Genomic DNA, 45,204 nt, shown 5'->3' with positions numbered 1-45,204 from the left:
ACAGGTTCGAATCCTGTACGACCCACCATTTCAGAGTCCCTCAGCAGTATTACGATGGGTCGTTAGCTCAGTTGGTAGAGCAGTTGACTTTTAATCAATTGGTCACAGGTTCGAATCCTGTACGACCCACCATTCTCTTTTGCCCGAAATCTGATACGGGTCGTTAGCTCAGTTGGTAGAGCAGTTGACTTTTAATCAATTGGTCACAGGTTCGAATCCTGTACGACCCACCATCGTAACCATTTTCCCTCTGATTTTTGTTCTCCCCCGGCATCACACCGGCAATCACCCGTTTGTTATTATTCATTCTCCGGCGCAAGTAAATCATCGGCATTCAGCCGGTCAGTGACCAGTGCAATAATTTTATCTGCCAGCGTTATATCGATATCAAATTTCTGTGTTTCAATCACGCGGAGTGCCACATCGCGGTAGAGTGTCAGCATTGCCATATGCGCCCGTGCGGCACGGACACGATCACGGTTATCCAGTGTCGCCATAAAACGCCCGTACAGGCCCGGAGGCAGCCAGGTGCTCAGATGACGCCCCGCATACCAGACATCCTGTGTACCGTCACTACGAAGCAGCACATGCCACTCCAGCAGGGTGATCAGCCACTGTTTCATCGCCACATCCCGCAGCCGGGCAGTCCAGAGTTCATTGCGCAGATAATAAACCGGCACCTGTGAGGCTTCCAGCCAGAAGTTCTGCCAGTTTTCCAGGAATGTCTGTTGATCCGGCGGGGTAAGTACGGCAGCCGGATCGGCATACTCCGGTAACCCGGCAGTGAGACCGGTTTTATCCAGCAGAACGGCATAACCGCGCTGATAGATGCTGTCCAGCCCGTGTGCGGCCATCTGTGTGATACGTTTGCGGCCGGCCAGCACAAAATCAACTTTACGGCCTTTCTCATACAGAACCTGACAAGACGGCCAGCAGAGGCTGTCGTCTTCGCGTGAAGCCTCTTTGCGGATAATCAGCGGCACACCAAACCGGCTCAGCCAGCGGCTGTCCTGAAACAACTCATCATGACTGCTGCCGATCAGTTCGGCATTAATATCCGAAAAACGGTCTGCCTGGTTCTGGCGTGCCACAGAGCCGGTGATAATGACCGCATCGATACGGGGATCTAATAGGGCAAAAGAAATTATATTGTTTATAATTTGCTCAATTGATTCCATCTTACATCTCATTCATATAATTAATAGCTGGGCTGATAGTACGTCATAATCAAAAATAGCGGGAGAGTTCAGGTTAAAAAAACGTTATCATGTTTAGCATATTAAACAAATGCTGTTACGATGGGATGATTTTACTGAAAACAGCAGGGAAGGATACAGTTAACTAAACCTGTTATCAGTGGCTGACCGCCGGTGACAGGAAATATACTTAACACAGGTGACGGAATGGAATTTTTTGATATTAATAATATTCTCGTGGTGATCCCTTACTGGAAAGAAGGGTCTTATGCTCTGTCCTGGATTGAAGCGGTGGGAGCAACCGCCGGGTTGTTATGTATCTGGCTGGCAAGCCTGGAAAAAACAATCAATTATCTGTTTGGTCTGATTAACGTCACACTGTTTGCGGTGATTTTCTTTCAGATCCAGCTCTACGCCAATCTGCTGCTGCAGATTTTCTTTTTCGCCGCCAATATTTACGGCTGGTATGCCTGGAGCCGGCAAAATGAGAAAGCAGAAGCGGAGCTGAAAATCCGCTGGATGCCACTGCGGCAGACTGCCGTGATTGCGGCGGTTTCTCTGGCGGCGATTTTACTGCTGGCGCGTTTTATCGACCCGGTCTTTACGTGGCTGGCACAGAGCATGGTCAGTATACTGAATGCCGCAGGGGCTGATCTGGCAATGCCGGTATTGCTGCCCGATGCTTTCCCGTTCTGGGATGCAGCCATGACGGTATTGTCTGTGGTGGCGATGATCCTGATGACCCGCAAACTGGTGGAAAACTGGCTGCTGTGGGTGGTTATCAATATGATCAGTATTGTGATTTATGCCCTTCAGGGTGTGTACGCGCTGTCGCTGGAATATATTATCCTGCTGGGTGTGGCGCTCAACGGTTCGCGGATGTGGATAAAAGCAGCGAAGCAGCCGTAAAACTATTTTCAGTGCAATAACCGGGGGATTATAATGAGAGTCCGGTAATAATCGGATTCTCATTAATCAGCAATAAAAGGAAACGCCTGTGGCCGGTGGCAGCTTACTCGCACTACTCGATGATATCGCAACTGTACTGGATGATGTCTCTGTGATGACCAAAATGGCCGCCAAAAAGACATCCGGGGTACTGGGGGATGACCTGGCGCTGAATGCTCAGCAGGTGGCCGGTGTCCGCGCTGAGCGGGAGATCCCGGTGGTCTGGGCGGTGGCGAAAGGCTCCTTTCTCAATAAACTGATTCTGGTGCCGCTCGCACTGCTGATCAACGCCTTTGCTCCCTGGGCTGTTACGCCGCTTCTGATGGTCGGCGGGGCGTTTCTGTGTTTTGAGGGGGCGGAAAAACTGGCGCATAAGTTTCTGCATAAAGCCGGTGATGAGCCGGGTGAAACGGCGCCGGCGGAAGATTTTCAGATACCGGAAGAGTTGGCCGCATTCGAGAAACGCAAAGTCAAAGGCGCCATCCGCACCGATTTTGTGTTATCGGCGGAGATTATTGCTATCACCCTCGGTATTGTTGCCACCTCTCCCTTTATTAATCAGCTCGTGGTGTTGTCGGTGATTGCGATCATTATGACTATCGGGGTATACGGCCTGGTGGCCGGGATTGTCAAACTCGATGATCTGGGATTTTACCTGCAGAAGAAATCAGCCGCGCTGCTGAAAAAACTGGGTGACGGACTGATCCACGCCACGCCGTATTTAATGAAAACCTTATCAGTCGTCGGGACAGCGGCCATGTTTATGGTCGGCGGCGGTATTCTGACACACGGCATTCCGTTTATTCATAACCTGATTGAAAGTCTTGCTCAGCAGAGTGCACAACTCCCGGCACCCGGCAGCATATTGCACTTTATGACCCCGCCGGTTGCCAATTTATTGTTTGGTCTCGTCGCCGGTCTGGTGATTGTTGCGCTGATTACCGCTGTTAAGCGTATTAAAACTGGATTAGCGGCATAAATACCCTTCTCACGGGCAGCGGCTGATGAAGCCGCTGTTTTCCTTCTGATTCATAATAATTTGTCCTGTTGATCTGAATATTTTCGGGGTGAAAAATTAATTTCAATTCCGGCGGCAGCTAATTGTTTACAGCTTGTTGACAAGCAGTTAGATTAAAATAACGACAATAATGAAACGGGACACCGGAAGAGACGGGTTATGAATTATCAGAACGATGATGTAAAAATAAAAGAAATTCGGGAATTATTACCGCCAGTGGCGTTATTAGAGTCATTTCCCGCGACTGAGACTGCCGCAGACACCGTTCGCCGCACCCGTCATGCAATCCACGAAATCCTGGAAGGCCGGGATGATCGCCTGCTGGTCGTTATCGGGCCATGCTCAATTCACGACCCGAAAGCGGCGGTTGAATATGCGGATCGCCTGCTGACATTACGCAAAGAACTGAAAGGTGAGCTGGAAATCGTCATGCGCGTCTATTTTGAAAAACCGCGCACCACGGTCGGCTGGAAAGGGCTGATCAACGATCCGCACCTCGACCACTCTTTTGCCATCAATGATGGTCTGCGTATTGCCCGCAAACTGCTGCTGGATATCAATGATAAAGGCTTACCGGCAGCCGGTGAGTTTCTGGATATGATCACCCCGCAGTATCTGGCGGATCTGATGAGCTGGGGTGCTATCGGTGCCCGTACCACGGAATCTCAGGTACACCGTGAGCTGGCCTCCGGGTTGTCCTGCCCGGTCGGGTTTAAAAACGGTACAGACGGTACCATCAAAGTCGCCATTGATGCCATTAACGCCGCCGGGTCGCCGCACTGTTTTCTGTCCGTGACCAAGTGGGGACATTCGGCCATCGTGAACACCACCGGTAACGGTGACTGCCATATCATTCTGCGTGGCGGTAAAAAACCTAACTACAGCGCGGAAGATGTCAGTGCGGTAAAAGAAGGGCTGGCACAGGCCGGTCTGGCACCGCGTATCATGATCGATTTCAGCCACGCTAACAGCAGCAAACAGTACAAGCGTCAGATGGACGTGAGCACCGATGTGGCACAGCAGGTTGCCGGTGGTGAGAAAGCCATTATGGGTGTGATGGTGGAAAGCCACCTTGAGGAAGGGAACCAGAACCTGGAAGGTGATGCGCCGCTCGTGTACGGCAAGAGCGTGACAGATGCCTGCATCGGCTGGGAAGATACCGAAACCCTGCTGCGTCAGCTGGCAGATGCGGTAAAAGCCCGCCGCAGCTGATAGCACCAGAACTCCGGATCACAGAAAACAAAAAACCCTGACACTGTCAGGGTTTTTTTCACCAAAGAAAGCGGATTACTTCGCTTTACCCTGGTTAGCAACAGCAGCGGCTTTGGCAGCAATCGCATCCTGGTCGCCCAGGTAATAGCGGCGCAGCGGCTTCATGTTTTCATCAAACTCATACACCAGCGGCACTGCGGTCGGGATGTTCAGCTCGAGGATTTCATCTTCGCTCATGTTATCCAGGTATTTCACCAGTGCACGCAGGGAGTTACCGTGTGCAGCGATGATTACTTTCTCACCGGAAGCAACGCGTGGTTTGATAACATCAGTCCAGTAAGGCACAACGCGGTCGATAGTGATCGCCAGGCTCTCAGTGGCAGGCAGTTCGCTTTCTGCCAGTTTCGCATAACGCGGATCGTGGCCCGGGAAGCGCTCATCACTTTTTTCCAGTGCCGGCGGGGTAATGGCAAAACCGCGACGCCACAGTTTGACCTGCTCGTCACCGTATTTTGCAGCGGTTTCCGCTTTATCCAGACCCTGGAGTGCGCCGTAATGGCGTTCGTTCAGTTTCCAGCTTTTCTCAACCGGCAGCCACTGCTGGTTTACCTGATCCAGGATATTCCACAGTGTGTGAATAGCGCGTTTCAGTACAGAGGTATAGGCGAAATCAAAAGAGAAGCCTTCTTTTTTGAGTAACTGACCAGCCTCTTGTGCTTCAGCACGGCCTTTTTCAGATAACTCAACATCAGTCCAGCCGGTAAAGCGGTTCTCTTTGTTCCACTCACTTTCACCGTGACGTACAAGCACCAGTTTAGTTACTGCCATAGCGTAAACTCCTGTTGTGTTTCAGATAGGGGGTTTCAGAATTGAAACAGACCCGGCACATTGCCCATTATATTGGTCACCGGCGCCTTTCGGCAAACTTTCCGCACAGGTATTTCCGCCGGGGCCTGTGCGGAAGAGATCAATTCCGTCCTGTTTACCGGATAGTGTATACCAAAACTGAATCGATTCCGCTATAAATGTTTACGCAAAGTGTGATACACAGGAAAAAACGGTTTTTTACGCCACCTTAAACGGCCAGGTAAAAAACAGCAGATGGCAGAGGTTCAGCGCGAAGTGAAACCCTGTCGCCACCCACAGCCGTCCGCTCCACATCCAGGCCAGCCCGTAGATAACCCCTGCCAGACCGGCAAAGACAACCAGCAGCGCTCCTCCGGCAATATGTGCCAGGCCGAAGACAGCGGCTGCAATAAACAGCGCGGCATACGGCGGCAGATACCGGGAAAGCACCTGCTGAATAGCCCCCCGGAACAGCGCTTCCTCTGCGAGGGAGACAAAAAACAGATTCGCCAGCATAAACGCCGGCAGCCAGCGCGGCAGATGCGGTTCAAACCCCAGTCCGCCAAGCGTGGTTGCCAGTAACAATAGTGCAGGTACGGAGAAAGCCAGTAACAGCCAGTGCAGGCGGGTGGCCCGGCGCAGCGGCGCGGTGACAAAAAGCTGCGGAATGATGATGATCAGCACAAACGGAAGCAGTGCTTTATCGGCATTAAACCAGAAAGAATAGGGCGGACTGTGCGGCCCGGCAGCCTCCGGCGGCATCCAGCGCAGGTTGTGGAATCCCGGCAGCAGGTGAAAAGCCAGACCCGGCACGACGGTGATCACCAGTAGTGTCAACAGTACACGCTGCCATGAGCGTGGTGCGGTATAAGGCCGTGCGACAGCCAGAAGGATAGCAAACCACAGGGTGAGCAGGGCATGCCAGTCCATCACACCGGTAAACAGGGCGCTGATGGTGGCAGCCAGAAGTGTTGCCAGTGACAGTGTCCGGTGAAATTGTAATAACAGCAGAGATAATGCAAGTAAAAGCCAGGTCATGGAATTGTGTCAGAGAATCAGAAAAGGAGTGAGCAGGGTAAAAGAGAAGTCAGTGATGCGCCAGTAAAAAAAGCAGACTGATAATGATTCTTAATCAGATTATTCTTAATAACAGACTGAATACATTCAGAAAATAACGGCTGTTTCCGGTGCAGTAAAAAAGTAAAACAGCCGTTTGATAAAAAGATTACAACGTATTGATTTCGTAACGATAACTACCGTTATCAGGAATAAATGCCAGCCGCCGGTTGATACAGGCCGGGGTATCCTCACTGTGATGGCTGACAAACAGCAGCTGGGTATCACCACGGCTTATCATAATATCGATAAAACGCAGCACCAGCAGGCGGTTGAGTGTATCCAGCCCCTGTAACGGCTCATCAAGGATCAGCATTGCAGGGTGTTTTACCAGGGCCCTGGCAATCAGTATCAGCCGCTGCTGCCCCCACGACAGGCTGTGGAACGGAGCATCGCGGTACGCTTTCAGACCGAGCAGCGCCAGCCACTCATCCGCCAGTTTTACCTGCCGGTCTGACGGTTTCTGATAGAGCCCGACAGAATCGAAATAACCGGAAATCAGCGTGTTACGCACACTGATATTGACGCGGTAACTGAGGTGGATGCTGTTACTGACATACCCGATATGGCGTTTGATATCCCACACCGTTTCTCCGCTGCCCCGGCGGCGGCCGAACAGCGTCAGGTCATTGCTGTAGCCCTGCGGATGATCACCGGTGATCAGACTGAGCAGTGTGGATTTACCCGCGCCGTTCTCGCCGGTGATTTGCCAGTGCTCACCGGGCAGCACCTGCCAGGTCAGATCATTGAGGATGGGCTTATCGTTATAGCTGACACAGCCGTGATTGAGGATCACCCGCGGAATATCCGGCGCAAGGCGTTCTGCGGACGGGTCATCCCGCTCCGGCAGCGTCAGATGCTCTGTCTGCTCACTACGGGCCAGCTGTGCCTGTAATAGTGCGGATAAGGTATCCGCTGGTGCCAGCACACAGTCTGTCAGCAGCCCGGCGCGGGTGATAAAGTCCGGAATATCACTGAAACGGTTGAGGATCAGAACAACCGTCAGCCCGCCCTCTGCAAGCTCTGCCAGCATCTCACTGAGCATACGGCGGGAATCGGTATCCAGCCCGTCATAAGGCTCATCCAGCACCAGTAAATCCGGCTCTGTCATCAGTGCCTGACACAGCAGGGTTTTGCGGGTTTCACCGGTGGAAAGGTATTTAAAGCGGCGTGACAGGCGATCAGAAATCCCGAACTGCGCCGCCAGCTGCAGGCAGCGCTCATTATCACGATGCTCCGCCTGAATAATCTCAGCGGTGGTACGGCCGTTATCGGTGTCATCGCCATCCATCAGGTCGGTATTATTGCGGTTCCACTCTTCATCAATCAGCGCCTGTAATTTCTCAAACGCGACCAGAACCGGACGGCGGAAAGTGTTGCTCATCTCCCCGGAAAGCAGCGGAAGTTCCTGAATCAGCGCGCGGGCAAGGGCAGATTTTCCACTGCCGTTAGTGCCGATAAAGGCGTGGTGCTGACCGCTTTCCAGCTGTAATGACGGAACAGAAAGCTGTTTATCCGCGCTTAACCGGAAGACCCCTTGTGTGATGTGCAGATATGCCATAGTGAACAGCCTTATTATTAGTTTAATTATTCCCCAGAAATAAGCGGAACCGGCAGGGATGTCAAGATATGGCACCGGTGTTACATCCCGTATCATGAAAAGAAGATCTGCTTCACAGAAACGTCATCATTCAGTCTGCTGTTTTTGTTATACTTTTTGGTACAGAAATCAGGGCATCACGGAAATTAACCGGAAGAGGGTGTTATGGTGAGAACAGGATTAAAATATTCGGTGCTGGCATTACTGATCAGCGGAACGGTCAATGCCGCGACAGTGGATCTGCGGGTGATGGAAACCTCGGATATTCACAGTAACTTAATTGACTTTGATTATTTCAAAGACAAACCGACAGAGCAGTTTGGTCTGGTCCGCACCGCCGGTTTAATTAAAGCGGCAAAAGGTGAAGCCACCAACGCAGTATTAGTGGATAACGGGGACTTAATTCAGGGCAGCCCGCTGGCGGATTATATGGTCAGTAAAGGGTTAAATGACGGTGAAGCCCATCCGGCACATAAGCTGATGAATACCATGGGTTATACCGTCGGAAACTTCGGTAACCATGAATTTAACTTTGGCCTGGATTATCTGAAAAAAGCCATTGCCGGTGCGGATTTTCCGTATGTGAATGCCAATATTATTGATGAGAAAACCGGTAAGAATCTGTTTACCCCTTATATTATCGTTGATACCCCGGTTAAAGATCGCGACGGCAAAGAGCATGTGATTAAAATCGGCTATATCGGTTTTGTACCGCCGCAGATCCTTATCTGGGATAAAGCGAATCTGGAAGGAAAAGTCCGTGTCAATGATATTACGGAAACCGCGAAAAAATTTGTGCCGCAAATGAAGGCAGAAGGTGCGGATTTAATTGTCGCTATTCCGCACTCCGGTTTTTCTCAGGAGCCGTATAAAGCCATGGCTGAGAACTCGGTTTATTATCTCAGTGAAGTACCGGGTATTAATGCCATTATGTTCGGTCACTCGCACGGTGTATTTCCGGGCAAAGACTTTGCGGATATCAAAGGCGTTAATATTGAGCAGGGAACCGTTAACGGTATTCCGGCAGTGATGCCCGGCCAGTGGGGGGATCACCTCGGCGTGGTGGATCTGGTGCTGAATAATGATGACGGTGCGTGGAAGGTGGCGGATGCCAAAGCACAGGCGCGTCCGATTTATGACAAAGTCAATAAAAAGCCGCTGGTGGTACGGGATGACAAGCTGGCTTCTGTGATTGATGAGCAGCACAATGCGACCCGGACCTTTGTCGGCAAACTGATTGGTAAATCACCGGATAATATGTACAGCTACCTTGCCTTGCTGCAGAGCGACCCGACGGTGCAGATTGTGAATAATGCACAGACTGATTATACCCGCCGCTTTATTCAGGGCGATCCGGATCTGGCAGATTTACCGGTGCTGTCAGCGGCTGCACCGTTTAAAGTGGGCGGACGCAAAAATGCCCCGGCGGATTTCGTCGAGGTGGAAAAAGGGGATATGACGTTCCGCAACGCGGCGGATCTCTATCTCTACCCGAATACGCTGGTGGTGGTGAAAGCGACCGGTGCGGAAGTGACCGAATGGCTGGAGTGCTCCGCCGGGATGTTCAATCAGATTAACCCGCAGTCAGAGGCACCGCAGAGCCTGGTCAACTGGGATGGTTTCAGAACCTATAATTTCGATACCATTTCCGGGATCAACTATCAGATAGACCTGACACAACCGGCAAAATATGATGTGGAGTGCCAGACAGTCAATCCGCAGGCCAACCGTATCAAAAATGTGACTTATCAGGGTAAGCCGATTGATCCGAAAGCGGTTTTCCTGGTTGCCACCAATAACTACCGTGCTTACGGCGGAAAATTTGCCGGTACCGGTGACAAACATATTGCGTTTGCCTCACCGGATGAAAACCGCAGTGTGCTGGCCGGTTATATCGCGGCAGAAACCAAAGCGAAAGGTGCGGTATCAGCGCAGGCTGAGCAAAACTGGACATTTGTGCCGGTGAAAACGGATAAGAAATTAGATATCCGCTTTGAAACTTCACCGGGCGATAAAGCCACACAGTTTATTAAAGAAAATGCCCATTACCCGATGACCCGGGTCGGGACGGATGATGTGGGTTTTGCGGTTTATCAGGTTGATTTAACAGCGAAGTAAGCAGTTACTCACGAAAGCCGCCGTCAGCGGCGGCTTTTATCATCATTTTTATCAGCATAATGTGGCAATAATCACCTGGTCCGCATTAAACAGCGCGGTGACGTCATCACCTTCTTTCAGTTGCTGCCTGTCGGCATCCTGATTATCCAGGGTGGAGCATAATTGTGCGCCGCCGGTCAGTGTCACCATCACCTCGCTGTTTTCCGCACCTCTGGCAACGGAACAGATACGTCCGCTCAGACGGTTGTCATAATCCGTGCTGTTTTCTGCGGATTTGCTGATTTTCACCCACGGCGCTTTAATCAGAGTAAGTACTTCTTTACCGACTGATAAGCCCAGCCGGTTGGCACTCTGTTCCGTCAGGGCAACGGCAAGTTCGGTCTTTTTATCCGCCAGCAGGACATTCACATGCTGCTGCACATGAGAATGGTTGCGCGACATAATTGTGCCGAAGAACTGGTTACGGGCACTGGTCTGCAATGAGAAGCGGGAGATGGCCGCCAGCAGGCTGTCGAGGGGCAGCGAATCATCCTTAAGAACATCAAAGGCTTTCTGCTGGATCTGTGCCAGCAGATCATAAAGCTGAAGTAAGCGCTCACCATAGCGTGTCAGTGTCGCGCCGCCGCCGCCTTTGCCGCCGGTGGCCCGGTCAACAATGGTTTCCTCGGCAAGCTGGTTCATCTCATTGATGGCATCCCAGGCACTTTTGTAACTGATTCCGGCCAGTTTTGCCCCCTGACTGATGGAGCCGGTGGCTCTGACCTGTTTGAGTAAGGAAATCCGCCGCGGATCGGCAAATAAATGACCTTCTGATTTCAGTGTTAATAAAATATCCAACGGAAAATACCCCGTATATTAATCAGACAGAATCACCGGCGCAGTCTCTCCGCCCGGTGCGGCTTTACTTTCCGGTTAGTGTAGCAAACTGCGTTTTTTTTTCATCTGCCAATATGGCGGTTTAAGTTTACTTAAAAATTCATGAACCGGATAAAAACAGGTATGGTATAGGAATTGATTATCAGCCAGAGATTATTTCATGCAGAATGTATTATTTCGTCTTCATCAGGCAGTCAAGGATTCCCCGGAACCGGAAGGGGCTGAAACAGAAGAATTTGCCCGTATGCTGGCAGAACAGCCATTCTGGGCTGAATCACAGGATCATGAAAGTGGCGGACAAATTGGTCTGGCATTCACTCAGGGGGAAGATGATGAAGAACCTCTGCTGCTCGTTTATATGCGTGATGATGGCGGTCATGAAGCACCTGCAAAAGTCGCGGAAGAAATGGCATCCGGTGAGCGGGAATATACCTGGCTGCCGGGCGCGTTTTTACTGGGACTGAGCAGGAAAATTGATTTCACACTGTGCATCATCGGTGAGGATGGGCAAACCCTGCCACTGAACAGCCAGTTTATGAAAATGATGTTTCTCTATATTCAGGAGCTTTACCGCGAAGACGATAAAGGTGAAACACCGGTACAATCCCCGGCTGCCCCTGTCTCACCACGCAGCAGTATTGTGGAAAAACCCGGCAGTGCCGGAAAAGTGATAGGTTTTCTGATTCTGGCGGCGGCTATTGTGGCGGTTGTTTACTTTATGCAGACCTGACAGCACGAATCGCCATGCTTTCCGGGGTGTGATTTATATAGAATAGCGGCCATTATGACGCTATTATAGTCATGCTGAATATCCTTTTCGCCTGATATAAAGAGATTAAGTGCTATGTTTGAGTTAGTTAAAAGTTTAGGTTTCGCACTGTTAATGGTTCCTGTTGTTATGACAGGCCTGGCGGCTCTGATCTGGGGATTAGGTGAAATTTTCAACCTGATTTCAAAAGGTGAGCGCCGCGAAAAGCAGCTCTGATTATACCGTATTCAGGATTACCTGCGTTCGCGGGTAATCCGTCTTTGTTTCTGTTTTCCCGCTCATTATCTGCGTAATTCCCCTCATTTTATATTGTTTTCCGCTTAACTGCCGATAGTGGGATAAACCTCCTTTCATTTTTCGTTGTATCTTGTTATATACAACGGGTTAATCCTAATCTATCCTGGTGGAAAAAATGAAAAAACAGTTCAGTAAGTTATTGGCCGGTGTTGTTATCTCTGCTGCTGTCATGAGTCAGGCATGGGCCGCTGAAAAAGTGACCGTATTTGCTGCGGCATCACTGACAAATGCGGTTGATGAAATCTCGGCAAAATATAAGCAGGAGAAAAAAGGTGAAGTGGTCGCGTCTTATGCGTCTTCTTCCACCCTGGCCCGTCAGATTGAAAATGGTGCTCCGGCAGATATCTTTATTTCTGCTGACCAGAAATGGATGGATTATGCCCAGGAGAAAAACCTGATCATCAATGACACCCGTAAAACCCTGCTGGGTAATGAGCTGGTGCTGATTGCCGCGAAAGACAGCAAAATTGATAAAGTTGATATTAATAAGCAGACTGACTGGGTTAAATTACTGGATGGCGGCCGTCTGGCTGTCGGCGATCCTGATCATGTGCCGGTTGGTATCTATGCACAGGAAGCCCTGGAAAACCTGGGTGCCTGGAAAGTCGTTGATCCGATGCTGGCCCGCACCAATAATGTGCGCAGCGGCATGGCGCTGGTGGAACGAGGTGAAGCGCCGCTGGGTATTGTGTACGGCTCTGATGCGGTTGCCAGTGATAAAGTGAAAGTGGTCGGTATTTTCCCTGCAGATACCCATAAACCGGTTGAATATCCGATTGCTATCCTGAAAGATCGCAATAATGCCGATGTTAAAGGTTTCTATGATTACCTGCAGACACCGGAAGCAAAAGAGATCTTCAAACGTTACGGTTTCAGCCCTCTGTAATAAGTAAGGACTAACAGACAGCGATGTTGAATGAGTATGAATGGCAGGCGGTCATCCTCAGCCTGAAAGTATCAACGGTCGCCGTGGCAGCCAGTCTGCCGTTCGGCATACTGATGGCATGGGTACTGGTGCGCTGCCGTTTTCCGGGCAAGTCGCTGCTGGACAGTCTTATCCACTTACCACTGGTGTTACCGCCGGTGGTAGTGGGTTATCTGCTGCTGATCAGCATGGGGCGCAAAGGCATTATCGGTGAGTGGCTCTATAACTGGTTCGGTTTCAGTTTTACCTTCAGCTGGCGCGGTGCCGCGCTGGCTGCGGCTGTGGTGGCTTTTCCGCTGATGGTGAGGGCTATCCGCCTGGCGCTGGAAGCGGTGGATATGCGCCTGGAGCAGGCGGCACGGACACTCGGGGCTTCCCCGTTGCGGGTCTTTTTCACCATCACACTGCCGCTGTCGCTGCCGGGGATTATTGTCGGTACCGTGCTGGCATTTGCCCGTTCGCTGGGGGAATTCGGCGCGACAATCACCTTTGTTTCCAATATTCCGGGGGAAACCCGGACTATCCCGCTGGCCATGTACTCCCTGCTTGAAACGCCGGGGGCGGAAATGGACGCAGCGCGGCTCTGTATTATCGCTATTGTTCTGGCACTGGCTTCACTGCTGGCCTCGGAATGGCTGACCCGCTGGGGACGCAAACGCCTGGGGGTTGCCGCATGTTAGTGCTTGATTTTGAACAACAGCTCGGTGATTTATCCATGGTGATCAATACCGAACTGGCCAGTGATCGTATTACCGCTGTCTTCGGGCTCTCCGGGGCAGGGAAAACCTCCTTTATCAATGTGATCGGCGGGCTGACAAAACCGCAGAAAGGGCGGATTGAGCTTAACGGTCACACACTCGTCAATATTGAAAAACGTATCTGTCTGCCGCCGGAAAAACGCAAAATCGGCTATGTCTTCCAGGATGCACGCCTGTTTCCCCATTACCGGATAAGAGGCAACCTGCGCTACGGCATGGCACGGGGGATGGAAGATCAGTTTGACAGTATTGTGGAACTGCTGGGTATCGGGCATCTGCTGAACCGCCTGCCGATGACCCTCTCCGGCGGGGAGAAACAGCGGGTGGCGATTGGCCGCGCGCTGCTGACCGCACCGGATATCCTGCTGATGGATGAACCGCTGGCGTCTCTGGATCTGCCGCGCAAACGCGAACTGCTGCCGTATCTGGAAAAGATGGCACAGGATATCAGTATTCCGATCCTGTATGTCAGCCACAGCCTGGATGAGATCCTGCGGCTGGCGGAAGATGTGGTGATTCTGGAAAAAGGCCGCATTCTGGCACAGGGACCGCTGGAAGAGGTATGGGCAGGGGCGGCATTACGCCCGTGGCTGACACAGGAAAGTCTTTCAAGTGTACTGAGTGTCACTGTGCTTGAGCACCACGACCGCTACGCCATGACGGCCGCTGCTATCGGTGACCAGGTGCTGTGGGTGCCGCGTATCGCCGGTGAACGGGACACGCCGGTACGTGTGCGTGTCAGTGCGGATGATGTGTCCATTGCACTGGAAAAACCGAAAAGCAGCAGTATCCGCAATATATTACGGGCAAAAATCACGGAAATGTATGATGACGACAACGGGCAGACTGATGTGCGTCTGGCGGTCGGCAATCATTTCCTCTGGGCACGTATTACCGGCTGGGCGCGGGATGATTTGCAGCTGAAACCCGGACAATGGGTGTATGCCCAGGTAAAAAGCGTGTCACTGAGCCGCGAATTATAATTTATCTGAATATACGTACTTTTCATTAATAAAAGGGGCATTCATATTATTCTGATTGCCCTTGTGAATCACCGGCGATATATATTAACGCCGGTGCATCACTGACCCTGCCAGATTATTACAGAATATTCTCCGCACACGGAAACAAGTGTAAGACGTGCGTTATTGCATAAAAAACCACTGAGTCAGAGGGATAAAATGAAAAAAGCACTTTTCTTTTTATTACTGGGTATTTTCTCCGGCGGCCAGGCGCTGGCGGCAAATCAGCTAATGTGTTACACCTACCTGAAAAAAGTCAAAGATGTTGAAATCGAAAACTTAAAAGTCTGGTGCATCGGCACCACTGACGGCTCCCAGGGCGGAATGCGTATCCCTGATCTGCTCAGTATGGGATATAAAGTGGTGGCAACAGAAAGCTTCCCGTATCAGTATTCTGAGGGCGGCTATACTTATGATGGATCGAAATTACTGCTGATCGTCGAAAATGCAAAATTCCCGAATCAGAACCCGGCAGAAAAACCAAAAAATAACTGGAGTTTTGATAAGTATAAGTAACAGGTTTTATTCTCTGGCCAGCGGGAAATAAATAAAAACGCCTTTATTAAAAGGCGTTTTTTTATGGTCTATTACACTGTATTTATCAGCTGAGAATATGACGGCGTATCGCCTGCGCAATACCCGGCTGGGTATTATCCGGGATAATCAGGTCAGCGTGTACTTTGACTTCGTCTGCCGCATTACCCATTGCCACACCCAGGCCGGCGGCTGAAAGCATACTGATGTCATTATGGTTATCACCAAATGCCATCACATCTTTCATTGTCATTCCCTGAGATTCCACCCATTCCTGTAAACGGCGGCCTTTGCTGTTACCTTTGCGGGCAATATCCACCTGGTTTATCCACGACCACTCGCAGGACAGTCCCATATCCGCTTCCACAGCGTCGGTAAATTCACGCAGTTTGTTCAGATCATCTGAGCAGGTGGCGAATTTCCAGATAGTGTCAGCGCGATCAACCTCATCAAGAAAATTATTCACTTTGCGCATCACCGGACGCTGGTGCTCCGGCAGAGAAGCTGACCAGTTCAGTGTCCGCTCAATGGTGCTGCTATCAGTGTGATAAAGCATGGCATCCGAGATATACATCAGATGCTCGATATCCGTCTGTGCCAGGCGTTCGAGCAGCTGACGGGATTCACTGACACTCATCGGATCGGCGGAAAGCACTTTTTTCCCCGGATAATCGTACAGATAGGTACCGTTACAGCAGATAGCCGGTGTATCGAGTTGCAATGTCTGATAAAACGGATGAATAGCAACGTGATGACGGCCGGTGACAATCAGCACCTGCACCCCGGCCGACGGGCTTCGCGGATGGCATCCAGCGACTCCTGTAATATATGTTTATCCGGATCGAGAAGTGTACCATCGAGATCAAATGCGAGGACGCGGTAAGACATAACAGGGAGCCCCTTGTATGAGTGTCAGAACCGGAATAACGGCGGGCATCAGGGAATATTATTGTATCCTGACGGCATCCTGAATGATTCCGGGCGGAGATAACTGATAATATAGCATGTTAATTGTTTCGCGATAAACGCTAAGTGCGGTATTATTATACAGAAATGCTTACATTACCTGTTAAAAATCAAACGGGTAAGTGATGATATTAAGGAGCGCGAATGAAGCAGGTGGTTTATGTTGCCAGTACGGAAAGTCATCAGATTCATGTCTGGCAGATGAATGAACACGGTGAGATGTCACTGTTACAGACAGTATCAACGCCTGATCAGGTGCAGCCGCTGATCACCGCGCCGGATGGCCGTCATCTTTATGCTGCGGTCAAACCGGGCAATGCGGTGGCGACTTATAAAATCGCGGAAGACGGCAAACTCACACAAACCGGCCTGACGCCGCTCCCGGGCACTGCCGCCTATATCACCCTTGATAAAGCGGGGCGCACACTGTACGCCGCTTCTTATCATCAGGGAAATCTGGCGGTACTGCCGATCCGCGATAACGGTATTCCCGTCCGTGCAGTGCAGGTGATTGAGGGATTAAAAAATCCGCATTCCGCCAATATTGCGCAGGATGGACACACACTGTTTGTGCCGTGCCTCGGGGAAGATCACATCCGCGCTTACACGATTGAGGAAGACGGACGCTTAACTGAACGTCACGCCGATATGCTGACGGTTGCTGCCGGTGCCGGGCCGCGCCATATGGCGTTTCATCCGGCAAAGCATGTGGCGTATTGCCTGAATGAATTAAATGCGACCATTAATGTTTACCGCGAATGGGTGAAAGTCCGTGAAATTCAGTCTGTCGATATGATGGCGGATGATTATTCAGGACGACGCTGGGCAGCCGATATTCATATCACGCCGGACGGGCATCATCTCTATGCCTGTGAGCGGGCATCAAGTGTGATTAATCACTACCGGGTGTCGGATGACGGCGGTCATCTGCAACTGGCGGGGTGTTATCCGACTGAAACTCAGCCGCGCGGTTTTGCGGTGGATAACAGCGGGCGTTTCCTGATCTCAACCGGACAGCTTTCTCACCATGTGGCGGTTTCCCGGATTGATGCGATTACCGGCGAATTGCACCTGATAAACCGCTATCCGGCAGGAAAAGGGCCGATGTGGGTGACGGTGCTGACGCTGAAATAACAGTGCTCAGGTAGTTTTCTGTTACTCCGGAGCCCGGCGGGTAACGGGCAAAAACGAAAAGTCGCTGTAAACACATCCCTGTGCGCTCAGGCGCGTCATCCATGACGCGCATGCTTTTCGTTTCCTTCGCCCGTTACCCGCTGTTAACCTGAACGGCGGAGTGATCAAATATGCCGGGATTTATGCCGTCACCTTATCTATCGCCTGCGTCAGTTTTTCCAGTTGTGCCGCTGTAATAATGTATGGCGGCATAATATAAATCAGCCGTCCGAACGGCCGTATCCACACACCGGCGTCAACAAAGCGGCGCTGTAATTCCGCCATATTGACCGGCTCTTCCGTTTCAATCACACCAATGGTGCCGAGTACCCGTGCATCGCGGACTCCGCTGCGGGATTTCAGCGGCAGCAGGGCGCTTTTCAGTTGTGTTTCGATCTCTTTTACCCGCGCTGCCCAGTCTCCGGACAACAGCAGATCAATACTCGCCACGGCGGTGGCACAGGCCAGCGGATTACCCATAAAGGTCGGGCCGTGCATAAAGCAGCCTGCATCACCCTGACTGATGGTGTCCGCAATATGGCGGGTGGTGAGGGTGGCGGAGAGTGTCATATAACCGCCGGTGATGGCTTTTCCGAGACATATAATGTCCGGAGATATACTGGCGTGTTCACAGGCAAACAACTTTCCGGTGCGTCCGAATCCGGTCGCGATCTCGTCACAAATCAGCAGGACATTGTAGTGATCACACAGTGATCTTACACCTTTCAGATATTCCGGATGGTAAAAGCGCATCCCGCCCGCACCCTGGACAACCGGCTCCAGGATCACAGCCGCGACCTCATGATGATGCTGTGCCAGCAGGTTTTCCACGGAATGAAGATCCTCCGGACGCCATTCTTCATCAAATCCGCACTGCGGTGCATCCGCAAACAGATGATCCGGCAGATAGCCCTGCCAGAGTGAGTGCATGGAGTTTTGCGGATCACACACTGACATCGCGCCGAATGTATCGCCGTGGTAGCCGTGACGCGGGGTGATTATCCGGTGGCGTTTTTCGCCGCGTGCCTGCCAGTACTGCAGCGCCATTTTCAGCGCCACCTCTACCGCGACAGAGCCGGAGTCGGCAGGAAACACGCATTCCAGCGGCTCAGGTGTGATATCCACCAGGCGGCGGCACAGTGCAACGGCAGCCGGATGGGTGATCCCGCCGAACATCACATGTGACATCTGTGACAGCTGTTCAGTCACCGCCGCATTCAGTACCGGGTGATTATAGCCGTGGATAGCCGCCCACCAGGAGGACATACCGTCAACCAGTTCGCGGCCGTCTGCGAGTGTCAGCACCGCACCGTGTGCCGACACCACCGGATAGACCGGCAGCGGCTGAGTCATTGATGTATAAGGGTGCCAGATGTGGCGGCGGTCAAAATCCGCATCATCAGCCGAAAAGGCGTGACCTGAAATATTCCCTGAAAAAGCCATTATGTAAACCATTTCAACGCAAATAAAGTTGACATGATAATGCTGATATTTAAACTGGCAACACTTTTTTATCGGGAGTTACAGTTATGAGTCAAGGTCGTCAGTGGACATTAAAAGAAGCCAATGCATTGTTTGAAAAACCTTTTTTTGAACTATTGTATGAAGCTCAGACCATACATCGCCAGCATTTTGACCCGCAGCAGGTGCAGATCAGCACACTGCTTTCCATCAAAACCGGGGCGTGTCCGGAAGATTGTAAATACTGTGCGCAGAGTGCGCGATACAAAACCGGACTGGAAAAAGAGCGTCTGATGGAAGTACAGCAGGTGGTGGAGACGGCGCGTAAGGCGCGGGCCGCCGGTTCGACCCGGTTCTGTATGGGCGCGGCATGGAAGAATCCCCATGAGCGCGATATGCCGTACCTGGAAACCATGGTGAAAGAAGTGCGGGCGCTGGGTATGGAAACCTGCATGACACTCGGTATGCTGAACAGCTCACAGGCGGAGCGCCTTGCCAAAGCGGGTCTGGATTACTATAACCACAACCTCGATACCTCGCCGGAATTTTACGGCTCGATTGTCACCACCCGGACCTATCAGGACAGACTGGACACCCTCGACAATGTACGGGACGCGGGGATCAAAGTGTGCTCCGGCGGGATCTTAGGGCTGGGTGAAGCGGTGCGCGACCGCGCGGCGATGCTGGTACAGCTGGCGAATCTGCCGAAAGCACCGGAAAGTGTACCGATCAACATGCTGGCGAAAATCAAAGGCACGCCGTTTGAGGATAATGAGGAAGTCGATCCGTTTGATTTCGTCCGCACCATCGCTGTTGCCCGCATTATGATGCCAACGTCTCATGTGCGCCTCTCCGCCGGTCGTGAAATGATGAATGAACAGACCCAGGCGCTTTGCTTTATGGCGGGTGCGAACTCCATTTTCTACGGCTGCAAACTGCTCACCACCACCAACCCGGAAGAAAATACCGATATTGCCCTGTTTAAAAAGCTGGGGATCAAACGCGAAGCCATCCATGTTACCCGGGGTGACAATGAAGAGACGGATTCTTTATTGGATGCCATCAGCCACAGCGATGACGAAAAATTCTATAACGCAGCCCTGTGAGCCGTACCATGTGGCAGACTTTTCTCTCTGAGCGCCTGCAGCAGGCGCAGGAACAGGATGCGGTACGCCGCCGCGAGGCCAATGACGGCGCGGACGGGCGCACCCTCCTGATTAACGGCAGACGTGCCGTGAATTTCTCCGGTAATGATTATCTCGGCCTCAGCCGCCACCCGGCGGTGATCCGCGCCTGGTGTGACGGTACCCGGCAATACGGTGTGGGCAGCGGCGGATCCGGTCATGTCACCGGTTACACCACGGCACACCGGGACCTGGAGCAGATGCTGGCGGAGTGGCTCGGGTTTGATCGGGCGATCTTATTTGTCTCCGGTTTCAGCGCTAATCAGGCGGTGATCACCGCACTGATGCAGCGCGGCGACCACCTTATCTGCGACAAACTCGCTCACGCCTCCATTATGGAAGCGGCGATGCATTCACCCGCTGAATTCAGCCGTTTTCATCATAATGATACCGCCCATCTCAGTATCCGGCTGAGCCGGACTGAAAACAGTACCGGCAAAACCCTGGTGGTCACTGAAGGGATCTTCAGTATGGACGGGGATGCCGCGCCGCTGGCGGCGATCCTGCCGCTCACCCGGCAGCATAACGCGCGGCTGATGGCGGATGATGCGCATGGTATCGGTGTCTGCGGCCGTGAAGGGCGGGGCAGTTGTGATGCGGCAGGAATACGCCCGGATATTCAGATTGTCACCTTCGGCAAAGCGGTCGGGGTCAGCGGCGCGGCGGTGCTGTGTGATGCACAGACGGCGGATTATCTGACGCAGTATGCCCGTCATCTTATCTACAGTACCACCTTCCCGGCGGCACAGGCGTGCGCCATTCAGGCGGCGGTGCGGGAAATCCGCCGTGGTGACGGATTACGGGACACACTGGCGGAAAATATCCGCTTCTTTCGTGAGCGGGTGGCGCATCTGCCGCTGCAGTTACTGCCGTCCGCCTCGGCGATCCAGCCGCTGATCGTGGGGGATAACCGTGCTGCTCTGGCACTGTCGCACTATTTACAGGAGCGCGGCCTGTGGGTGAAAGCTATCCGTCCGCCGACCGTACCGCCGAATACTGCCCGTCTGCGCATCACGCTGACCAGCGCCCATCACCGCGACGATATCACACAGCTTACGGAGGCGCTGGATGCATTCTGCCGTCACTACCGCCCCTGTGAATAAAGCCGCTGTTGCCGCGGCTTTCGGACGTGCCGCCGGACACTATGACACCGTGGCGCACCTTCAGCAGAAAACCGGATACCATCTGCGCCGTCTGACCACACAGGGGCTTTCCGGGCTGTTATTACCGGAACTGCACGGGCTGGATGCAGGCTGCGGTACCGGGTTTTTCAGTGAACAGTGGAAAGCGGATTGCCGCTGTGTGACGGCGTTTGATCTCTCCCCTGACATGCTGGCACACGCCCGGCAGCAGCAGCGGGCGACCCGTTATGTGCAGGGGGATATCGAACAGCTGCCTTTTGCGGATAATCAGTTTGATTTTTGTTTCAGCAATCTGGCGGTGCAGTGGTGTGATTCACTGGCGGCGGCGCTGGCCGGACTGGTGCGGGTAACCCGGCCCGGTGGTGTGGTGGCGTTTTCCACCCTGCTCAGCGGGTCGCTGGACGAGCTGAATCAGGCGTTTTCCCGGGTGGACAGCAACCGTCACGCCAACGGTTTTCTCAGCCGTGAGGCGGTTTCCGCCGCCTGTCAGCCTTACCGGCATACTTTGTCAGAAGTGTGTTACCGGCTCTCCTTTGATTCTCTGCCCGCGCTGCTGCACTCCCTCAAGGGGATTGGAGCTACCCATGTTCATCAGGGACGTGCTGCCGGGCTGATGACACGCAATAAACTCATTCAGCTGGCGAATCATTATCCCGCCGAAGACGGCGTATTTCCGCTCAACTATCTTATTCAGTACGGAGTCATACATGTTGAAAAATAACTGGTTTTTAACCGGCACCGATACGGATGCCGGTAAAACCGTGGTCAGCTGCGCCCTGCTGCAAACGGCCCGCAACGCCGGTTTCTGCTGCGCGGGGTATAAGCCGGTAGCCTCGGGCAGTGAGATGACGGAGGAGGGGCTGCGCAACAGTGATGCACTGGCATTGTGGCGGCATACGGTACCGGCGGTCAGTTACGCGCAGATTAACCCCTATACCTTTGCCGAGCCGACATCACCACACATTGTCAGCGAACTGACTCAAACCCCGCTGGAATTTTCGGTGATGACTGACGGGCTGCATGCCTTAAATCAGCAGGCTGACTGGGTACTGACCGAAGGGGCGGGCGGATGGTTTACGCCGCTGTCGGCCACACAAAGTTATGCGGACTGGGCGGCACAAATGCGGATGCCGGTGATCCTCGTCGTCGGGGTGAAGCTCGGCTGCATTAATCACGCGTTACTGACTGTACTGGCGATACAGCAGGCCGGACTGACCCTGGCGGGCTGGGTGGCGAATGAAGTCACACCGCCGGGCCTGCGTCAGCCGGAGTATCTGGCGACACTGAACAACCTGATCCCGGCGCCGTGCCTGGGTGTGTTACCGCATCTGCCGGATCCGCTGAATCAGGACTTATCCGGTTATCTTTCACTGCCGGTTTCCGCGCACTGATCCTGCATCCGGACGGATCGTGCCGGGATCACGGCAAATCTTCCGGCCGGGTGTTTTTTATCAGGAAAAAATCCTGAATTATTTTTTCTCTTTGTGCTGAAAGTGACAATTTTATGACTGCACAATGTCACGCAACCATGCACCGGCAAACGACTTTATTAAGTTATCCACTATTCCTGTGGATAACCCTGTGTATTAACTTTAGAAAACTCACGCTATCCTTGCAGGAACGGGGCTTTCACTGACATTGTTGTAAAATCGGGCTTTTATGATTTATTCATAAATAACAATTAGATAAATAAAATCAAGGGTCCTCCGGCGTGAAAAATAGCAATTGGTCAGAGGGGCATCAGATTTCAGCATAATTTAAAATTGCAAGTGCTTTTTTTTTGGGGATAACTGTGGAAAGCCAATAAAATTTTCCCCGGTTTTGCAAGCAAAAAATCACAAAATAACGGATTTTTTCTGCCGGGGGTTGAAGCTGGTTTTTTATCCAGTATCATAGTGACCCTATTCGCGCAGGGGGGCCAATGAGCAAACTATTTAAACTGCATTCTGACTTTAAACCGGCCGGTGATCAGCCGCAGGCCATTGCAAAACTGGTTGAGGGCCTGGAAGACGGGCTGGCGCATCAGACGCTGCTTGGGGTAACGGGCTCGGGGAAAACCTTCACCATTGCCAATGTTATCGCCACGCTGAACCGCCCGACCATGATCATGGCGCCCAACAAAACCCTTGCCGCGCAGCTTTACAGTGAGATTAAAGATTTCTTCCCGGAAAACGCGGTGGAATATTTTGTCTCCTACTACGACTACTATCAGCCGGAAGCCTATGTGCCGAGTTCTGACACCTTTATCGAAAAAGATGCCTCAGTAAACGAACACATTGAGCAGATGCGGCTCTCCGCCACTAAAGCCCTGCTGGAACGGCGGGATGTGGTGGTGGTGGCGTCCGTTTCCGCTATCTACGGGCTGGGTGATCCGGACAGCTACCTGAAGATGATGCTGCACCTCACCGAGGGGATGATCATTGATCAGCGCTCGATCCTGCACCGCCTTTCCGATCTCCAGTACACCCGTAACGACCAGGCCTTTCAGCGCGGCACATTCCGTGTGCGCGGCGAAGTGGTGGATATTTTCCCTGCGGAATCTGATGATTACGCACTGCGCGTGGAACTGTTTGATGATGAGGTCGAGCGCCTGTCGCTGTTTGATCCGCTGACCGGCCATATCCATTATCAGGTGCCGCGCTTTACCGTTTACCCGAAAACCCACTATGTAACGCCGCGTGAGCGCATCATTGAGGCGATGGAAGGGATTAAAACGGAGCTGGCGGAGCGGCGCAAATTCCTGATCGACAACAACAAACTGGTGGAAGAGCAGCGCCTCGCCCAGCGCACTCAGTTTGATCTGGAAATGATGAATGAACTGGGTTACTGCTCGGGTATTGAAAACTACTCGCGCTATCTCTCCGGACGCAAATCCGGCGAGTCACCGCCGACCCTGTTTGATTACCTGCCGGCGGACGGCCTGCTGGTGATTGATGAATCCCACGTCACCATTCCGCAAATCGGCGGGATGTACAAAGGGGACCGTTCGCGCAAAGAAACCCTGGTGGAGTACGGCTTCCGTCTGCCGTCCGCACTGGATAACCGTCCGCTGCGTTTTGAGGAGTTTGAATCCCTCGCGCCGCAGAGCATTTATGTGTCCGCCACGCCGGGCAAATATGAAACGGAGAAATCCGGCTCTGATGTGGTTGAACAGGTGGTCCGGCCGACCGGGCTGCTCGATCCGGAAGTGGAAGTGCGTCCGGTGACCACTCAGGTGGATGATCTGCTGTCTGAAATCCGCATCCGCGCACAGAAAAATGAGCGTGTGCTGGTCACCACGCTGACCAAACGGATGGCGGAAGATCTCACCGAATATCTGGAAGAGCACGGCGAGCGGGTGCGTTATCTGCACTCGGATATCGATACGGTGGAACGTGTGGAAATTATCCGCGATCTGCGTCTCGGGGAGTTTGATGTGCTGGTGGGTATCAACCTGCTGCGTGAGGGGCTGGATATGCCGGAAGTGTCGCTGGTGGCGATTCTGGATGCGGATAAAGAAGGCTTCCTGCGTTCCGAACGTTCACTGATCCAGACTATTGGTCGTGCCGCCCGTAACCTGCACGGCAAAGCGATTCTCTACGGCGATAAAATCACTGACTCAATGGCGAGGGCTATTGAGGAAACCGAACGCCGCAGAGAGAAGCAGATGGCGTTTAACGAAGCAAACGGTATTGTGCCGAAAGGGCTGAATAAAAAGATTGGCGATATCCTTAAAATCGGCCAGCCGTCAGCCGGGGCGAAAAATAAAGGCAAAGGAAAAGCAGCCGCGAAAAGCAGCGATTATCAGCGTATGTCGCCGAAAGAGCTGGAAGTTAAAATTCAGGAGCTGGAAGCACAGATGTACCGCCACGCTCAGGATCTGGAATTTGAACAGGCGGCAGCGGTACGGGATGAATTACAGGGGCTGCGTGAGCAGTTTATTGCCAACTCCTGACGGGATCAGGGCAGCAGGGCGATGGTTTTATCCAGCGCACTCAGCAGCAGGCGGCGGTCATGGCGGTACGGTACATCCTGTGCCTCCAGGACCTCTCTGACAATCAGGCGGTCGCCGAGGTCGCCGGTATTGATATGCGGTGCGCACACCACTGCATCTATCCGTTTGCGGCCGATGCGGCTCTCAATCACGGCGATTTTTTCACTCAGGCTGAGGGATGCCGCAGCTGGGCTCAGTTCTTTGCCGAGATTCTCAATATAGATCATCGGCGCCTGATTAAAATTAATGGCTTTGGTGAAATCGGGCAGCAGCATCAGCGGCATCAGGCTGGTAAAGAAACTGCCCGGCCCGATAATAATCAGTTCTGCGCGGCAGATGGCATCCAGCGCCTCTTTGGTGGTTTTCACCGGCGGGGAAAGCTGTAACTCCTGCGGCGGGCAGGTCAGCTGATCGACATTCACTTCGCCGTACACTTCATGGCCTTCGCTGTCGATAGCCATCAGATCGACCGGCGTTTCTGACATCGGTATCAATTTAGCTTTGACTTTCAGCATATTGCGGATCAGATTGATCGCATCCAGCGGACGCACACTCATATGATCCAGCGCTTTGAGCATCAGATTACCGAGGTTGTGTCCCGCCAGTTCACCGTTACCGCTGAAACGGTATTCAAACATGGTGGAAGCAATCGACGGCTCCGTAATCATCTGATTGAGACAGTTGCGCATATCACCCCAGGCAATGCCACCCTCCGCCCGGCGGATCCGGCCGGTGGAGCCGCCGTTATCCGTGGTGGTGACCACGCCGGTCAGCCGCGATCCCAGACCGTTCAGGCAGGACATCACCCGTCCCAGCCCGTGGCCTCCGCCTAAAGCAACAACATGTTCCAGCGACGTGAGTGTGCGGTTTCCCATAGTGTTTATGCATTCCCTGAGTTTTCATATTTATTTGCGCGGTAATCTATCATAAAAACCAATTTTTCGCGTCACGATACTGAGATTTATCAAACTCCGGTCAATCATAAAGATAAATTATCTTTTTGCTGCGTACTTTTACGTGTGATTCAGAAGTGGCAGCGGCAGGGAAGTCATGGTATGAGTGAATGCGGTGACTGAAAGCATCACAAATAAACATCAATAACAAAAATCAATAAATGACAGGAAGAACATCATGAATGACCTGACGTGCACCATTCCGGTGCTGGAAACTGACCGTCTGATCCTGAGTGCCCACCGCAGAGAAGATCATGCGGCGGTTGCTGATATGTGGTCAGATACGGTGGTAACGCATCATGTTATGGCAGGACAAATCTCCACACCGCGTGACAGCTGGATGCGGATGCTGGCGTATCTCGGGTTGTGGCCGCTGCTGGGCTATGGTTACTGGGCGGTCAGGGAGAAAAGCACCGGAGAGTATATCGGGGATATCGGTTTTGCGGATTTTTACCGTGAAATGGAAAAAGACATCAGCCACTATCCGGAAGCGGGTTGGGTGTTTACAAAGCGGGCACACGGTAAGGGCTATGCCGGTGAAGCATTGGGAGCCATACTGAACTGGCTGAAAGAGGTGCGCGGTATTAATGAATGCGTGTGTATTATTGCTCCAGAGAATAAACCCTCCATCCGGCTGGCAGAGCGTAACGGATTCCGCCCGCAGGAGACACTGAGAATGAATCATAAATCCGTTATTTTCTATCACGTTACACTGGACTGACCGGGCCTGCTATACCTGTGTCAGATCAAGAAACCGGTAAATAATTTTCCTGTCAAACCGCCGTATTTCCGGCGGTTTGCTGTTTATTATTTATTCAGTAATCTATAATGTATTTGCTAATTAATTGAAAAACTGTGTGAAATTTTCGTTATCCGGCGTATCCGTTCCTTTTCCCGGAGGCCCGGTAACTCGTTGTATAATAAGATATATAGCGTATTTATCATGGTAATTCCCGCAGGGCAACGCTAGAATCAACTCACTTAGCGTGGTTATTAACAGCATTAATGACAACGATTAACTCCTAGCCTTCACACCTACGTTTCAGGTCGGAACCGGAAATAGGGTGAGCTGGCCGTGACACTCACGAGTGCCACCAGGGTGCAGGATAGAAATGTCCGCATCTCCCGTATTTGGAAAGGTGTTATGACTGAACAACTGACAGATCCCTTTGCGCGCAAATTTTACTATCTGCGCCTCTCCGTGACAGACGTTTGCAATTTCCGTTGCAACTATTGTCTGCCTGATGGTTATAAACCAAACGGACACAAATCCTTTCTTTCTCTCGGCGAAATCCGCCGGGTGACCCGCGCGTTTGCTCAGCTGGGCACGGAAAAAATCCGTCTGACCGGCGGTGAGCCGACCATGCGCCGCGATTTTACCGATATCGTTGCCGCTATCCGCGAAAATGAGAATATCCGCACCATTGCCGTGACCACCAACGGTTACCGCATGGCACGGGATATCCGCGACTGGCGTGCCGCCGGGCTGAGCGCCGTGAATGTCAGTGTGGATAGTCTCGACCCGCGCCAGTTTCATGCTATCACCGGGCAGGATAAATTCATGCAGGTGATGAGTGGTATCGATGCCGCGTTTGAGGCCGGTTTTGAGAAGGTAAAAGTGAATGTGGTGCTGATGAAGAATGTCAATGACATCCATCTGCCTGCATTTCTGAACTGGATTAAAGACCGCCCGATCCAGCTGCGTTTTATCGAATTGATGGAAACCGGTGACGGCAGCGATGTATTCCGCCGTTTCCATATCTCCGGCAATGTTATCCGTGCCCGTCTGTTACAGGCAGGCTGGCAGCAGGTGGCGCGTGCCCGAAGTGACGGCCCGGCACAGGTGTTCAGTCATCCGGATTATCAGGGCGAAATCGGCCTGATTATGCCGTATGAAAAAGACTTCTGCCAGAGCTGTAATCGTCTGCGGGTGTCCGCGGTCGGTAATCTGCATCTGTGCCTGTTCGGCGAGCAGGGGATCACACTGCGTGATCTGCTGGCGGAAGACGGACACGATGCGGAGCTGAAAGCACGGCTTCAGCGCGCATTGCAGCACAAACGCGGAACCCATTTCCTCCATCAGGGGGACAGCGGTATTACCCCGAATTTATCCGTTATCGGCGGCTGATCCGCCGGTCATATCAGGAGTTTACATGTCTCAACTCACCCATATTAATGCGGCGGGCGAAGCCAACATGGTGGATGTGTCCGGAAAGCAGGAAACTGTCCGCGAAGCGCGCGCCGAAGCCTTTATCACCATGGATGCCAAAACCTTACAGATGATTATTGACGGCAACCATCACAAGGGGGATGTCTTTGCGACAGCCCGTATCGCCGGTATCCAGGCCGCTAAACGAACCTGGGATCTGATCCCGCTGTGTCACCCGCTGATGCTGAGCAAAGTGGAGGTTCAGCTGAGCGCGGAGCCGGACACATCCCGTGTGCGTATTGAATCCTGCTGCCGCCTGACCGGTAAAACCGGGGTGGAGATGGAAGCCCTGACTGCGGCTTCTGTGGCGGCACTGACGATTTATGATATGTGCAAAGCGGTGCAGAAGGATATGGTTATCGGCCCGGTGCGTTTACTGGAAAAAAGCGGCGGGAAATCAGGACATTTTAAGGCGGACGCATGATTAAGGTACTGTTTTTCGCGCAGGTGCGCGAGCTGGTGAATACCGATGAGCTTTCTCTGCCGTGTGATTACGCCACAGCGGAAGATTTGCGGGCCGCGCTGTGTGAGCGCGGTGAACGCTGGGCACTGGCGCTGGAATCCGGCAAACTGCTGTGTGCGGTGAATCAGTCTTTTGTGCCGTTGTCGCACCCGCTGACAGACGGTGACGAAGTCGCGTTCTTCCCGCCGGTCACCGGAGGCTGAGCCATGAATAATACCCGGATTGCTGTTCAGACGGACAATTTCAGTGTCGGTGAGGAATATCAGTGGCTGGCCGGTTGCGCGGATGACGGCGCAGTGGTCACATTCACCGGTAAAGTCCGCAATCATAACCTGGGTGATAATGTGGCGGCTCTGTCGCTGGAGCACTACCCGGGCATGACCGAAAAAGCGCTGGCGGATATTGTCACACAGGCGCGTGAGCGCTGGGAATTACAGCGGGTGACGCTGATCCACAGGGTCGGCAGTTTATACCCGAATGATGAGATTGTGTTTGTCGGTGTCAGCGCCGCCCATCGCGGCATGGCATTTGAAGCGGCTGAATTTCTGATGGATTACTTAAAAACCCGCGCGCCGTTCTGGAAAAAAGAGACATTGCCGGAAGGCGGTACCCGCTGGGTGGATGCCAGAGAAAGCGACCAGAAAGCCGCAGATCGCTGGTAATTTACCGCTGATAACCTCCTGATCGCCGGATTTTTTCCGGCGGCTGTACATCAGGTTAAAAATATTCTCTGTTTGTAAAGAAATGGGGAGAATTCCTGACAGTTTGCCTGCTGGCAACACCCTTTTTATGTGATAATCTATAGTCCTTGGTCGTTTATCATCCGATAAACAATTTGATACAGATGAAAGGGTTATCCATCATGGACCGATTTCCTCGTTCTAACGGCTCGATAGTTTCACAGGCGGGCTCCGGTATTCAGGCTTATATGGCCCAGGTTTACGGCTGGATGGCGTGCGGCCTGCTGCTGACTGCCTTCGTCGCCTGGTATTCGTCTAACTCGATGGCGATTATGAGCTTTGTTTTCTCCAGCAAAATCACCTTCTTCGGCCTGATTATTGCTCAGCTGGCACTGGTCTGGGTTATCTCCGGCATGGTTGAGCGCCTGAGCGCGTCCATGGCGACCGGGCTGTTTATGCTCTATTCCGCACTGACAGGGCTGACGCTCTCCAGTATCTTTATCGTGTATACAGATGCATCTATTGTCAGCACCTTCTTTATCACGGCAGGGATGTTCGGTGCGCTGAGTATCTACGGCTACACCACCAAGCGCAGCCTGTCCGGGATGGGTAACTTCCTGTTTATGGGGCTGATTGGTATTATCATCGCGTCACTGGTTAATATCTGGCTGAAAAGCGAAGGTATGACACTGATCATCACCTATATCGGTGTGATTGTGTTTGCCGGTCTGACCGCGTATGACACCCAAAAACTGCGTGAGCTGGGTGAGCAGATTGACAGCAACAACAAAGACACCATGCGCCGCTATGCGATCGTGGGTGCGCTGTCGCTGTACCTGGATTTCATCAACCTGTTCCTGATGCTGCTGCGCCTGCTGGGCGACCGCCGCTAATCACAGACAGCGCAGGATGTAACAATAAAAGGCCGGTGAAAACCGGCCTTTTTGCGTTCTGATTTACGCAATCTTGCGCCGGAACAACGCATAGGCAGCCGAACCGGTGGTCACGGCGATCACCAGCAGAGGCCAGAGGCTCTGGCGGATAACACTGAAATCCGCATCTTTGAGGTAAATCTGTTTGGTGATTTCATTAAAATGACGGATAGGATTGATCCAGGTGATATGTTGCAGCCAGACCGGCATATTCTCCACCGGGGCAATATAACCGGACAGCAGCACGGCAGGCATCATAAAGACAAACACGCCGATAAAGGCCTGCTGCTGGGTGGCGGAGAGTGCGGAGATTAACAGACCGAACCCGACCAGCGACAGGCCGTACACCATCATGGTGAAATAAAACAGGATCAGTGAACCGGAGAAGGGGATGCGGTAAGCGAAAATGCCGATCACCAGCACAATACTGGCCTGGACCGTGGCCACTATCAGTGCCGGAACTGCCTTACCAACAAAGATTTCACCGGTGGTCAGCGGCGAAACCAGCAACTGATCCAGCGTACCCTGTTCCCGCTCACGGGCAACAGAGAGAGAGGTGACAATCATCACGCCGATGGTGGTGATCAGCGCCACCAGCGACGGCACGATAAACCATTTGTAATCCAGATTCGGGTTATACCAGTTGCGCACCACCAGCTCACTGGTGACCGCCTGCGGCATCCGCTCCTGCTGGTAATGCGCGGTGATTTGCTGAACATAATTGGCGGCAATCTGCGCACTGTTGGAGTTTCGTCCGTCGAGCAGGATTTGCAGCTGTGCCGGTTTCTGTGCGGCGAGCTGTGCACTGAAATTCTGCGGGAAATGCACCAGCAGCAGGGCTTTGCGGTTATCAATCACATCCTGTACATCATGCCGGTTCTGGATCAGCAGCACATCAGAAAACGCACTGGCTTTGGCAAACTGCTGGGTCAGTTCAATGGATGCGGGGCCTTTGTCCTCATCATAAATGGCGATAGTGGCGTTGGTGACTTCCAGCGTTGCCGCCAGCGGGAACAAAATCATCTGAAAAATTACCGGTACGATCAGGATCGTACGGGTCTGCCGCTCTCGGAGAAGTAATTGCAGCTCTTTGATAATTAAGGTGAGTATCCGGTGAAACATGGCAGTCTCCTTAATCAAGCCGGCGGCGGGTTTTCAGGGCGGTCAGGCCGATAAACACAAGCGCTGACAGGATCAGCAACACCAGATTACTGATAATCACCGGCATAATATTACCCGCCAGGAACAGTGTCTGCAGGCTTTCCACAAAGTAGCGCGCCGGGATCACATAAGTTACCACCTGTATCGCCACCGGCATACTGTCAATTTCAAACACAAAGCCGGACAGCATAATCGCAGGCAGAAATGCGGCGTTCAGCGAAATCATAGCCGCGTTAAACTGATTGCGGGTCACGGTGGATATCAGCAATCCCATACCAAGCGCGGTGGCGAGATAGAGGGAGGTCACCAGGGCCAGAAGCCACAGCGAGCCGTGATACGGCACATCCAGCACATACACGGTCACCACCATACACAGCACCATGACAAAGCTGCCGAGCACCTGATACGGCAGCAGTTTGGAGAGCAGCAGTTCCGTTTTGGTTACCTGAGTGGAAAGCAGGGCTTCCATGGTGCCGCGCTCCCATTCCCGTGCCACCACCAGTGAGGTCAGGATAGCGCCGACCACGGTAATAATGATGCTGATAGCGCCCGGTATAATAAAATGCTGGCTGATAGCCGCAGGGTTAAACCAGTAGCGCAGCCGGACATCAACAGGCGGTTCACTGCTGATCCCCCGATCCTGTGCCCGCTGCTGCTGCCAGATCTGCCAGATACCGCTGGCATAGCCCTGCACAAAGTTAGCGGTATTGGGCTCGCTGCCGTCCGTAATCACCTGAATCTGTGCGATATCGCCCTGACGGGCCAGACGTTTGTCCAAATCCGCCGGGAGCACCACAATACCGCGGATATGCCCCGCCTGGAGTTTATCAATTAATTCACGGCGGTTATCACTGAGGGTGGCATCGATAAACGGAGAGCCGGTAAAGGCATTGATCAGCTCCCGCGCCGGTTCGCTCTGCTGATTTACCAGGATCCCGAGGCGCAGTTTTGATGAATCCAGATTGATACCGTAACCAAAAATAAATAACAGAATCAGCGGGATCACAATCGCGATCAGGGCACTCGACGGGTCGCGGACAATCTGTTTGCTCTCTTTGATGCACAGCGCCCGCAGACGGCGCCATGAAAAACCGGAAGGTGTGCTCATGATGCAGCCTCCTGTGCGCTTTCTTTGTCATACTCCTCGACCAGCCCGATAAAGGCATCTTCCATTGACGGATCAGGACGGGTGTCATCAGCCACCGAGGCTTTCAGCTCATCGGGGGTACCGGCGGCAATTATTTTGCCGTGATAGACCAGCCCGATACGGTCACAATATTCCGCTTCATCCATGAAGTGAGTGGTCACCATCACGGTCACGCCTTTATCCACCATGCCGTTAATATGCAGCCAGAATTCACGGCGGGTGAGAGGGTCAACGCCGGAGGTGGGTTCGTCGAGAAAGAGAATATCCGGTTCATGCATCAGGGCACAGGCCAGCGCCAGCCGCTGTTTGAAGCCGAGCGGCAAATCTTCGGTGGTCTGGCGCAGGATCGGGGTGAAATTAAAAGCATTTACCATATCATCGATTTTCTGCTGCTGCGCTTTGCCGCGCAGCCCGTAAGCGCCGGAGAAAAATCTCAGATTCTGGGCGACCGTCAGATTGCCGTAGAGAGAAAACTTCTGCGCCATATAACCCAGGCGGCTGCGGGCTTTGGCTGAGCTGGTTTTTAGATCCAGCCCCAGCACCAGAGCGCGGCCGCTGCTCGGGATCATCAGGCCGCACATCATCTTAAAGGTGGTGGATTTGCCCGCACCGTTCGGGCCGAGCAGGCCGAAAATCTCCCCGCGTTTGACCTGAAAATCCACATGATCGGTCGCGGCAAAATCACCGAATTTTTTGGTCAGGCTGATGGGTTCAATCACGGTTTCACCCGGTGCCGCCGGGATCTGCGGCATAATCTGCGCCAGCTGTGAGCGGTGGGAAGGACCGCCGCCGAGCAGATCAATAAATGCATCCTCAAAACGAGGCTTAGCAGGCAGCAGCTCTGCATCCGGGCATTTCAGCGCGCTGAGCAGGGTGCGGGTATCGGCCTGTGGTTTTACAATCAGCCGGACATAACGTCCCTGAATAACACCATCAGACACCTGTGGCTGAATCAATGCCTCCTGTAAGATGCGGCGGCGTTCACCGGGGGCTGTGGAGAGCAGGAAAGAGCGGCCTTCCATCGTTTCTGTCAGTTGTGCCGGTTTGCCCTCATAAATGACTTTTCCCTGATTGAGCAGCAGCACGTCGCGGCACTGTTCTGCCTCATCCAGATAAGAGGTACTCCAGAGGATCAGCATGCCGTCATCGGCGAGAGAGTGCACCATACGCCACAGTTCGCGGCGGGCGATAGGATCGACCCCCACACCCGGTTCATCAAGCAGCAGCACCTGCGGCTGCCCGAGCAGTGTGCAGGCCAGTCCGAGCTTCTGTTTCATGCCGCCGGAGAGTTTGCCCGCCATGCGGCCGGTAAAACGGGTCAGGTCAGTAAAGGTCAGCAGGCGGTCAAAAACAGCCTGCTGTTCATGGTGCGGCAGACCGCGCAGTTCGGCATATAAACGGAGGTTTTCCATCACGGACAGATCTTCATACAGCCCGAATTTCTGCGGCATATAACCGAGCTGTGCGCGTAAAGCCACACTGTCCTCAATCGGATCAAACCCGGCTACGCGGATCTCCCCGCTGTCTGGTTTCAGTAATCCGGCCAGCATGCGGATGAGGGTAGTTTTCCCGGCACCGTCCGGCCCGGCAAGCCCGGTCACACCGCCGCCCCGGATGGTGGTGGTCAGCCGGTCAACTGCCGGATTATCAAGGCCGGGAAAGCATTTTTCGACGGCACTGAGGGAGATAGTGATGTCTGGCATCGTCTCTCCTTACGGCTGCTGCTCTTCATTATCAAAGCGGATAGTGACCGGCATCCCCTGACGCAGCAGCGGGTCGGCATCCGTCACCACAATGCGCAGACGGTAGACCAGATCTGTCCGCAGTGCCGGGGTTTCAACGGATTTCGGGGTAAACTCGGCAGTCGGGGAGACGAATCCGACATGCCCGTGATACGGTTTGCCCGGGCGGCTGTCGGTTTCCAGTAATACTTTACGGCCGGGCTGTGCCTGTCCCAGCTCGCTTTCGCTGACATACGCCCGTACCCACACCGGATTGGTCAGTGTCAGGGTGAACACGGTGCTGCCTGCCGGTAAAATCGTGCCGGGCTCGATGGCGCGGGTCAGAATAGTACCTGCTGCCGGTGCGGTCAGCCGTGTGTCCGCCAGGTCAAGCTGTGCCTGCTCCACGGCGGCTTCAGCCTGTTTCAGCTGTCCGCGCGCTTCGGCAATCTCTTCTTTGCGGTAACCGTTTTCCAGCTGGTTCAGTTTGTCCTGTGAGGCTTTCAGTGCCGCATCGGCCTGATTGCGCTGATTACGGGCATTCTCCAGGTCATTGGCGGAGATGGCACGGCTTTTCATCAGTCCGGCCTGGCGCTGATAAAACTGACGGGCAAATTCCGCCGCTGCCGTATTACGGGCAACATCGGCTTTTGCCTGCGCGATTTCTTCCGGGCGGTAGCCGGTTTCCATCATCAGTAATGCCGCCTGTGCGCTGTCCCGTACCCCTTCCGCTTTCAGCAGGGCGTGACGGTACGGTGTATCATCCAGCATACCGAGCAGCTCACCGGGCTGAACCGCCGCCCCTTCATCCGCATTCAGGGATTGCAGTTTGCCGCCGACACGAAAACCAAGATTCACCGTCCGGATATCCACATTACCGTACAGCAGTACAGGCCCCGACGGGCGTGACTCCCACCAGTACCATCCGCCGGCACCGGCCAGCAGGATCAGAATAATGATAAATATCCCGGTTTTTTTCATTGGCTTCATGAATTGATTCCTGGTGAGTTATCAGAGACAGCGGTGTATCAGTTGCGGTAATGCTGCTTTAATCCGCTGAGCAGCAACCGGATATGTTCCCGCAGCACATCATTGATCATGTCATACTCTTTCGGGCCGATATTATCCCAGCCGGTCTGGCGCAGCAGGTTTTCCCGTGCCAGACGGAAAGATAAAATCTCACCCATCAGAGCGTGTGTATGGATCAGCGTATTGATATGCCCGTCCGGCAGCCCGGTATAACGGGCGACAAGCCTTGCCTGGCGGGTAAAAATCGCAGACAGCGCCTGCTCGTGGATAAGCGTGTAAGCTTTGGTCGGAATTAACTGCTCGCGCGACATAATCCGGCTGATATTAATATTACTTTTCTTCAGTACCAGCTCATTGTAGGCAAGAAAACTCAGTTCAATCAGTTGCAGACAGCGGCTTTCATCCCGTTCGTCAGCGCCGTTTTCCAGAAACAGATCAATTTCTTCAATGACAGGACGGAATTCATCACGGATAATGTCGGCAATATGCTGTGCAACGGCCAGATACAACCCGTCTTTTGAGCCGAAATAATAAGCAATAGCTGCGATATTTTGATCCGCACGTTGTGCAATCTGGCGAGTAGTGGCACTATTTGGGCCGTTCAGTCCGAAAATCTCAATAGCGGCTTCCAGTAAAGCGAGTTTGGCTTGTTCGCCTCGCGGCGTATTAGTCGTATTGACTGACATGGCGTATATCCTTATGGGTGTGTCGGCATAAACGAGAGATCAATCATATGATTAACTGTATGCTCATCAGTATCTGTTGTAAATGAGCAGTAAGCAACGGATTGATCACAGACGTATTTTATCGATATTTCTTCCGGAGTGACGGATTAATTTTCGACATTCAATTATCAGCAGGCCCCGCAGACAACAGACCGGGGCGGAGTCTTAACAATTCATGAGTTTTTCATCATTACCATTATGCCCGGAAATTCAGAAGGCCGTCGCAGAGATGGGCTACGAACAGCCGACCCCGATTCAGATGCAGGCCATTCCGCAGGTTCTTGCCGGACATGACTTATTAGCCAGCGCACAAACCGGTACCGGAAAAACCGCCGGTTTTACCTTACCTATCCTGCAATATTTACAGGATAATCCGCGCAAAGGCGGCGGGCGTCCGGTCCGCGCGCTGATTTTGTCCCCGACCCGTGAACTGGCCGCTCAGATCGGCGAAAACGTCCGCGAGTACAGCCGCCATCTGCGCACCCGTTCGCTGGTGGTCTTCGGCGGGGTGAGCATCAACCCGCAAATGATGAAACTGCGCGGCGGCGTGGATATCCTGATTGCCACTCCGGGCCGTCTGCTGGATCTGGAACATCAGAATGCCGTGGATTTATCCAAAGTCGAAATTCTGGTGCTGGATGAAGCTGACCGCATGCTGGATATGGGCTTTATCCATGATATCCGCCGTGTTATCAAAAAATTACCGGTGAAACGTCAGAATTTACTGTTTTCCGCGACATTCTCCAATGGTATCAAATCTCTGGCGAATACCATTCTGAATAATCCGGTGACGGTGGAAGTTTCCCCGCGCAACAGTGCCTCACAGCAGGTCACACAGTTTGTTCATCTGGTGGATAAAAAACCGCAAAGCAGAACTGCTGGCGCACCTGATTGGCCGTGATAACTGGGAGCAGGTGCTGATTTTCACCCGCACCAAACACGGTGCCAATCGTCTGGCGGAATTCCTTAACGACAGCGGCATCAAAGCGGCGGCTATCCACGGTAATAAATCCCAGGGCGCACGTACCCGTGCACTGGCGGATTTCAAAAGCGGCGCTATCCGCGCTCTGGTCGCGACTGATATCGCGGCACGCGGTCTGGATATCGAGCAGCTGCCGTATGTGGTGAACTATGAACTGCCGAATGTGGCGGAAGATTATGTCCACCGTATCGGCCGTACCGGGCGTGCGGAGGCTACCGGCCTGGCATTATCACTGGTATGTGTCGATGAGTATGACTTATTACGTGACATTGAAAAACTGCTGAAAAAGCAAATCGAGCGGATGGCTGAACCGGGTTACGATCCGGATCCGTCCATCAAAGCCGAACCTATCCAGAAAGCGAAGCAGGGTCGCGGCGGCAACGGCCGTTCCGGCGGAGGACGTCAGGGCGGACAGGGTCGCAGCGCCGAAGGCCGCGGTAACAGCGGTGGCGGTGACAAACGTCCGCCGCGTCCGCGTCAGCACAAACCGCGTTCCGGCAACAGCGACTCCGGCAGCCCGTGGGGTAACCGGGGCAAATAACGGAACCGGCTCATGCGTGTTCTTTTAGCACCAATGCAGGGGGTCTTAGACCCCCTCGTCCGTCATCTGCTGACGGCGGTGAATGACTATGATCTCTGTATCACCGAGTTTGTCCGTGTGGTGGATATGCTGCTGCCGGAGAAACTGTTTTTCCGTCTCTGTCCGGAGCTGGAAAACGGCGGTCTGACCGAATCCGGTACGCCGGTGCGGATCCAGCTGCTGGGGCAGTTCCCGCAATGGCTGGCGGAAAATGCCGCACGTGCGGCGGAACTCGGCTCGCACGGGGTGGATCTCAACTGCGGCTGCCCGTCCAAAACAGTGAACGGCAGCGGCGGCGGGGCGATGCTTCTTAAAGACCCGGAGCTGATTTATCAGGGCACCAAAGCTATCCGTGAAGCGGTACCGGCACATCTGCCGGTGTCGGTGAAAGTGCGGCTCGGCTGGAGCAGCAATGCGCACCAGTTTGAAATCGCCGATGCGGTGGCACAAGGCGGGGCAACCGAGATCACGGTGCACGGGCGCACCAAAGAAGCAGGTTATCGCGCGGATTTGATTGACTGGCCGGCGATCGCAGCTATCCGTCAGCGGCTCTCCATTCCGGTGATTGCCAACGGCGAAGTCCGTGACTGGCAGAGTGCGCAGCAATGCCTGGCCGTGACCGGCTGTGATGCGGTGATGCTCGGGCGCGGAGCGCTCAATGTGCCGAACCTGAGCTGTGTGGTTAAATATAACGCGCCCTTTATGCCGTGGCCGGAAGTGGTGGCATTACTGTACCGCTACACGCAGCTGGAAAAGCAGGGTGATACCGGGCTGTACCATGTGGCGCGTATCAAACAGTGGTTCAGCTATCTGCATAAAGCCTATTCGCAGGAAGCGGATGAACTTTTTGCCGTGATCCGCCCGCTGAAAGATTCTGCCTCGATTGCACAGGCGATTGCCCGGGCTCAGGGTGCATAAAATTTGCTTTTTTTGCCATATCGCACTTTAATTGACAGGTGAGCCGGATTTTTTCTTAACCCGTTAATACAGCAGGAGGTACTGATGAATTTTCTGTCCTGGATTATTTTTGGCCTGATCGCCGGTGTGCTGGCGAAATGGATTATGCCCGGAACCTATAGTATCGGCATTATTATGACGATTGTACTGGGTGTTGTTGGTGCTGTTGTCGGGGGATATATCAGTGTTTTCTTCGGCAAGGGGCGTGTCGACGGGTTTAATTTCGGCAGCTTTGTGGTAGCGGTGATCGGTGCGATGGTGGTGCTGTTTCTCGCCGGGAAGTTTGCGGGCTGACAGCCGCATAACAGATTTAAAAAATGCCGGAGCAGCTGACGCGCTCCGGCATTTTTTTATGGTTCAATCGGCAGGGTGTCTGAGCCGCCCCATTCCGCCCAGGAACCGTCATACAGACGGACATTCTGATGGCCGGTGAGTGTCAGCGCCAGCAGCAGTATGGCGGCTGTCATACCGGAACCGCAGGACACCACCAGGTATTTGCTTAAATCCACACCCGCATCACGGAATATCTGCTGAATCTGCGTCGGGGATTTGAAGATCCCGTTCTCCACCAGGGTATTCCACGGTACATTGCAACTGCCGGGAATATGGCCTGAACGCACGCCGGGACGCGGATCCGGTGCCAGCGCCTGAAAACGGTCGGCAGAACGGGCATCGACAATCTGAATTTCCGGATCCGTAATTGCCAGCAGCACATCATCTTTATTTACCGCATTATGACGCTGAAACTCCGGCACAAAGGTTTTCGCCTGCGGCAGCGGCAGCTCACCGCTTTCGGTGGTATAACCGGCACCGGCCCAGGCATTCAGTCCGCCCTGTAAAATACGCAGATTTTTCACACCGAAGGTTTTCAGTGTCCACCAGGCGCGCGGGGCGGAAAACAGGTTACCCTGGTCATAAATAATCACCATGGTGTCATTATCGATCCCGAATTCACCGGCAGCCTGTGCGAACACTTCCGGTGACGGCAGCATATGCGGCAGCGGGGAAGAGAGATCAGCCACTTTGTCCAGATCAAAATAGTGTGCGCCCGGAATATGGCGCTCAAGCCATAACTGATGGCAATCTGCGGGCTGACCAGGCGGCGCTTTGCTGACATCGAGCACAACAAGATTGTCGTCATTCAGGTGCGTGTGCAGCCAGTCTGCGGTCACAAAATAGTCTCGGTACATCGCAATTAACCTCGTTAGCAGGACGCAGAGAGCTACCGGGTTTCTCCGGTGGTTGTTTCCTGCGCCGTGGATGGAGTCACAGGGGCAACCGAACGATTATACATATTCATTCCGGCAAGAAAAACGCCGCCGAGGGAGCCGAAGGCAAAAATAAAAATGAAAATAATCAATAATTTCTTCATAGATGTATTCTGGTCTTATCTGGTGGAGCCTGTCTGCCGGACAAATCCGGGGGCTATGTTGATTAATTGTAACAAACTATTGAAGCAACCGTATGCAGAAAATGAGCGGTAACGGCCCGGACATGCTGATTTTTTTTCTGTAGTGTGAAACAATAGCGCCCTGTTTATTTATCCATAGGTTTTTCAGATGCCCCTTTCCGCCACCGTCAAACAACAAATCAGCGCCTGGTACAAAGCCCTGCCGGAGCAGATTGACGGCTTTGTCCCGCGCGCCCCGCAGCGGGAAATGATTGCGGAAGTTGCCCGGACGATGGCGGGTGATGAAGGACGGCATCTGGTGATTGAAGCCCCGACCGGGGTGGGAAAAACCCTCTCTTATCTGATCCCGGGCATTGCGGTCGCGCGGGAACAGCAAAAGCTGCTGGTGATCAGCACCGCCAATGTCGCGTTGCAGGATCAGATCTACAGCAAAGATCTGCCGCTGCTGGCAAAAATTATCCCTGACCTGCGTTTTACCGGTGCGTTCGGGCGCGGGCGCTACGTGTGTCCGCGCAATATGGCGGTGATCGGCGCGGCGGAAGGGGAACAGATCGACCTGATGCTGCTGCTCGAAGACAAGGCAGATGTGGCAACGGCCTCTGAACGCGATACTGTGCGCAAGCTGCAGAATGATTTTACCTCTTTCGGCTGGGACGGCCTGCGCGATCACCACAAAACCTCCATTCCGGACAGCCTGTGGCGCAAAATCAGCACTGATAAACTCAGTTGTCTCGGCCGCAACTGCCAGTATTACTCGCGCTGTCCGTTTTTCCTGGCGCGGCGTGAAATTGAAAGTGTGGATGTGGTGGTCGCCAACCATGCGCTGGTGATGGCGGCAATGGAGAATGAATCGGTTTTGCCGGAAAGCAAAAAACTGCTGCTGGTGCTGGATGAAGGACACCATATCGCTGATGTGGCCCGTGATTCCCTGGAAGTGGAAGGGGATATCACCCTGGTATCACTTCAGGCGCAGCTGGACAACCTTTCCCGCTTTGTCACTCAGTATCTGCAACAGTTCCGTCCGCTAAAACCGCCGAAACTGGCGGACAGCGCCTGTCTGCAAAAACATCTGGACGCGATGTCAGATGTGTACCGCGATATGGCGATGTACACACAGGCGCTGCTGCCGGAGCAGGCGGCGGATCCGCACTATTTGTTTCCGCTCGGGGAACTGCCGGAACCGCTGACGGCAGCGGCTCAGCAACTGTCAAAACAGACGGATGCTCTGCACAGCATGGTGGAGGGGATACTCAGTGATCTGAACGAACAGACGGCAAAACAGGATATTGTCCGTCTGCACCGCGCCATCCTCACGGCCGGAAAGTTCCTCGGTGCACTGGAAAACAGCGCCAAACTGTGGCGTCTGGCGGCGCTGTCGGAAATCTCACACGCGCCGGTCTCAAAGTGGCTCAGCCGCCGCTATGAAAAAAATCAGTCTCACCTCTGGTTCCACTGCGCGGGGATCCGCGTCAGCGAACAGCTCGGCCACCTGTTATGGCGCAATGTACCGAATATTGTGGTGACCTCGGCAACCCTGCGTTCACTCAACAGTTTCAGCCGGTTACAGGAAATGACCGGGCTGAGTGAAAAGGCGGACGACCGCTTTGTGGCTCTCGATTCTCCGTTTGATCACTGCCGTCAGGGGCGGCTGGTGATCCCGAAAATGCATTATGAACCGACACCGGCCGATGAAGCCGCACATATCGGGGAGATGGCGCGTTATTTCCGCTCCCAGCTGGCGTCCGGTGAACACCGCGGCATGCTGGTGCTGTTTAACAGCCAGCGGGCAATGGATCTGTTTCTCACCCATGTGACGGATTTACGTCTGCAACTGCTGGTGCAGGGGGATCAGCCCCGTTACCGGCTGGTGGAAACCCATTGTCAGCGGATCCGGGACGGGCAGAACAGTGTGCTTATCGGCCTGCATTCTTTTGCCGAAGGTCTTGATCTGAAAGGGGATTACCTGACTCAGGTGCATATTCACAAAATCGCGTTTCCGCCGGTCACCAACCCGGTGATTATCACGGAAAACGACTGGCTGAAATCCCTGAACCGCTACCCGTTTGAAATCCAGAGCCTGCCGGGAGCGTCATTTACGCTGATTCAGCAGGTCGGGCGGCTGATCCGCAGTCATCAGTGTCACGGGGATGTGGTAATTTACGACCAGCGCCTGCTGACCAAACGGTACGGCAGCAGGCTGCTTAATGCATTACCGGTCTTTCCGATTGTGCGGCCGGATATTGAACCTGAAAAATAATTAAACGGGTGAGCGTTATTCTGCTGTGGCGGTAAAGGTTACGTTACCGCCCTGATCATTGATATTACTGACAGTCAGATGGTCACCGCGTTTAACCGTTCTTTTTACCACTATTTCCGAACTGCTTTTCGGTTGCAGCATAAAGGATTTATGCAGTATTTGTTTTTTATCCGCCAGGGTGATTTCCGTAATGGTAATGTGGTACGGCGATGTATTATTGACCCGTATTGAATGACTGCCGGACTGAAATGACACCCGCTGTGAGGCAGTGTTTCTGTCACTTAATCCGGCAGGGCGGTAAAAGACTTTAAACCGTGAACGGACGGCCAGTTGTCCTGAGTTTTTTTCCTTCAGCGATGATGTTTCACTGACCGGCGGAATATCAAGAATATTCAGCCGCCACAGGCTTTTTCTGTCTGACGGCATACTGTTTTTATCTGTCAGCCGTATACGTAAAATCTGTTCTGCTCCGGGATTGATGCATGAAACAGGCGGGGTCAGCTCAAACGGCGTGACCGGCAATTTCGCGGGCAGAGCCTCGGAATCGCCCGGGTCAAGCCAGTACTGAACAAATGCCGCAGTGGCGGATTCATTATTTATCCGTGCCGTAATATCGTGAGCACCTTTCGGATAAATATACCGTGTGCTATTCGCACTGATACCGTCAGCGAAAGAAAAGGCACTGATAAAATACCCGATAAATAACAGATATGATTTCATTTTATTTCCCCGCTGTGCACGAAGAAATACACAGACAGGTATTATTACTGAGAAAATTACCTGCCATGATTACGTATTAACGTATTCCCTTTATTTCATTTAATTTTATGCGTTTTTTTGTTTTTGAAATACGTATGTTTTCTTGGTTTTGTTTATTACGGAATACCGTTAATACCGAAAAATAATAAGCAAAAAAAACCGCCCGGAGGCGGTATAAAGGGTAGGATTGACTCACTAGGTCTTACTGTTTTTATTGTCTGCGACACATACTCACACATGAGATGTTTATTTCAGCACCGTAACCCGCCGGCTGCGGTGCCGTATTTCTGACGATTATTCGATATTGGCTTCAATGAACCACAGATACTGGTCGAGGTCGCGGGAGGCGGCAGTAAACATATCTGCGGTATTTTCATCCTCAACGCGGCTGACGGCACGGCGGATATCGTTGGCAACAATCGCATAACGGTCGGCCAGTGCTTTCAGGTGATCCTGCACAGTGTGGATATCGGTCGGATAAGCCGGTAAAGCAGAGGCTTTACTGATCGCCTGTGAAGTACCGAGTGCCACACCGCCGAGCTGAACAGCGCGTTCGGCAAAAGTATCCAGGTGGCTGTTCAGGCTGTCGCGGAAGCCGTCCAGCATTTCATGTACAGCAATGAAATTACGGCCGCGCAGATTCCAGTGCGCCTGTTTGGTCATCAGCGACAGGTCGATAAACTGCAGAACCTGATGATTCAGTTCATCAATGGTTTCCTGCTTAATATCATCAGTGACATCGTTACGGGTGTACACTAAGTGAGAAGCTGTGGTTTTCACTAATTTCGCGGTGCTCATTATTGTTCCCCTTATTTATTCCGTTAAACATCTTTGTTTCGATGGGGTTACTATAGGGCAGCGCAGATGATAGTTAAATTCGATTAAATCTATAGAATCGATAGGCAAACCGGCACGAGGCCGGTTTCAGTATGGCGGGTGATTACTCAACAGCTTTGATTTTTGACTTTGGTTTGATGGTCAGTGCCGCGCCCATGGAGGCGATGACAATGCAGCTCAGCGCCAGCCATTGTGTGAATAACAGATGCTCGCTCAGGAAGATAATACCCACCATTGCGCCAATTACCGGCTCAAGGCTCATCAGTATGCCGAATGTCCGTGTCGGCAGGCGGGTCAGTGCCACCATCTCCAGCGAGTACGGGAAGGCCGTTGATAAGATAGCCACCGCCACCCCGACCGGCAGTACCGCCCAGCTGAACATCACACTGAGATCACTGTGATAAGCCCCTACCGGAAAAAAAATCAGTGCGGCGATAAGTGAGCCGACGGAAACCGTGGCTGCGCCGTAAAAGCGTCCGGCCCGCTGGCCGAAGATAATATAGAGTGCCCAGCCCGCCCCGGCACCCAGGGCATACAGCATCCCCACCGGATCCAGCTGATTAATCTGTCCGATCTGCTCACCGAGCGGCAGCAGAAAGGCGAGACCGGCGATCACCAGAATAATCCAGAGATAATCCGTTATTTTCCGTGCCCCGAACATAGCAACCGCCAGCGGCCCGGTAAACTCCAGGGCGACTGCAATCCCGAGCGGAATGGTGGACAGCGCCAGATAGAACAGATAGTTCATCGCCCCGAGCGAGAGGCCGTATCCCAGCATCGGCAGCAAAGACTCACGGGTAAAACGCAGCCGCCAGGGTTTAAAAATCACCAGCAGAATCGCTGTACCCAGCAGTAATCGCAGGGCGGTCACACCCGGGGCACCAATAACCGGAAACAGGGTTTTCGCCAGTGAGGCACCGCTCTGAATAGAGATCATCGACAGCAGCAATAAGCCGATCGGTAACCACGGAGAACCACTTTGCTGGCGGGGAGACGCAGACATGAAGAACCTCGGGAGCAATAAAAATGCGGTGAGACAATTAGTTATGTTGAATTGCATGCAAAAGGCAGAACTCGTCCTGCAATCTTAGCGGGGCGGCTGACGGATAGCAATTACTGATTTAAGAGGATATTAATCCGCAGACAGCGATTGCCGGGTAATATAGCAAAATCTGACGAGTGCTATCTTCAGACCGCTTGCGTATACTGACTGCCGGATTTTCATTTCATCACGATAAGGACAGGGCAGATATGCGGGATATTAAAC

43 protein-coding genes, 3 tRNA genes, 2 pseudogenes and 1 riboswitch (2 of these 49 only partly in view) are annotated in these 45,204 nt (G+C 53.0%); of the genes and pseudogenes, 30 read left to right on the top strand and 18 right to left on the bottom strand.

The genetic code is table 11. The features are described 5' to 3' along the window. The 3 genes from HMPREF3119_RS16835 to HMPREF3119_RS16825 all read left to right on the top strand — a co-directional run. Positions 1-28: transfer RNA gene (locus tag HMPREF3119_RS16835), tRNA-OTHER, on the top strand (it extends 47 nt beyond the left edge of the window). Positions 29-56: 28 nt separating this feature from the next. Then, positions 57-132: transfer RNA gene (locus HMPREF3119_RS16830), tRNA-Lys, on the top strand. A 25-nt stretch (positions 133-157) separates the two neighbouring features. Beyond that, positions 158-233, top strand: a tRNA-Lys gene (locus HMPREF3119_RS16825). A 66-nt stretch (positions 234-299) separates the two neighbouring features. On the opposite strand, the gene HMPREF3119_RS16820 is transcribed toward HMPREF3119_RS16825, so the two are convergent. Beyond that, complete coding sequence (locus HMPREF3119_RS16820; protein ID WP_070580371.1) at positions 300-1,178, bottom strand: aminoglycoside 6-adenylyltransferase; 879 nt, start codon at positions 1,176-1,178, stop codon at positions 300-302. A 225-nt stretch (positions 1,179-1,403) separates the two neighbouring features. On the opposite strand from HMPREF3119_RS16820, the gene pnuC reads away from it, so the two are divergent. The 3 genes from pnuC (at position 1,404) to aroG (ending at position 4,374) form a co-directional block, all read left to right on the top strand. Next, positions 1,404-2,105, top strand: coding sequence for a nicotinamide riboside transporter PnuC (gene pnuC / locus HMPREF3119_RS16815; protein ID WP_004235665.1), 702 nt, complete (start codon positions 1,404-1,406; stop codon positions 2,103-2,105). 88 nt (positions 2,106-2,193) lie between these two features. Beyond that, positions 2,194-3,123, top strand: coding sequence for a DUF808 domain-containing protein (locus tag HMPREF3119_RS16810; protein ID WP_070580369.1), 930 nt, complete (start codon positions 2,194-2,196; stop codon positions 3,121-3,123). A gap of 198 nt (positions 3,124-3,321) precedes the next feature. Further along, positions 3,322-4,374, top strand: a complete 1,053-nt coding sequence (aroG, locus tag HMPREF3119_RS16805; protein ID WP_004235667.1) for a 3-deoxy-7-phosphoheptulonate synthase AroG — start codon at positions 3,322-3,324, stop codon at positions 4,372-4,374. A gap of 75 nt (positions 4,375-4,449) precedes the next feature. Here aroG and gpmA read toward each other — a convergent pair whose 3' ends face one another. The 3 genes from gpmA to modF form a co-directional block, all read right to left on the bottom strand. Further along, on the bottom strand, positions 4,450-5,202 hold the full coding sequence (gene gpmA / locus HMPREF3119_RS16800; RefSeq protein WP_004235668.1) for a 2,3-diphosphoglycerate-dependent phosphoglycerate mutase: 753 nt from the start codon (positions 5,200-5,202) through the stop codon (positions 4,450-4,452). 237 nt (positions 5,203-5,439) lie between these two features. Beyond that, complete coding sequence (locus HMPREF3119_RS16795) at positions 5,440-6,258, bottom strand: CPBP family intramembrane glutamic endopeptidase (RefSeq protein WP_036417086.1); 819 nt, start codon at positions 6,256-6,258, stop codon at positions 5,440-5,442. A gap of 187 nt (positions 6,259-6,445) precedes the next feature. Next, positions 6,446-7,897: a molybdate ABC transporter ATP-binding protein ModF gene (gene modF / locus HMPREF3119_RS16790; RefSeq protein ID WP_036417084.1), complete on the bottom strand. Its 1,452-nt coding sequence runs from the start codon at positions 7,895-7,897 to the stop codon at positions 6,446-6,448. Positions 7,898-8,101: 204 nt separating this feature from the next. Between modF and HMPREF3119_RS16785 the strand changes: the two genes are divergently transcribed. Further along, complete coding sequence (locus HMPREF3119_RS16785) at positions 8,102-10,054, top strand: bifunctional 2',3'-cyclic-nucleotide 2'-phosphodiesterase/3'-nucleotidase (RefSeq protein WP_170927040.1); 1,953 nt, start codon at positions 8,102-8,104, stop codon at positions 10,052-10,054. 51 nt (positions 10,055-10,105) lie between these two features. Here HMPREF3119_RS16785 and modE read toward each other — a convergent pair whose 3' ends face one another. Beyond that, the gene (gene modE, locus HMPREF3119_RS16780; protein ID WP_004235672.1) at positions 10,106-10,891 is read right to left on the bottom strand and encodes a molybdenum-dependent transcriptional regulator; all 786 of its coding nucleotides are present in this window, start codon (positions 10,889-10,891) and stop codon (positions 10,106-10,108) included. 199 nt (positions 10,892-11,090) lie between these two features. On the opposite strand from modE, the gene HMPREF3119_RS16775 reads away from it, so the two are divergent. The 6 genes from HMPREF3119_RS16775 to HMPREF3119_RS16755 all read left to right on the top strand — a co-directional run bounded on the left by HMPREF3119_RS16775 (position 11,091) and on the right by HMPREF3119_RS16755 (position 15,217). Further along, complete coding sequence (locus HMPREF3119_RS16775; protein WP_004235674.1) at positions 11,091-11,660, top strand: hypothetical protein; 570 nt, start codon at positions 11,091-11,093, stop codon at positions 11,658-11,660. 114 nt (positions 11,661-11,774) lie between these two features. Then, positions 11,775-11,915: an AcrZ family multidrug efflux pump-associated protein gene (locus HMPREF3119_RS18965; protein WP_004235675.1), complete on the top strand. Its 141-nt coding sequence runs from the start codon at positions 11,775-11,777 to the stop codon at positions 11,913-11,915. 196 nt (positions 11,916-12,111) lie between these two features. Next, positions 12,112-12,882: a molybdate ABC transporter substrate-binding protein gene (modA, locus tag HMPREF3119_RS16770; RefSeq protein ID WP_004235676.1), complete on the top strand. Its 771-nt coding sequence runs from the start codon at positions 12,112-12,114 to the stop codon at positions 12,880-12,882. Positions 12,883-12,905: 23 nt separating this feature from the next. Then, positions 12,906-13,601, top strand: coding sequence for a molybdate ABC transporter permease subunit (gene modB / locus HMPREF3119_RS16765; RefSeq protein WP_024474139.1), 696 nt, complete (start codon positions 12,906-12,908; stop codon positions 13,599-13,601). Continuing rightward, a complete protein-coding gene (gene modC / locus HMPREF3119_RS16760) occupies positions 13,595-14,662 on the top strand; it encodes a molybdenum ABC transporter ATP-binding protein ModC (RefSeq protein ID WP_004235679.1) in 1,068 nt (355 codons plus the stop codon). Before modB ends, modC begins: the two co-directional genes overlap by 7 nt. Positions 14,663-14,860: 198 nt before the next feature. Further along, on the top strand, positions 14,861-15,217 hold the full coding sequence (locus HMPREF3119_RS16755; RefSeq protein ID WP_024474137.1) for a hypothetical protein: 357 nt from the start codon (positions 14,861-14,863) through the stop codon (positions 15,215-15,217). Between the two features lie 85 nt (positions 15,218-15,302). On the opposite strand, the pseudogene HMPREF3119_RS16750 reads toward HMPREF3119_RS16755, so the two are convergent. After that, positions 15,303-16,123, bottom strand: a pseudogene (locus HMPREF3119_RS16750) (pyridoxal phosphatase). A 222-nt stretch (positions 16,124-16,345) separates the two neighbouring features. On the opposite strand from HMPREF3119_RS16750, the gene pgl reads away from it, so the two are divergent. Then, complete coding sequence (gene pgl, locus HMPREF3119_RS16745) at positions 16,346-17,335, top strand: 6-phosphogluconolactonase (protein WP_070580367.1); 990 nt, start codon at positions 16,346-16,348, stop codon at positions 17,333-17,335. Between the two features lie 180 nt (positions 17,336-17,515). Here pgl and bioA read toward each other — a convergent pair whose 3' ends face one another. Beyond that, complete coding sequence (gene bioA / locus HMPREF3119_RS16740) at positions 17,516-18,817, bottom strand: adenosylmethionine--8-amino-7-oxononanoate transaminase (RefSeq protein ID WP_070580365.1); 1,302 nt, start codon at positions 18,815-18,817, stop codon at positions 17,516-17,518. 86 nt (positions 18,818-18,903) lie between these two features. On the opposite strand from bioA, the gene bioB reads away from it, so the two are divergent. The 5 genes from bioB (at position 18,904) to uvrB (ending at position 25,095) form a co-directional block, all read left to right on the top strand. Further along, on the top strand, positions 18,904-19,941 hold the full coding sequence (bioB, locus tag HMPREF3119_RS16735; protein WP_004241642.1) for a biotin synthase BioB: 1,038 nt from the start codon (positions 18,904-18,906) through the stop codon (positions 19,939-19,941). A gap of 8 nt (positions 19,942-19,949) precedes the next feature. After that, positions 19,950-21,122, top strand: coding sequence for an 8-amino-7-oxononanoate synthase (bioF, locus tag HMPREF3119_RS16730; protein ID WP_070580363.1), 1,173 nt, complete (start codon positions 19,950-19,952; stop codon positions 21,120-21,122). Further along, entirely contained in the window at positions 21,088-21,882 is a 795-nt protein-coding gene (gene bioC / locus HMPREF3119_RS16725) for a malonyl-ACP O-methyltransferase BioC (RefSeq protein WP_070580362.1), read from the top strand. The genes bioF and bioC overlap by 35 nt, the downstream gene beginning before the upstream one ends. After that, positions 21,869-22,552, top strand: a complete 684-nt coding sequence (gene bioD, locus HMPREF3119_RS16720; RefSeq protein WP_046024213.1) for a dethiobiotin synthase — start codon at positions 21,869-21,871, stop codon at positions 22,550-22,552. The genes bioC and bioD overlap by 14 nt, the downstream gene beginning before the upstream one ends. 530 nt (positions 22,553-23,082) lie before the next feature. Further along, positions 23,083-25,095, top strand: coding sequence for an excinuclease ABC subunit UvrB (gene uvrB / locus HMPREF3119_RS16715; RefSeq protein ID WP_004235687.1), 2,013 nt, complete (start codon positions 23,083-23,085; stop codon positions 25,093-25,095). A 5-nt stretch (positions 25,096-25,100) separates the two neighbouring features. Here uvrB and yvcK read toward each other — a convergent pair whose 3' ends face one another. Next, positions 25,101-26,009 (bottom strand): gluconeogenesis factor YvcK family protein, encoded by a 909-nt coding sequence (gene yvcK / locus HMPREF3119_RS16710; protein WP_024474128.1) that lies wholly within the window; start codon positions 26,007-26,009, stop codon positions 25,101-25,103. Positions 26,010-26,265: 256 nt separating this feature from the next. On the opposite strand from yvcK, the gene HMPREF3119_RS16705 reads away from it, so the two are divergent. The 6 genes from HMPREF3119_RS16705 (at position 26,266) to HMPREF3119_RS16680 (ending at position 30,332) form a co-directional block, all read left to right on the top strand. Continuing rightward, positions 26,266-26,808, top strand: a complete 543-nt coding sequence (locus HMPREF3119_RS16705; protein ID WP_004235690.1) for a GNAT family N-acetyltransferase — start codon at positions 26,266-26,268, stop codon at positions 26,806-26,808. A 286-nt stretch (positions 26,809-27,094) separates the two neighbouring features. After that, positions 27,095-27,244, top strand: a riboswitch (molybdenum cofactor riboswitch). Further along, a complete protein-coding gene (moaA, locus tag HMPREF3119_RS16700) occupies positions 27,232-28,215 on the top strand; it encodes a GTP 3',8-cyclase MoaA (RefSeq protein ID WP_070580360.1) in 984 nt (327 codons plus the stop codon). It overlaps the preceding riboswitch by 13 nt. 25 nt (positions 28,216-28,240) lie before the next feature. Further along, complete coding sequence (gene moaC, locus HMPREF3119_RS16695) at positions 28,241-28,720, top strand: cyclic pyranopterin monophosphate synthase MoaC (protein WP_004235693.1); 480 nt, start codon at positions 28,241-28,243, stop codon at positions 28,718-28,720. Continuing rightward, positions 28,717-28,962, top strand: coding sequence for a molybdopterin synthase sulfur carrier subunit (gene moaD, locus HMPREF3119_RS16690; RefSeq protein ID WP_004235695.1), 246 nt, complete (start codon positions 28,717-28,719; stop codon positions 28,960-28,962). The genes moaC and moaD overlap by 4 nt, the downstream gene beginning before the upstream one ends. A gap of 3 nt (positions 28,963-28,965) precedes the next feature. Continuing rightward, the gene (moaE, locus tag HMPREF3119_RS16685; RefSeq protein ID WP_004235696.1) at positions 28,966-29,421 is read left to right on the top strand and encodes a molybdopterin synthase catalytic subunit MoaE; all 456 of its coding nucleotides are present in this window, start codon (positions 28,966-28,968) and stop codon (positions 29,419-29,421) included. A 200-nt stretch (positions 29,422-29,621) separates the two neighbouring features. Next, entirely contained in the window at positions 29,622-30,332 is a 711-nt protein-coding gene (locus HMPREF3119_RS16680) for a Bax inhibitor-1/YccA family protein (protein WP_024474125.1), read from the top strand. 63 nt (positions 30,333-30,395) lie between these two features. Here HMPREF3119_RS16680 and HMPREF3119_RS16675 read toward each other — a convergent pair whose 3' ends face one another. From HMPREF3119_RS16675 to cecR, 5 genes are read right to left on the bottom strand one after another with little or no spacing between them, the layout of a single operon-like run. Next, complete coding sequence (locus HMPREF3119_RS16675) at positions 30,396-31,493, bottom strand: ABC transporter permease (protein WP_004241654.1); 1,098 nt, start codon at positions 31,491-31,493, stop codon at positions 30,396-30,398. Between the two features lie 10 nt (positions 31,494-31,503). Then, complete coding sequence (locus HMPREF3119_RS16670; protein ID WP_004235701.1) at positions 31,504-32,640, bottom strand: ABC transporter permease; 1,137 nt, start codon at positions 32,638-32,640, stop codon at positions 31,504-31,506. Further along, entirely contained in the window at positions 32,637-34,382 is a 1,746-nt protein-coding gene (locus HMPREF3119_RS16665) for an ATP-binding cassette domain-containing protein (protein WP_070580358.1), read from the bottom strand. The genes HMPREF3119_RS16670 and HMPREF3119_RS16665 overlap by 4 nt, the downstream gene beginning before the upstream one ends. Positions 34,383-34,391: 9 nt before the next feature. Beyond that, the gene (gene hlyD / locus HMPREF3119_RS16660) at positions 34,392-35,390 is read right to left on the bottom strand and encodes a secretion protein HlyD (protein WP_036414170.1); all 999 of its coding nucleotides are present in this window, start codon (positions 35,388-35,390) and stop codon (positions 34,392-34,394) included. Positions 35,391-35,428: 38 nt separating this feature from the next. Then, positions 35,429-36,115, bottom strand: coding sequence for a CerR family C-terminal domain-containing protein (gene cecR, locus HMPREF3119_RS16655; protein WP_004235704.1), 687 nt, complete (start codon positions 36,113-36,115; stop codon positions 35,429-35,431). 214 nt (positions 36,116-36,329) lie between these two features. Between cecR and rhlE the strand changes: the two are divergent. The 3 genes and pseudogenes from rhlE (at position 36,330) to HMPREF3119_RS16640 (ending at position 38,967) form a co-directional block, all read left to right on the top strand. Continuing rightward, positions 36,330-37,677, top strand: a pseudogene (rhlE, locus tag HMPREF3119_RS16650) (ATP-dependent RNA helicase RhlE). A gap of 12 nt (positions 37,678-37,689) precedes the next feature. Continuing rightward, positions 37,690-38,634, top strand: a complete 945-nt coding sequence (gene dusC, locus HMPREF3119_RS16645; protein WP_004235706.1) for a tRNA dihydrouridine(16) synthase DusC — start codon at positions 37,690-37,692, stop codon at positions 38,632-38,634. An 84-nt stretch (positions 38,635-38,718) separates the two neighbouring features. Next, complete coding sequence (locus HMPREF3119_RS16640; protein ID WP_004235708.1) at positions 38,719-38,967, top strand: GlsB/YeaQ/YmgE family stress response membrane protein; 249 nt, start codon at positions 38,719-38,721, stop codon at positions 38,965-38,967. 56 nt (positions 38,968-39,023) lie between these two features. Here HMPREF3119_RS16640 and sseA read toward each other — a convergent pair whose 3' ends face one another. Both sseA and HMPREF3119_RS19455 read right to left on the bottom strand, forming a co-directional pair. Next, positions 39,024-39,863 carry a 3-mercaptopyruvate sulfurtransferase gene (gene sseA, locus HMPREF3119_RS16635; RefSeq protein WP_004235710.1) on the bottom strand — a complete coding sequence of 280 codons (840 nt, stop codon included), beginning with the start codon at positions 39,861-39,863 and terminating at the stop codon, positions 39,024-39,026. A gap of 32 nt (positions 39,864-39,895) precedes the next feature. After that, positions 39,896-40,045, bottom strand: coding sequence for a hypothetical protein (locus HMPREF3119_RS19455; RefSeq protein WP_168162294.1), 150 nt, complete (start codon positions 40,043-40,045; stop codon positions 39,896-39,898). A gap of 187 nt (positions 40,046-40,232) precedes the next feature. Here HMPREF3119_RS19455 and dinG point away from each other — a divergent pair, with 187 nt between their 5' ends. Continuing rightward, positions 40,233-42,341: an ATP-dependent DNA helicase DinG gene (dinG, locus tag HMPREF3119_RS16630; RefSeq protein WP_070580356.1), complete on the top strand. Its 2,109-nt coding sequence runs from the start codon at positions 40,233-40,235 to the stop codon at positions 42,339-42,341. Between the two features lie 15 nt (positions 42,342-42,356). On the opposite strand, the gene HMPREF3119_RS16625 is transcribed toward dinG, so the two are convergent. The 3 genes from HMPREF3119_RS16625 to rhtA all read right to left on the bottom strand — a co-directional run bounded on the left by HMPREF3119_RS16625 (position 42,357) and on the right by rhtA (position 44,940). Continuing rightward, positions 42,357-43,061 carry a fimbrial biogenesis chaperone gene (locus tag HMPREF3119_RS16625; protein ID WP_036417054.1) on the bottom strand — a complete coding sequence of 235 codons (705 nt, stop codon included), beginning with the start codon at positions 43,059-43,061 and terminating at the stop codon, positions 42,357-42,359. Between the two features lie 333 nt (positions 43,062-43,394). Beyond that, positions 43,395-43,898, bottom strand: coding sequence for a DNA starvation/stationary phase protection protein Dps (gene dps, locus HMPREF3119_RS16620; protein ID WP_046024221.1), 504 nt, complete (start codon positions 43,896-43,898; stop codon positions 43,395-43,397). Positions 43,899-44,040: 142 nt separating this feature from the next. Then, positions 44,041-44,940: a threonine/homoserine exporter RhtA gene (rhtA, locus tag HMPREF3119_RS16615; protein WP_004235720.1), complete on the bottom strand. Its 900-nt coding sequence runs from the start codon at positions 44,938-44,940 to the stop codon at positions 44,041-44,043. Between the two features lie 248 nt (positions 44,941-45,188). Between rhtA and HMPREF3119_RS16610 the strand changes: the two genes are divergently transcribed. Beyond that, a protein-coding gene (locus tag HMPREF3119_RS16610; RefSeq protein ID WP_070580354.1) for an LOG family protein crosses the window boundary here: on the top strand, positions 45,189-45,204 show its 5' portion. 560 nt of this gene lie beyond the right edge of the window; only the first 16 of its 576 coding nucleotides appear in the window; its start codon is at positions 45,189-45,191; its stop codon lies off the right edge, out of view.

The sequence above is a fragment of the Morganella sp. HMSC11D09 genome (assembly GCF_001807955.1).
GTDB lineage: Bacteria > Pseudomonadota > Gammaproteobacteria > Enterobacterales > Enterobacteriaceae > Morganella > Morganella morganii.
The sequence above is the reverse complement of the archived record's forward strand: the minus strand, read 5'-3'. Positions and strand labels throughout refer to the sequence as shown.

Coding starts and splice junctions, on each gene's coding strand:
- HMPREF3119_RS16820 (WP_070580371.1), bottom strand. CDS start 1,178: ATGGAATCAATTGAGCAAATTATAAACAATATAATTTCTTTTGCCCTA.
- pnuC (WP_004235665.1), top strand. CDS start 1,404: ATGGAATTTTTTGATATTAATAATATTCTCGTGGTGATCCCTTACTGG.
- aroG (WP_004235667.1), top strand. CDS start 3,322: ATGAATTATCAGAACGATGATGTAAAAATAAAAGAAATTCGGGAATTA.
- gpmA (WP_004235668.1), bottom strand. CDS start 5,202: ATGGCAGTAACTAAACTGGTGCTTGTACGTCACGGTGAAAGTGAGTGG.
- HMPREF3119_RS16795 (WP_036417086.1), bottom strand. CDS start 6,258: ATGACCTGGCTTTTACTTGCATTATCTCTGCTGTTATTACAATTTCAC.
- modF (WP_036417084.1), bottom strand. CDS start 7,897: ATGGCATATCTGCACATCACACAAGGGGTCTTCCGGTTAAGCGCGGAT.
- HMPREF3119_RS16785 (WP_170927040.1), top strand. CDS start 8,102: ATGGTGAGAACAGGATTAAAATATTCGGTGCTGGCATTACTGATCAGC.
- HMPREF3119_RS16775 (WP_004235674.1), top strand. CDS start 11,091: ATGCAGAATGTATTATTTCGTCTTCATCAGGCAGTCAAGGATTCCCCG.
- HMPREF3119_RS18965 (WP_004235675.1), top strand. CDS start 11,775: ATGTTTGAGTTAGTTAAAAGTTTAGGTTTCGCACTGTTAATGGTTCCT.
- modA (WP_004235676.1), top strand. CDS start 12,112: ATGAAAAAACAGTTCAGTAAGTTATTGGCCGGTGTTGTTATCTCTGCT.
- modB (WP_024474139.1), top strand. CDS start 12,906: ATGTTGAATGAGTATGAATGGCAGGCGGTCATCCTCAGCCTGAAAGTA.
- modC (WP_004235679.1), top strand. CDS start 13,595: ATGTTAGTGCTTGATTTTGAACAACAGCTCGGTGATTTATCCATGGTG.
- HMPREF3119_RS16755 (WP_024474137.1), top strand. CDS start 14,861: ATGAAAAAAGCACTTTTCTTTTTATTACTGGGTATTTTCTCCGGCGGC.
- pgl (WP_070580367.1), top strand. CDS start 16,346: ATGAAGCAGGTGGTTTATGTTGCCAGTACGGAAAGTCATCAGATTCAT.
- bioA (WP_070580365.1), bottom strand. CDS start 18,817: ATGGCTTTTTCAGGGAATATTTCAGGTCACGCCTTTTCGGCTGATGAT.
- bioB (WP_004241642.1), top strand. CDS start 18,904: ATGAGTCAAGGTCGTCAGTGGACATTAAAAGAAGCCAATGCATTGTTT.
- bioF (WP_070580363.1), top strand. CDS start 19,950: ATGTGGCAGACTTTTCTCTCTGAGCGCCTGCAGCAGGCGCAGGAACAG.
- bioC (WP_070580362.1), top strand. CDS start 21,088: ATGCATTCTGCCGTCACTACCGCCCCTGTGAATAAAGCCGCTGTTGCC.
- bioD (WP_046024213.1), top strand. CDS start 21,869: ATGTTGAAAAATAACTGGTTTTTAACCGGCACCGATACGGATGCCGGT.
- uvrB (WP_004235687.1), top strand. CDS start 23,083: ATGAGCAAACTATTTAAACTGCATTCTGACTTTAAACCGGCCGGTGAT.
- yvcK (WP_024474128.1), bottom strand. CDS start 26,009: ATGGGAAACCGCACACTCACGTCGCTGGAACATGTTGTTGCTTTAGGC.
- HMPREF3119_RS16705 (WP_004235690.1), top strand. CDS start 26,266: ATGAATGACCTGACGTGCACCATTCCGGTGCTGGAAACTGACCGTCTG.
- moaA (WP_070580360.1), top strand. CDS start 27,232: ATGACTGAACAACTGACAGATCCCTTTGCGCGCAAATTTTACTATCTG.
- moaC (WP_004235693.1), top strand. CDS start 28,241: ATGTCTCAACTCACCCATATTAATGCGGCGGGCGAAGCCAACATGGTG.
- moaD (WP_004235695.1), top strand. CDS start 28,717: ATGATTAAGGTACTGTTTTTCGCGCAGGTGCGCGAGCTGGTGAATACC.
- moaE (WP_004235696.1), top strand. CDS start 28,966: ATGAATAATACCCGGATTGCTGTTCAGACGGACAATTTCAGTGTCGGT.
- HMPREF3119_RS16680 (WP_024474125.1), top strand. CDS start 29,622: ATGGACCGATTTCCTCGTTCTAACGGCTCGATAGTTTCACAGGCGGGC.
- HMPREF3119_RS16675 (WP_004241654.1), bottom strand. CDS start 31,493: ATGTTTCACCGGATACTCACCTTAATTATCAAAGAGCTGCAATTACTT.
- HMPREF3119_RS16670 (WP_004235701.1), bottom strand. CDS start 32,640: ATGAGCACACCTTCCGGTTTTTCATGGCGCCGTCTGCGGGCGCTGTGC.
- HMPREF3119_RS16665 (WP_070580358.1), bottom strand. CDS start 34,382: ATGCCAGACATCACTATCTCCCTCAGTGCCGTCGAAAAATGCTTTCCC.
- hlyD (WP_036414170.1), bottom strand. CDS start 35,390: ATGAAGCCAATGAAAAAAACCGGGATATTTATCATTATTCTGATCCTG.
- cecR (WP_004235704.1), bottom strand. CDS start 36,115: ATGTCAGTCAATACGACTAATACGCCGCGAGGCGAACAAGCCAAACTC.
- dusC (WP_004235706.1), top strand. CDS start 37,690: ATGCGTGTTCTTTTAGCACCAATGCAGGGGGTCTTAGACCCCCTCGTC.
- HMPREF3119_RS16640 (WP_004235708.1), top strand. CDS start 38,719: ATGAATTTTCTGTCCTGGATTATTTTTGGCCTGATCGCCGGTGTGCTG.
- sseA (WP_004235710.1), bottom strand. CDS start 39,863: ATGTACCGAGACTATTTTGTGACCGCAGACTGGCTGCACACGCACCTG.
- HMPREF3119_RS19455 (WP_168162294.1), bottom strand. CDS start 40,045: ATGAAGAAATTATTGATTATTTTCATTTTTATTTTTGCCTTCGGCTCC.
- dinG (WP_070580356.1), top strand. CDS start 40,233: ATGCCCCTTTCCGCCACCGTCAAACAACAAATCAGCGCCTGGTACAAA.
- HMPREF3119_RS16625 (WP_036417054.1), bottom strand. CDS start 43,061: ATGAAATCATATCTGTTATTTATCGGGTATTTTATCAGTGCCTTTTCT.
- dps (WP_046024221.1), bottom strand. CDS start 43,898: ATGAGCACCGCGAAATTAGTGAAAACCACAGCTTCTCACTTAGTGTAC.
- rhtA (WP_004235720.1), bottom strand. CDS start 44,940: ATGTCTGCGTCTCCCCGCCAGCAAAGTGGTTCTCCGTGGTTACCGATC.